Here is a 44,874-nt window from a genome sequence, read left to right on the forward strand (position 1 = left end):
ACATCGTCACGGGGGTCTCCTGGGGCATGGGGGAAGAGCGGAAGCAGAATCGGACGATCGTCCTCCATTCCATTCTCGCCACCGATCCGCGCCCGTGAGGTCGCTCCCGGGTACGGGCTCCCCCCGCCGACCCGGCGGTCCGGCGGGGGCTCCCCTCCTCCTCGGGTATGACGGCGGCTCCTCACTCAGGCGCAGGGCCGGCCCCGGCCCCGGCTACTCGACCGCCCCGGCCCCGGCTACTCGACCGCCACGCCCCAGCGCACCGCGAGGCCGGCCAGACCGCCCGGAACCGGCGTCCCGCTCGGCGCGAACTGCCAGACACCGCCGCGCCGTTGGAAGGAGCCGACGACCATCGCGCTCTCCGGCACCCCGGCGGTCCCCGCCTCCCACCGCGCCGGGCCGGCCACGTCCGGGCCGAAGGCGCCGGTCAGCGCCAGCCCGTGCACGTAGCCGAGCGGCAGCGTCGGCGACTCCTCCTCCTCGGTGGACACCGCCACCACCACCTCGTCCACCGCCGGGGCCAGCCGGGCGGTGTCCAGGGTGAGTTCGGCCCGGCGGACCGGTTCGCCCGGCACCGAGCGGGTGGGGTGCAGCCGGACGGCGCCGTCCGGGTCCTGCGGATTGTTGAAGAACACGAAGTGCTCGTCGCCCAGCACCCGGCCGCCGGCGCACAGGAACACCGAGACGTCCAGCTCGACCGGGTCGCCGCCGGCCGTGCGGCTGCCCCAGGACAGGGCCACGGTGCTGGTCGCGCCCGCGCTGCCCGCCTCGGCGCCGGTGCTCCCGTTCTGTCCCGCCGACCCGGACGCGGCCCCGCCGTTCGCGCCGCCGCCCGAGCCGTCCCCGCTACCGCTCCCGCTGCCGTTCGCCCCGCCGCCGGCGGTCCGCTCCCCGAGGCGACCGCGCAGGCCCTGCTCGGCCAGCAGCTCCACCAGCTCGGGACCGCTCACCAGGGTCAGCGGCTTGTTCCGGATGTACTCGTACGAACCCGGCCCGAACCCGGCCGTGGTCACCAGGATGCCCTTGATCGCACCGTGGTGGCGGACCGTCGAGTCGAGGTCGCGCACCGCCGTGGGGGAGACCGTCGAGCGGTAGCGCTTGGCCTGGATGACGATCCGTCCGCCGGTCACCGGATCGAGGTCCTCGGCGACCACGTCCACCCCGGCGTCCCCGCTGCGGGCCGTGGTCATCACCCGGAAGCCGCGCAGCCGGAACAGCTCCGCGATCAGCTCCTCGAACTCGATCGGGTCCATCGCGAAGAGGTCCGGATCGTCCTCGCCGCCCTGCCCCGCCACACTGCCGCCGACCGTCTCCGGCAGCCGGTCCGGCCGCACCTCGTCCAGCCGCTCGGGACGCGCGGACAGCACCCCGCCCAGCCCCTGGAAGCACTCCACCGCCGTCACCCGGTCCAGCGTCAGACCGGCGAACTCCGCCCGGTCGACCGTCACCGTGGTCAGGAAGCGCTCCGCCTCCCGGCCGGTCGCCGGGTCGATGCCGCGGACGAAGCCGTTCAGCACCACCGAGGCCAGCAGCCCGTCCCCGTCCGCCCGGTACAGCTCGGTGACCACCCGCAGCGCGCTCTGCGCCAGCACCTCCCGGTAGAGCGCCTTGCGCTCGGTCGCCGGGCGGGCCACCTCGGCCTCCCGGTCGTCCGTCTTCACGTACCGCACCCGGCCGGTCGCCGGGACCACGTCCGGACCGGGCAGCTCCCAGTTCACCACCAGCTGGCGACTGCTCGCCTCCCAGGCCGCCACCAGCCGGTGCGGGAAGCCCTCCGGCCAGCCCGCCGAGGCGTACAGCACGGCGGAGAAGTACTCCTGCACCGCCTCCGCCTCGCCGGACCGCAGCCGGCGCAGCGACTCCTCGGTCCGGGCGGCGCGCTCCTCGTCCTCCCGGCGGAACCGGGCCACCCACTCCAGGTACTGCCCGTGGTACTCGCCCAATCGCCGCTGCCGCTCCGCCTCGGCCGCCTGCGCCGCGTACCAGTCCTGCTCGAACCGGGCCCGCGCCTGCGCCACGTACTGCTCGTACCGCTGCCGCACCCCCGGATTGCGCGCCTGCGCCTGGTCCGGCGGCGGCACCTGGTAACGCGCCTGGTCCGGCATCGGCACCGGCTCGCCCAGCCGCCCCGGCTCGAACGGCGGCACCGGGCGCGGGGCCAGCAAGATCTGCGCCCGGAACGCCGGACGGTCCAGACCGGCCGCCAGCAGACCCCGCAACTCCTCCACCCGGCCGTCGAGTTCGGCCGTCCGCCGGGCCGCCTCGGCCTCCCGGGACTGCTGGTACGCCCGCTGCGCCTCCCGCTCGGTGCGGGCCGCCGACTTCTGCGCCTCGCGCTGCTCGCGCTCCCACCGGCGCTGCTCTGCGGCCTGGGCGCGCCAGCGCGCCTCCTCCCGGCGCTGCTCCTGCCGCTGCGCCTCCGCCCAGACCGCCAGCACCCCGTTGTTCCGCCGCCCCGCCACGTCCACCCCTTCGCTCCACGCCGCTCCGGCCCGGCGCCCGCCTCCCGGCCGCGCCACCGCCCGCGCCCGCCACAATAGAACGTGCGCCGGGGGAGCGCGCAAAGGGCCCGCGACCTGCGGCGTCGCCCGGGGGGTGAGCGGGCGTCAGGCCGCGGTCGGCGCGTCCGCGTACCAGCGCCAGTCGGCGCGGCGCGGGCGGCCGGGGAGGGCACGGCGGCCGGTCGCCCACAGCAGGGTGGGCCACGGACCGGCGGCGTCGGGCCGGACGTCCGGGAACAGTCGGGCCAGGGTGCGGGCGCAGACCCCGGCCGGCGGCTCCCAGGGCAGGCCGAGGCCCTCGGCCACGTCGTGCAGGTGCACCAGGGTCTCCACCAGGCTCATCGCGACGAACCCGGCCGGGTCGGCCAGGCCCCAGGGGTGGAAGGCCCGGACCTCCGGCCCCCTGGTGCGGGCGATCGAGACCATCAGCCCGCCGCTCGCCGCCAGCACCTCCACCAGCGCCTCCGGTCCGCCCTCCCGTTCGGCGAGGACGAAGTTGTTCGGTCCGCCGGGGTGGGACCGCCGGGCCACGAACGGCACGTAGCGGTCCTGCGGCGGGTGCTCGGGCCCGAGCTGGGCGGCGTAGGCGAGCAGGTCGTCCGCCAGGTGCTCGACGGTGCTCCAGCAGTCCCAGGCGATGCCGCCGGCCGGCCGGGACCAGTCGGTGCCGGCCGGCGCGGCGCGCAGGGTGTCCACGGCGAGCCGGAGCACGGCGGCCAGGTCGTCCGGGGTCACGGGGCCGGGCGGGACGGGGGTGGGCACGGTGTCGGTGGTGGTCATGCGGTGACGCTACCGGGCCGCGCGGGCGGGCCCGGTGCCAGGCGGCCGTTGTCGGTGCCGCCCGGTAGCCTCGACGGCCCGGGCGGTTTCGGGCGGCCGGGGCAGTCGAGGTGGTCGAGGCGGTCCGGGAGATTCGGGAGATTCGGGCGCGGTTCGGGAGATTCGGGCGAAGCCGGCGAGGTGAGGGTGAGCGGGACGGACGGGTGGGTCTCCACCGGATTGGCGTGGCGGGACGGCCGGGCGGTGCTGAGCGCCGTCCACGGCCGCCGCACGCACGAGCGCGAGGTGGTGCCCGGCACCGAGGTCGGCTGGCGGCTGGGCGGACCGCGCCGCTGCATCGGGGCCCTGCTGGCCGGCCGGGACGAGCGCACGCCGTGCCCGCACCGGGCCGGGATCGCGCCGGACGGCGGCGCCGTGCAGTGCCCGCCCTGCCAGAGCGTGGACCGGGGCCTGGCGCTGGCCCGGGACCAGATCCTCGACGACGGCCGCACCTACCGGCTCTACCTCGCCTGGTTCGGCGAGGGCCTGCTCAAGGTCGGCCTGACCGCCGAGCAGCGCGGCACCAGCCGACTGCTCGAACAGGGCGCGCTCGCCTGGACCTTCGCCGCCCGGGGCGCGCTGCCCGCCGTCCGCCGGGCCGAACTCACCGTCGCCGCCGCCGGGCTGGCCCGGGAGCGGTTCAAGGTCCGGGCCAAGGTGGACCACTGGTGGGAGCACGGCGACGCCGCCCACCGCCGGTCCGTGCTGACCGACGCCCGCGCCCGCGCGCACGAGCTGCTGCACGGCCACGACGTGGAACTGCTGCCCGGCCACCCGGTGGTCGACCAGGTCGGGCTCTTTGGCCTGACCGGTGGCGCCCCCGCCGCCTACCACGCGGTCGAGGGCCTGGCGGACGGCGCGGTGCTGGCCGGGCGGCTGCGCGCGCCGATCGGCCGGCACCTGCTGCTCGACCGGCCGGACGGCGAACCGCCGCTGCTCCTGGACACCCGATTGCTGACCGGCTGGACCCTCACCCCGGCGCCCGGCCGTCCGCCGTCCGGGCTGTCGCTGGTCCCGAGGGCGCGGCCGGAGGCTCCGGACACCCAGGAGGCGCTGTTCTGACCGGCGCTCCCGGCGGCGGTGGCCGCTACGCCAGCTTGCCGCGCACCGCGCCCGGCCCGGAGCGGGCCCGCCGCGACACCGGCGGCCGCGACGGCCGGACGTCCGGACGGCTTCCCGCCGTCTCCTCCGGGGTGCCGCCGAGGCGGGCGTTGCCGGCCCGCGCGGCCTTGGCCGTCGCCAGGGCGACCCGCGCCAGCAGCGGGTCCTCCCGGACGCCCGCCGCGCGCTTCGCCGTCTGGCAGTGGGTGCACCAGACCGGCGAGGCCGGCCCGTCGGGGTACACCATCGCCTCCGGCGGCAGGTAGTGGCTACCGCACTCGACGCATTCGAAGACCAGCCTCATCCGACGATCACCGTCCCGGATCCGTGGCACCGACCGCATGGCGACCAGAAGGTGTGGATCTTCGGCACCATGCTCCCTTCCTCGTCCAGTTCGACCGTGGCTTCGGTCTTCTGGGTCCCCCCGGACCCGCCGCACCCGGCGCAGGCCTGAACCTCGGGCATATGCGTTCCTCCTCGGCGCGGGGACCACCGTAGCGTGAAATCCGGGCAGCCAGCACCGATCCTGACGAACAGTCGAAGAAGCGGGGCGCGCACGAGCACCACGCGCGCCCCGCTTCGGTCTTGAGGGGAGGCCGTCCGCGGCTCAGCGGCCCCCGCGCAGCGAACTGCGCAGGTACTCCCGGTTCATGGCGGCGATGCTCGGCAGCGGGATGCCCTTGGGGCAGGCCGTCGCGCACTCACCGGTGTTGGTGCAGCCGCCGAAGCCCTCGGCGTCCATCGCCTCCACCATGTTCCGCACCCGGGAGGCGCGTTCGGGCGCGCCCTGCGGCAGCACGTTCAGGTGCACCACCTTGGCGGAGGTGAACAGCATCGCCGAGCCGTTGGGGCAGGCCGCCACGCACGCCCCGCAGCCGATGCACTCGGCGTGCTCGAACGCGGTGTCGGCGGCCTCCTTGGGGACGGGCGTGGCGTGGGCGTCGGGCGCGCTGCCGGTCGGGGCGGTGATGTACCCGCCGGCGCCGATGATCCGGTCGAAGGCGGTCCGGTCCACCACCAGGTCCTTGACCACCGGGAACGCCGCGGCCCGCCACGGTTCGACGTCGATGGTGTCGCCGTCCTCGAAGTGCCGCATGTGCAACTGGCAGGTGGTGGTGCGCTCGGGGCCGTGCGCCCGGCCGTTGATGACCATGCCGCAGGCGCCGCAGATGCCCTCGCGGCAGTCGTGGTCGAAGGCGACGGGCGTGTCGCCGCGGAGGATCAGCTCCTCGTTGAGGGTGTCCAGCATCTCCAGGAAGGACATGTCGGGGCTGATCCCGCCGACCTGGTAGGTGGTCATCGAGCCGGGCGTGTCGGGGCCCGCCTGGCGCCAGATCCTGAGGGTGAGGTTCACGCGTAGCTCCGCTGGGTGGGGTGGACGTACTCGAAGTCGAGGTGCTCGCGGTGCAGCACGGGCGCCCGGCCGGTGCCGGTGAACTCCCAGGCGGCGGCGTAGGAGAACTCCTCGTCCCGCCGGGCCGCCTCGCCCTCCGGGGTCTGGCTCTCGGTGCGGAAGTGGCCGCCGCAGGACTCGGCGCGGTGCAGCGCGTCCAGGCACATCAGCTCGGCCAGCTCGAAGTAGTCGACCAGCCGGTTGGCCTTCTCCAGCGCCTGGTTGAGCTCCTGCCCGGTGCCGGGCACCTTGATCCGCCGCCAGAACTCCTCCCGCAAAACCGGGATCCGCTCCAGCGCCCGGCGGAGTCCGGCCTCGTCGCGGGCCATCCCGCACTCGTCCCAGAGCAGTTCGCCGAGCTCGCGGTGGAAGGAGTCGGGCGTGCGGTCGCCGTCCACCGCGAGGATGAGGTTCAACCGGTCCGCCACCTCGGCCTCGACCGAGGCGATCTCCTCGTGGTCGGCCGGGACGGCGGGCAGCGGCTCCCGGGCCAGGTAGTCGTTGAGCACCGGCGGCAGCACGAAGTAGCCGTCCGCGAGGCCCTGCATCAGCGCGCTCGCGCCGAGCCGGTTGGCGCCGTGGTCGGAGAAGTTGGCCTCGCCGATCGCGAACAGGCCCGGCACGGTGGTCTGCAGGTCGTAGTCGACCCAGAGCCCGCCCATCGTGTAGTGGATCGCCGGGTAGATCCGCATCGGCACCCGGTACGGGTCCTCGGCGGTGATCCGCTCGTACATCTCGAACAGGTTGCCGTACTTGGCCTCCACCGCGTCCCGGCCCAGTCGGCGGACGGCGTCGGCGAAGTCCAGGTAGACGCCCTGCCCGCCGGGACCGACGCCGCGGCCCTCGTCGCAGACGTTCTTGGCGGCCCGGGAGGCGATGTCGCGCGGCACCAGGTTGCCGAAGGACGGGTAGATCCGCTCCAGGTAGTAGTCGCGCTCCTGCTCCGGGATGTCGGCCGGCGGCCGGGTGTCGCCCTCGGCCTTCGGCACCCAGATCCGCCCGTCGTTGCGCAGCGACTCGCTCATCAGCGTCAGCTTGGACTGGTGGTCGCCGGAGCGCGGGATGCAGGTCGGGTGGATCTGGGTGAAGCACGGGTTGGCGAAGTACGCGCCGCGCCGGTGCGCCCGCCAGATCGCGGTGGCGTTGGAGTTCTTGGCGTTGGTGGAGAGGTAGAAGACGTTGCCGTAGCCGCCGGAGGCGAGCACCACGGCGTCGGCGGTGTGGCTGGAGACCTCGCCGGTGACCAGGTCGCGGGCGACGATCCCGCGCGCCCGGCCGTCGATCACCAGCAGGTCGAGCATCTCGGTGCGGGCGTGCAGCTCCACGTTGCCGGCCGCGATCTGCCGGGACAGCGCCTGGTAGGCGCCGAGCAGCAGCTGCTGGCCGGTCTGGCCACGCGCGTAGAAGGTCCGGGAGACCTGGACGCCGCCGAACGAGCGGGTGTCCAGCAGGCCGCCGTACTCCCGGGCGAACGGCACGCCCTGGGCCACGCACTGGTCGATGATCTCCACCGACACCTGGGCCAGCCGGTGCACATTGGACTCGCGGGCGCGGAAGTCGCCGCCCTTGACGGTGTCGTAGAACAGCCGGCGGACGGAGTCGCCGTCGTTGCGGTAGTTCTTGGCGGCGTTGATGCCGCCCTGGGCGGCGATCGAGTGCGCCCGCCGGGGCGAGTCCTGGAAGCAGAACTGGACCACGTGGTAGCCCTGTTCGGCGAGGGTGGCACCGGCCGCGCCGCCCGCGAGGCCGGTGCCGACCACGATCACGGTGTGCTTGCGGCGGTTCGCCGGGTTGACCAGCCTGGCCTCGAACCGCCGCTGGTCCCAGCGCTGTTCGATCGGCCCGCTGGGGGACCGGGTGTCGGCGATCGGCTCGCCGACGCTGTAGTCCGGGTACACGTTGCGCTCCGAGGACGGGTTGGGCTCCGAGGAAGGGTTGCGCTCCGAGTACACATTGCGCTCCGGGGACGCGTTCACTTCACCACTCCGGTCATCACGGCGACGGGGACGGACAGGAAGCCCGCGGTCAGCAGCAGCGCCAGCCCGTTGGCGGTCAGCTTCAGCGCGCGGTCCCGGCGGGCGTTGTTGGCGCCGAGGGTCTGCGCGGCGCTCCAGAACCCGTGCCGGACATGCAGGCCGACGGCGAGCATCGCCACGATGTAGACCACGCAGGAGTACCAGTTCCCGAAGGAGGCCACGATGTTCTGGTACGGCCTGCCGTGCTCGGCGTTGGGGTTCACGGTCAGCGTGGTCAGGTCGAGGATGTGCCAGACGATGAACAGCGCCAGGATCACCCCGCCCCAGCGCATCGTCCGGGTCGCGTAGCTCGCCCGCCGCCGCTGGTGGGCGTACTTGCTCGGCCGGGCGGCGAGGTCCCGCCGGCTCAGCTGGAACGCGGCCACGCCGTGCAGCACGACGGCGGCCAGCAGGCCGGCCCGGGCGATCCAGAGGAACCACTCGTGGCCGAGGAACGGCTGCCCGACGGTGCGCAGCCAGGCCGCGTAGCCGTTGAGGTCGTCCGGGCCGAGGAAGACTTTGAGGTTGCCCAGCATGTGCGCGACCAGGTACAGCAGCATCGCCAGTCCGCTGACGGCCATGACCGCCTTCTTGCCGACGGTCGACCGCCAGAGGGTCGCGAGGGTGGACGGATGCCGGGCCGTCCGGGACGCGGTTGTCATGGCGCCAACGGTAGGGACGATGGCCATGGTGAGTCCAAGACATGATGCGGCTCGTGACGATAGGCCCTGCCTATGCCCGCCTATGCTGGGAGCTGTGCAACTCCAGCAGCTCCGATATTTCCTGGCCGTCGCCGAAACCCGCCACTTCACCCGCGCGGCCGAGGCGGAACACGTCGCCCAGCCGTCACTGTCGCAACAGATCCGCGCCCTGGAGCGGGAGTTGGGCGCCGAGCTGTTCCACCGGACCAGGGGCAACATCGCCCTCACCGACGCCGGGGACGCCCTGCTGCCGCTCGCCCGCCGCATCCTCGCCGACACCGAGAGCGCCCGGCTCGCGGTGCAGGAGACCGTCCAGCTGCGCCGCGGCCGGGTGCGGCTGGGGGCGCCGCCGAGCCTGTGCACCAGCCTGGTGCCGGACGTCCTGCGGGTGTTCCGCGACCGCTACCCGGGGGTGGCGCTGGTGGTGCGCGAGGGCGGCTCGCGCGATCTCGTGCGCTCCCTGGCGGCGGGGGAGCTGGACCTCGCGCTGATCATCACCCCGCCCAGCGGCGAGGCCGTCCCGGCGCAGGCCGTCACCGAGCTGCTGCACGAGGAGCTGGTACTGGTGACGGCCGAGCCGAGGGCCCGCCGCACGGTGCGGGTGGCGGAGCTCCGGAAGCAGCCGCTGGTGATGTTCCGGGAGGGCTACGACCTGCGGGAGGCGACGCTGGCGGCCTGCCGGGCGGCGGGCTTCGAGCCCGAGTTCGCGGTGGAGGGCGGGGAGATGGACGCGGTGCTGGGCTTCGTCCGGGCCGGGCTCGGGCCCGCCGTGCTGCCCGGGATGGTCGCCGACCGCTCGGGCCTCGCCGTGGCCCACTTCGCCGGTCCCGGCCTCGGCCGCACGATCGCCGTCGCCCACGGCCACGAGGTGCCGCCGACCCGGGCGGCGGAGGCGCTGCGGGCGACCCTGCTGGCGCACCTGCGCGACGCGGCCCGCACCGGCGGGCTGCCGCCGGGCACCAGGCTGCTGCTCGACGGATGACCGGAAGGCGGCACCACCGGGTGGATCGGTGATACCGCCTTCCGGTGCCCGTCGGTACGCGAGGTGCCCGTCGGCGCGGGCGGTGCGGACGGCGCGGGCGGTGCGCGTCAGGCGGTCGGCAGCACGGCCTCGATCGCGGCGACGACCTCGTCCGACTCCGGCTCGACGCGCGGCCGGATCCGGGCGGCCACGGTGCCGTCCGGCGACACCAGGAACTTCTCGAAGTTCCAGGAGACGTCCCCGGCCTGGCCCTCGGCGTCGGCGGTCTCGGTCAGCCGCGCGTACAGCGGGTGCCGGTCGTCGCCGTTCACATCGGTCTTCTCGAACAGCGGGAAGGTCACGCCGTAGGTGGTCGAGCAGAAGGTCCGGATCTCGTCGGCGCTGCCCGGCTCCTGCCCGGCGAACTGGTTGGACGGGAAGCCCAGCACGGTGAAGCCGCGCCCGGCGTACCGCTCCTGGAGCCGCTCCAGGCCCGCGTACTGCGGGGTCAGGCCGCACTTGGAGGCGACGTTGACGATCAGCAGCGCCTTGCCCTTGTAGTCGGCCAGCGAGGCGGCCTCGCCGGTCAGCGTGCGCAGCGGGATGTCGTACAGGCTCACGGTGTGTTCCCCATTCGGCGGAGACGGTGGTCGTCGGTGGTGCGGTGGCGGGCGGGCCCCGCGCGGGTACGGTATCCCGACCGGCGGGCCCCACCCGCTCAACCACGACCGGGCGGCGGGTGTTCCGGCACGGGCAGCCCGGCCCGCTGCCGCTCCAGGGCGGCGATGTGCGCGGTGACGGCGGAGAAGTCCGCGCTCAGCCACCGCTCCGGGCGCATCCGCACGGTGATGTCGGCGGTCAGCTGTTCGGCGGTGGCCACCAGGTACGCCTCGGCGCCGCCGGGCGGCAGGTAGCGGTGGGCCAGCGCGGCGCGCTCGGCCGGGTCTATGCCGTCCTCGATCGCCACCACCGGCCCGCTCACGCTCACATAGCGGCAGGGCGTCTCCTCCTGCTGCGCGCAGAGCGCGAACCGCCGGGCCGCCCGGATCCGGCGGGCCTTGGCCGATTGCCGTCCGGTGAGCACGGTGACCAGGCCGCCGGGTCGGTAGGAGTACCAGACCGGCACCGAGAGCGGGGCCTCGGCGGGCTCCGCGCCGGCGACGGACAGGACGCCGACGTGCACGTCGGCCAGGAAGCGCTCGCACGCGGCGCGGGTCATCGAGAAGGACACGGTGGGACTCCCGGGGGGCGGCCGGCCCGCGCGCGGAATCAGCGCCCGGGCATTGCCTGGTACGTACCCGCACCATCCGGGGGCCGAACACCGGACGGCCGCCCGGCCGCCCGGCGTCCGGCCCCCTCGGGACCCCGGGCGGGTCAGGCCGACAGCGGGCGGATCGCCGTCGGGGCGTGCTCCGGGAGGGTGGCGACCTCCTCCCACTCCATCACCTTGTCGATGTCGGCCGCGCCCATCGAGATGTTGGTGACCCGCTCCAGGATCGCCTCGACCACGACCGGCACCCGGAACTCGGCGGCCAGCTTCTTGGCCTCCTCGAAGGCCGGCAGCAGCCCCTCCGGCTCGGTGACGCGGATCGCCTTGCAGCCCAGGCCCTCGGCGACCCGGACGTGGTCCACGCCGTAGACGCCCAGCTCCGGCGCGTTGATGTTCTCGAACTCCAGCTTGACCTGGAAGTCGATGTCGAAGTTCCGCTGCGCCTGCCGGATCAGCCCCAGGTAGGAGTTGTTGACCAGCACGTGGACGTACGGGATCCGGTGCTGCGCCCCGACCGCCAGCTCCTCGACCATGAACTGGAAGTCGTAGTCGCCGGAGAGCGCCACGACCTGGCCCCCGGGGTCGGCGGTCGCGACGCCGAGCGCGGCCGGGATGGTCCAGCCGAGCGGGCCGGCCTGGCCGCAGTTGATCCAGTGCCGCGGCTTGTAGACGTGCAGCAACTGCGCGCCGGCGATCTGGGAGAGTCCGATGGTGGTGACGTAGCGGGTCTCCGGGCCGAAGGCCTTGTTCATCTCCTCGTAGACGCGCTGCGGCTTGAGCGGCACGTCGTCGAAGTGGGTGCGGCGCTGGAGCCGCGCCCGGCGCTCCTGGGTGGACGCGGCCCACTCGGCGCGGTCCTTGAGGGTGCCGGCGGCCTTCAACTCCCGGGCGACCTCGACGAAGAGCTCGAGGGCCGCGCGGGCGTCGGAGGCGATGCCGAGCGCGGGGGCGAAGATCCTGCCGATCTGGGTGGGCTCGATGTCGACGTGGACGAAGGTCCGGCCCTCGGTGTAGACGTCCAGGCCGCCGGTGTGGCGGTTGGCCCAGCGGTTGCCGATGCCGAGCACGAAGTCGGAGGCGAGGAAGTTCTCGTTGCCGTACCGGTGCGAGGTCTGCAGGCCGACCATGCCGGCGTTCAGCGGGTGGTCGTCCGGGACGATGCCCCAGCCCATCAGGGTCGGCACCACGGGGACGCCGGTCAGTTCGGCGAACTCCAGCAGCAGTCCGGCGGCGTCGGCGTTGATCACGCCGCCGCCGGCCACGATCAGCGGCCGCTCGGACTGCTGGAGCAGCGCGATCGCCTTCTCGATCTGGATCCGGTTGGCGGCCGGCTTGTAGACCGGCAGCGGCTGGTAGGCCTCCGGGTCGAAGTCGATCTCGGTGAGCTGGACGTCGATCGGCAGGTCGACGAGCACCGGGCCGGGGCGGCCCGAGCGCATCAGGTGGAAGGCCTGCTGGAACACGCCGGGGACCTGCGCGGCCTCCAGCACGGTGGTGGCGGCCTTGGTGACCGGCTTGGCGATCGAGGCGATGTCGACGGCCTGGAAGTCCTCCTTGTGGAGGCGGGCGACCGGGGCCTGGCCGGTGATGCACAGGATCGGGACCGAGTCGGCGATGGCCGAGTAGAGCCCGGTGATCATGTCGGTGCCGGCCGGGCCCGAGGTGCCGATGCAGACGCCGATGTTGCCCGCGGCGGCGCGGGTGTAGCCCTCGGCCATGTGCGAGGCGCCCTCGACGTGGCGGGCCAGCGTGTGCCGGATGCCACCGGAGGCCTTGAGGGCGGCGTAGAAGGGGTTGATGGCCGCGCCCGGCACGCCGAACGCGACGTCGACGCCTTCGAGCTTGAGGATCTCCACGGCCGCGCGGGCGGCTGTCATTCGGGGCATCGGGTCTCTCCTGCGTCGGCCCGCAGTGGGTCGGAGGGCTCATCTCCAGAATTCCACCATACGGAAGAACGGTTTCTGTATGTGGAATAAAAATAGGACGGGGGTCCTCGGGGCGTCAAGGGGGCTTTCAACAGAATGTGGAACGCGCGGGAGGGGTGGTCGGCCGGTCATCCGCTCGACCGGCGAACGTGCGTACCCGGCAAGGGCCCGGATTCCGGCCGTGATGTGCGTACGGGGTGCTGTTGGTGTGTGGGGATGGTGTGCGAGGTCAGCCGACTCCAGGGTGCTGGGTACCGTCGGTCCCACGCCGGGCCCGTCATGGTTGCCATGTTCAACAAGGGGGCGCGGCCAGGGGGTCACGGGGATCCGGGGCGGAGCGGGGGAGCTCGGTCGCCGGTCCCGTTCCGGGGTCCGTCCAGGAGTCCGTCCAGGGTCCCGTCCAGCACACTCGCCGCGCCGGCCGTCCCGGCCCGCGCGTCCTGGCCGCCACCGGCGCTACCCCCCTGCCATCGGCAGGTCCGCTGCCGCCGCCGTCGCCCACAGCACCGCGCCATCGCCGCACCGCCGCCATCAGCAGCACACCGCAGCAACGCACCCGCAGCCGACGCGTCGCCCGCGCCGCGCCGCACCGCCGGGTGCGCGGAAGGAAGCTCCCTATGCCCCGACGCTGTGCCCTGCCCGCCTGTCCCGCCGCCGCCTCCGCCGCCTGTCCCACTGCCTGTGCCACTGCCTCTGCCACCGTCGCTCCGCCTGCCGCCGTCCGGGCGGTGCGCCGGTGAACGGTCTGCCCCGACGGCGGAAGAGCCCCCGGCCACGCCCCCGGCGCGGCCCGGTGGCCGTGCTCCGCTCCGTGCCCTGGCGGTACGACCTGCCCGCCTCCCTGGTCGTCTTCCTGGTCGCCCTCCCGCTCTGCGTCGGCGTCGCCGTCGCCTCGGGCGTGCCCGCCGAACTCGGTCTGGTCACCGGCATCGTCGGCGGCCTGCTGGTCGGTGCGCTGCCCGGCAGCAGCCTCCAGGTCAGCGGCCCGGCCGCCGGTCTCACCGTCCTCGTCCACGAAGCCGTCCAGCAGTACGGCGCGGGCGCCCTCGGCGTCCTGGTGCTGCTCACCGGCCTGCTCCAACTCGCCATGGGCGCACTGAGGTTGGGCCGCTGGTTCCGCGCCATGTCGGCGTCCGTGGTGCACGGCATGCTGGCCGGCATCGGCCTCACCCTGCTGCTCGGCCAGCTCTACGCGCTCGCTGACCGCCGGGCCCCCGGCACCGGACCGGAGAAGATCGCCGGCCTGCCCGCGCTGCTGCGCGACGCCGTCACCGGCGCCGCCGACCGCGGCGCCCTGGCGCTCGGGGCCGCCACCCTGCTGCTGCTGGTCGCCTGGAAGTACCTGCCGCCCCGGCTCGCCCGGGCCGTGCCGGGCCCGCTGGCCGCGGTCGGCCTGGCCGCCGCCGTCACCGCCCTGTTCGACCTGCCGGTGGCCCGGGTCGAGGTGGCCGGGCTGCTCGACGTCCTCCAGCTGCCCGACCGTGCCGCGCTCGGCGCCCTGGCCACCACGGCCGGAGTCGGCACCGTCCTCGCCTTCACCCTGATCGCCTCCGCCGAGACGCTGTTCAGCGCGGCCGCCGTCGACCGGATGCACCACGGCCCGCGCACCGACTACGACCGCGAACTCACCGCCCAGGGCATCGGCAACGCCCTCTGCGGCCTGCTCGGCGCGCTCCCGATGACGGCGGTGATCGTCCGCAGCGCGGCCAACGTCCAGGCCGGCGCCCGTACCAAGGCCTCCCGTGTTCTCCACGGCGGCTGGCTGCTGCTCTTCACGGCCCTGCTGCCGGGCGCGCTCGGCCTGGTCCCGCTGACCGCGCTGGCCGCCGTCCTGGTGCACGCGGGCGCCAAGCTCGTCCCGGTCCGGCGGATCGCCGCGCTCTGCCGCGAACACCGGGGGGAGGCGGTGGTGCTGGCCGCGACCGCCGTCTCGATCCTCGCCACCGACCTGTTCGAGGGCGTGCTGATCGGCATCGGCCTGGCCGTGGCCAAGTCGGCCTGGCAGACCTCCCACCTGCAGATCGGCGTCGAGGAGCGGCCCGCCGCGCCCGGCGCGGGGGAAGCCCCGCTGCGGGTCCGGCTGGGCGGCAACGCCACCTTCCTGCGGCTTCCCCGGTTGCTCGACACCCTCGAACGCCTCCCCGCGGACCGCCCGGTCGAACTCGACTGGTCCGGGCTGCGCCACCTGGACCACGCCTGCACCGTGGCGCTCACCGCCTGGGCGGCCCAGCACCGTGCCCGCAGTACCGCTCCGCTGGCGGTCGACCCGCCGCTGCCGACCGTGGTCTGAGCGGCTCGTTAGGCTGGTCGCCCGGCGGCCGCGACTCGACCCGGGACTCGACCCGGGCCTCGGCGCCGGGGAGTCGTGGGAGGAGACGGAGCCGTGATCGCTGCCTTTTCGGTCACCCCGCTGGGGGTCGGCGAGGACGTGGGGGAGGCGGTGGCCGCCGCCGTCCGGGTGGTCCGCGCGAGCGGGCTGCCGAACCGCACGGACGCGATGTTCACCAGCATCGAGGGGGAGTGGGACGAGGTGATGCCGGTGATCCGGGAGGCGATCGAGGCGGTGAAGGTCTACAGCGGCCGGGTCAGCACCGTCATCAAGATCGACGACCGCGCCGGCGTGACCGACGGGCTGACCAGCAAGGTCGCCACCGTGGAGCGCCACCTCGCCGAGGGCTGAGGCCCGGGGCCGGTCCGCCCCTTCCCGGGGGCGGGCCGGCTGTCACCGGCGCGCCTCCCTCTCTTTCTTGACCGACCGATCTGGAATCGACTACCTTTCAGCTATGGCACGGACCAAGGAATTCGACCCCGACGCGGCACTCCAGTCGGCCCTGGAGCTGTTCTGGCGGCGCGGCTACGAGGCCACCTCGATGACCGAGCTGGTCGAGCACCTCGGGATCGCCCGGGCCAGCATCTACGCCACCTTCGGCAGCAAGCGCGAGCTCTACCTGCGGGCGCTGGAGCGGTACGGGCGGCAGCAGCAGCCGGTGCTGCTGGCCGAGCTGTCGCAGCCGGGCCCGGTCCTGCCGGCCGTCCGGGCGCTGGTCCGCCGGTTCGCCGCCGAGTCCGCCGCGGACGGCGAGGGCGGGCCGCACCGGGGCTGCTTCGTCACCAATACGGCGGTCGAACTGGCCCCGCACGACCAGGACGCCGCCCGCCGGGTGGAGTCCAACCTGCTCCACCTGGAGACGGTGCTCGCCGCCGCCCTGGTCCGCGCCCGGGCCCAGGGCGAGCTGCCCGAGGATCGCGACCCGCAGGCGCTGGCCCGGATGCTGCTGGTGCTGTTCCAGGGCATGCGGGTGATCGGCAAGGCCGGCGAGGGCTCGGCCCGTCTGCGCGACGCCGCCGACCAGGCCCTCACCCTGCTGGACTGACCGGCCCCCTTCCCGCGTCGTCCCGTCCCCCCTCCCTCCTTTCCCCCTCCCTCCTTCTTTTTCTTCTCCTCCGCTGCCCTTTTCTGTCCTCATTCTGAACCGAACGGTCAATTTAGACCGGCCTATACAGACCTTGATCGAGGAGTACTCCCATGTCCCGCAGCAGCACCCGCTTCACCGGCAAGTCCGTCCTGGTCACCGGTGGCGGCAGCGGCATCGGCCGAGCCGTGGCCCTCGCCTTCGCCCGGGAGGGCGCCCGCGTCGCCGTCGCCGGCCGCACCGCGAGTGCCCTGGCCGAGACCGTCGCCCTGATCGAGGGGGAGAGCGGCACCGCCGTGGCCCTGGTCGGCTCGGTGTCCGACTCCGCGGACGCCGCCCGCCTGGTCCGCGAGACCGTGGAGCACCTGGGAGCCCTGGACATCGCCGTCAACAACGCCGGCGTGCTCGGCGGCATAGCCCCGATCGCCGATGTGGCGGAGGAGGAGTGGCGGCGCGTCATCGACATCAACCTCAACGGCACCTGGTACGCGATGAAGCACCAGATCGCCCACCAGCGCGCCAACGGCGGCGGAGCGATCGTCAACATCTCCTCGAACCTCGGCACCCACGTCCGGCTGCCGAGCCTCGGCGCCTACGCCGTCTCCAAGGCCGCCGTGGCCACCCTGACCCGCAGCGCGGCCCGCGACCACATCGCCGACGGCGTGCGGATCAACATGGTCAGCCCGGGCCCGGTCGACACCGCCATGTCCTCCCGCCCCGGCGAGAACTCCGCCGACAAGGCGGACCGGATGAAGGGCGACGTCCCGGTCGGCCGGGCCGGCGCCGTCGAGGAGGTCGCGGCCGCCGTCCTGCACCTCGCCTCCGAGGAGTCGGCCTTCACCGTCGGCGCCGACCTCGTCCTCGACGGCGGTATCACCGCCTGACCCCCGAACCCCCACCCTCCGGGGCCGGTGACCCCCGTCCGGGGCCACCGGCCCCGTCGGTCGTGTCAGGCCGACAGCGCCTCGACCTCGTCCTCGCCCGGAGGCGGCAGCACGGCCGCGGCGGCGAGTTCGTCCAGCGACAGCCCCAGCGCGTACGCCAGCGCCGCGACGGTGAAGAACGAGGGTGTCGGCGCCCGCCCGGTCTCGATCTTCCGCAGCGTCTCGGCCGACACCCCGGCCGCCGCCGCCACCTCGACCATGCTGCGTCCGCCCCGCGCCTCGCGCAGCAGTACACCGAAGCGCTCACCGCGCTCGCGTTCCCCAGGGGTCAGCGGAGTCCTCACCATGCCCCCGATGGTAGGCCACCCGGGTCGCCCGGCGTCCACTCTCCGGCTCCCTCTCCTGCCCCTCTCCGACCGTGATACAAATACCGGTATAAGAATTGGAGCTATCCCCGGAGGGGTCCCATGGTGGAGTTCAAGTCGGAGGCGGCGCTGACCGCGATGCGGGAGTCGGGGCGGGTGGTCGGCACCGCGCTGGCGGAGGTCGAGCGGGCAGCCGGGGTCGGGGTGAGCCTGCGGGAACTCGACGAGGTGGCCCGGGAGGTGCTGCGGAAGGCGGGGGCGACCTCGCCCTTCCTCGGCTACCGGCCGTCCTTCGCCCCGGTACCCTTCCCGGCCGTCATCTGCGCCTCCGTCAACGACGCCGTCGTGCACGGCATCCCGACCGGCTACCGGCTGCGCGAGGGGGACCTCGTGAGCATCGACTGCGGCGCCCTCCTGGACGGCTGGGCGGGCGACGCCGCCGTCAGCTTCACCGTCGGCCCGCCCCGCCCCGAGGATCAGCGGCTGATCGACACCGCCCGCCGCGCCCTGGCGGCCGGCATCGCCGCCGCCGTCGTCGGCAACCGCACCGGCGACATCGCCCACGCCATCGGCACCGTCGCCCGCGGCGCACGCTACGGCCTGCTGGAGGGCTACGGCGGCCACGGCATCGGCCGCCGCATGCACGAGGACCCGCACCTCCCCAACGAGGGCCGCCCCGGCCGGGGCTTCCCCCTGAAACCGGGCCTGGTCCTCGCCATCGAACCGATGCTCATCGCCGGCGGCACCGACACCCACACCACCGACCCCGACGGCTGGACCCTCCGCACCACCGACGGCACCCGCGCCGCCCACGTCGAACACACCGTCGCCATCACCCCCACCGGCCCCCGCATCCTCACCCTCCCCTGACCCGCACCCGGTCGGTTCGTGCTCGGAAGCTTGTCCGCGTGTGACCCGGTTCGCGCTGTGACCTCGGCCACTTGGTACCCGAAGGGGCATTGTCGATCTAACGACAGTCAGATAAACAGGCACACGTTTGATTTGCCTCCCCTTGACTGTCTGGTGGCTCCCGCATGTTGCGCCGCACCCTTGCCCTCGCGCTGTCGTTGACCATGGTCGTCCTCGGAACCGCGACCGGAACCGCCGCTGCCGAGGAGATCGTCCGTCGAGCGGCGGCAGCGGCTCCGGACCCAGGCCCGCTGCCCCGTCAGGAGGCCGGTGGGGCCGAGGGGCGAGGCCATGATGCGACCACCGCGGCGACCAGCGCGGGTGCGGAGGGCGGACGTCAGGGCGCGGCGCCCGCAGTCGGGGAACTGCCCGAGGACCGGACGGCCGCCGTCGACCCGGCGGCCCCGGTCATTCCCCCGCCCGCCGCACCGCCGGCCGCGGAGGCCAAGACCGTCGGGGCCCCCGCGAAGCCCCCGGGCAAGACGGAGCGGCAGCCCACCGGTGCCCAGTTGTCCAAGGGATTCGACCCGGCCAAGAGCACCGAACTGCCGGCCAAGCGCACCGCGAACCAGCGCACGTTCCAGAACCTCGACGGCACCCTCACCACCCGCAGCTATCCCACGCCCATCAACTTCCGTCGGTCGGACGGCTCGTGGGTCGCGATCGACACCACCCTGATACCGGACGGCAAGGCCGGTGCCGGGCGCGCCGCCCCGGTCCAGAACAGTTGGACGACCGCCTCGGGCGAGAGCAGGCTCAGCCTCGGCCTCACCGCGGACGCCGACCCGCTGGTGAGCCTCGAACTCGGCGCCGGCGCCTCCGTCGGATACTCCCTCCAGGACGCCGCCACCGTCCAGGGCGCCACCCAGGGCAGCACCATCACCTACGCCGACGCCCGCCCCCACGCCGATCTCACCTTTCAGGCCGGCAGCACCTCCCTCAAGGAGATGCTGGTCCTCAAGGACCCGACCGCGCCCACCGAGTGGATCTTCCCGCTGCGTCTGCGCGGCGTGAGCGCGGCGCTGGACGCGAACGGCGCCGTGGTGTTCACGGATCCGGCGGGCACTCCGCGCGGACGGATCCCGGCCGGCTGGATGCAGGACTCGGCCTTCGCCCCGAACACCGAGGAAGGCCAGGTCTCGGGCGGCGTCTCCTACGAACTCGTGCCGGCCGCCGGCGGCGGGCAAGCCCTCAAGGCCACCCTCGACGCCGCGTGGCTGCACGCCCCGGAGCGCGTCTATCCCGTCAAGGTCGACCCGTCGCTGTCCTCGGTCAAGGCCGTGGACGGTACCTACATCGAGTCCCCGTACAACCTGGACTTCTCCGCCGACACCGTGCTGAAGGTCGGTACCTACGACGGGGGAGCACACCAGGCCGAGTCCTACATCCGTTTCAACGGCGTCGAGAACGCGCTCGGCAACGCCAATGTGCTCGGCGTGCGCCTCTCGCTCTTCAACGGCTGGTCCAGCAGCTGCCGTGCCCGCACCGTGAGCATCCATCAGATCACCTCGAACTGGTGGGAGGGCTCACCCCGGACCTTCCCCGGCCCGTCCACCGGCCCCGCGCTGGCGGCGCCGGCCTTCGCACACGGCTGGCGTCCCAACGCCAACAGCGACTGGGTCTGCGGGCAGGCCTGGGAGTCCATCGACCTCGGAGCCGAGGGACGAAGTCTGGTCAACTCCTGGACGCACGGCTGGGCCCCGAACTACGGTCTGGCGATCAAGTCCGACATCTGGGACTCCTACGCCTGGAAGCAGTTCGGCAGCGACGACCACAACGGTGGCCAGCCCGTCCTGGACGTCACCTGGTCCAAGTACGGCGCGGACTACGAGCTGTGGGGTCTGCTGCAGCCGGTGACGGCGACCCAGGAGGGCGTCGTCCGGCTGCGGGCCTGGAACCGCGGGCAGGACACCTGGTCGCCGGGCAACAACTACAAGATGTCGTACCTGCTCTACGACGAGTGGGGCAACAACATCACCGACTACGGCAGCAACGTCGCCTGGACGTCGATGCCGCACGACGTCCCGCCCGGCGGTGGAGTCGTGATCGACGCGCACATCCGCACCCTTCCGCAGGGCACGTACACCGTCGCGTTCACCATGGACGAGTACGAACAGAGCAACTTCTGGGCCGACGCCGGCGTCCAGCCGATCGCCATCCAGATCTCCTCCGTCAACCTGGACCCGCACATCACCAGGCTGGTCCCGCCCTCCGGTGCCGTGGTGTACCAGCTGCAGCCGACCTTGACCGCCGAGGGGCTGGACCCGGACCGCGCGCCCTTCCCGGAGCTGGACTACCGCTTCGAGGTCTGCCGAGTGGTCGGGGGCGACGCACGGGTCGACTGCAAGCAGAGCGACTGGCTCAAGCGGCAGACCCGCTTCGTCGTGCCCGAGGGCTGGCTCAGCTGGAACGAGCAGTACGCCTGGTACGCCCAGGCGGGGGACGGCTTCGGCGGAAGCCAGTGGACGCTCGCCTCCCACATCCGTACCGTGCTTCCCCAGCCGACCGGCTACGTGACCGGGGCGGACGCCGGACGGAACATCAGCACCTCGGTCGGCAACTACACCACCGCCGCTACGGACGCGTCGCTTCCGGCGGTCGGTCCCGAGCTCGCCGTCACCCGCAGCTACAATTCCCTCGATCCGCGGACCGACGGCGCGTTCGGAGCCGGCTGGTCCACCGCGTGGGACATGCGGATCAATGTGGAATCGGGCAGCTGGCTCACCACACCCGGGAACGTGATCCTCACCGCGTCCAACGGTTCGCGCACGCGGTTCGGCTGGGAGCCGGGCAAGAACGCGTACGTCTCCGGCGGCAGCACGGCGGCCGATCTGCGTAAGGCCGACGGCGGTGGCTGGACGCTGACGGAGCGCAGCGGCAGGGTTCACACCTTCGACGAGTCCGGCCGACTGACCACGATCACCGACGTCGCCGGGCATACTCAGGAGCTCAGCTACCTCGCCCCCGGCCGCCTGGGTCAGGTGAAGGACACCGCCTCCGGCCGATCACTCACCTTCGGCTGGGACCTCGAGCACCTCGTCAATGTGACCGCGTCCGACTCCTCCGGCTCCTGGTCCTACCAATACAGCGGCGACCAACTCAGCAAGGTGTGCCCACCGGGTGTCGACCCGGGCGGGAACCAGACCGGCTGTACCGGCTACAGCTACGCGCCCGGCTCGCTCTACCGGACGGCCGTGCGTGACGCGGGGCCGATCGGCTACTGGCGGCTGGGAGAGCGCAGCGGCACCGATGCCGCGAACGACGCGCAGGTCAGTGACCGGTCGCCGGGCGGGGCCCAGGACGTGACCTGGGGCGCTCAGGGCGCGATCAGCGGCAGTTCCGACCAGGCGGTGACCTTCAACGGACGTTCCACCTCCTACGTGGAGCTGCCGACCGCCAGCATCAGTGGCTCCCCCCACCGCACAGTCGAACTGTGGTTCCGTACCCAGGAGCCGGGCGTGCTCCTCACCTACCAGAACCGCGGCATGGGGGAGGACCCGTACAACGTCGTCCCCGCCCTCTACGTAGGGTCGGACCACAAGCTGCGCGGGAAATTCAACAGCTCCGGCGACCCGATCACCAGCGCGGACCCCGTCACTGGTGACCAATGGCACCACGTCGTGCTCTCCGGTGCGCGGGACAGCACCGCGCTCTTCCTCGACGGGGTCAAGGTCGGTACCACCGAGGGTGACATCGACCACCTCGACATGGACCGGGCGTTCCTCGGCGGCGGCTACACGGGCGACTGGCCCGGCGGCAACGGCGGCTGGTCGTGGCTGAACGGCCAGATCGACGAGGTCGCGGTCTACGACCGCCCGCTCACCGACGCGACGGTGGCGGAGCACTACGCGCTGCGTCTCGCTGGTGCCAAGCTCAGCAAGACAGTCCTGCCCACGGGCCGGACCAGTGACCAGGTGAGCTACGATCCGCTGACCGAGCGAGTCACCAAGGTGACCGACGCTGCCGGTGGCGAGTGGAAGCTCTCCGAGCCCGCCTACACCGGCGGTTCCTTCCTCTACAGCAACGCGGTCAAGGCCTCCGACCCGGCGGGTTTCTGGCGGCTCGGCGAACGCGACGGAGCGCTCGCGAAGAGCGAGGTCGGTACCGGGCTGACCGGCACGTACGGGGACGGCGTGACCAAGCGCCAGCCGGGCGTCTTCGCCCCCCACCGATGACACCGCTGCCCGCTTCGACGCCGGCACTTCCTCCCAGGTCGAGATCCCCGAGGACGTCCTGCACGCCGGGACGGACGTCGCCGTCGAACTGTGGTTCAACACCACGGCACCGGGAGTCCTGCTCGGAGACCAGAGCCGCGCCCTCGACGACCCGGACGGAGTGGGCGGCACCTGGACCCCGGTCATGTACGTCGGTTCGGACGGCAGGCTGTACGGGCGCTTCTGCTGCCAGGCCGCCCAGGGCACCGTGTCCGCGAACGCCGTCACGGACGGTGCCTGGCACCACGCCGTCCTTTCCGCCCAGGGCGACTCCCAGACCCTCTACCTCGACGGCCAGGTCGTCGGCACCCAGCAGGGTGCCGTCGACCACCAGGCGAACACCCACACCTACCTGGGCGCGGGCTTCGCCCGCTCCTGGCCGGCCTCACCAGCCGACGTCAGCCGCTTCTCCGGTCTCATCGACGAGGCCGCCGTGTACCGGCACCCCCTGAGCGAGGCCGACGTCGTCGCCCACTACCGGGCCCGCAGTGCCCAGGTCACCGGACAGGGCGTCGGCTACCGGGGCTCCGTCGTCACCGACTCACCGGCGGGGTACTGGCGCCTGGACGAGACCGGTGGCACCGCAGCCAGCGAGGTCGCCGCGACGAACGGCAAGGGCACCTACGCGGCTTCCGCCAAGCGGGGTACCACCGGTGTGTTCGGTCCCGGTGACGGCCATGCGGCCGAGTTCAACGGCACCGACTCCTCGTACCTCGAGCTACCCACCCCGATCCTGCAGACAGGGAACGAGCTCGCCGCGGAACTGTGGTTCCGTACCACCGAACCCGGTGTGCTCCTGTCCCTCCAGGACCAGCCGATGAACGCGGGGCCGAACAGCTACAACCCCGCCCTCTACGTCGACGCCGACGGCCGGCTGCGAGGCAAGTTCTTCGACGACCAGTACTCCATCCTCGTCTCCCCGGGCGCTGTCACGGACGGCTCGTGGCACCACACCGTGCTCAGCGCGGGCCAGGGAACCCAATCCCTCTACGTGGACGGGGTCCTCGTCGCCACGATGGCCGGCACCGTCGACCACCACGGCATGAACCGCACCTACCTCGGCGGCGGTTACACCGGTGGGTGGCCCGGCGGCAACGGTGGCTGGTCCTGGTTCAACGGGCAGATCGACGAGGTCGCTTTCTACCAGCACCCGCTGGGCGCCGACCGCATCGCCGCCCACTACCAGGCCCGTTCGCAGTCCGCCGCCACCGAACTGGCCTCCCGCGTCACCCTGACCGACCCGCTCGGCAACGTCTCCACCGACGTCCACGACGCGACCCGCGCCAACCGCCTCATCGCCCGCACCGACGAGGCCGGTGCCACCACGACCTACAGCTACGACACCGGTGGCTTCGTCCGCACCGTCACCGACCCCAACGGCCACACGGCCGTCAGCGGCCACGACGCCCGCGGCAACACCGTCTCGCTCACCACCTGCCGCGACGTCAACTCCTGCTGGACGTCCTACACCAGCTACTTCCTCAACCCTGACAACCCGCGCGACCCGCGCAACGACAAGCCGACGGAGACCCGCGACGCCCGATCCTCCGGGCCGACCGACAACACCTACCGCACCACCGTCGGTTACACGGCTTTCGGCCTTCCCGAGACCACCACCCGCCCCGACGGCCGCACCACCCGCGCCACTTACACCACCGGCACCGAACCGGCCACCGGCGGCGGCACCACCCCGCCCGGCCTCCTCGCCACCGAGATGACGGCCGGCGGGGCGGTCACGACGTACGCGTACAACGCTGCGGGTGACGTGGTCAGTTCTGTCCTGCCCACCGGGCTCACTTTCACCTACTCCTACGACGCGGCAGGCCGGAAGCTTTCGACAACCGAGACCTCCGATGGTCAACCCGCCGGCGTCACGACTACCTATGCGTATGACACCACCGGCCGCATCACCGCACAGACCGGACCCAAGGTCTCCGATGCTGTGACGGGAGCTGTGCATCAGACGCGAACCACGATGACGTATGACAGTGACGGCCGGATCACCGGTACGACCACTGCGGACATTGTCGGCACCGATGGTTCGCGAACCACGACGACTCTCTACGACACGGCCGGCAGGGTGGAGACCGACACCGATGCCGAGGGAGGCGTCACCCGCTACAGCTACGACCTGCTCGGTCACACCAGCAGGGTGACCGATCCGCTCGGCCAGGTCACCCGCTACACCTACACGCCCCGAGGTCAGCGTGCGACGACTGTCGTCGAGGGCTGGAACGGCGACGGTGGCGGCACCCGTGACCTGACCGTCGAATCCCGGGCCTACGACCCGGCGGGACGTCTGGCGTCCGTCGTCGATGCCATGGGTGCCGAGACGGCGTACACCTACTTCGATGACGGACTCCCCGCGACTTCCACCGCACAGAAGGTGACCCAGTCCGACGGCACAACTCGGTCGATCGTGTTGGAGGCCAACGAGTACGACGGTGCGGGCCAGCTCGTCAAGCGGACGTCCGGTGGCGGCCGGACCACCACGGTGAACACCTTCGACGCCGTCGGCCATGTCACACAGAGCATCCTGGATCCGGCGGGACTCAAGCGCACCATCACCACTGGCTATGACGCCGACGACCGTGTCACCTCCACGGCCCTCAAGGTCAGTGACACCGAGGAAAGCCTCCAGAGCTACGCCTACGACATCGCAGGTCGCCTGACCCGCAGCGAGCTGGCCTCGTCCGCAGGGGGCGCAAGCGCCGTGGCCACCTTCGGCTACGACCAGCGCGGACTCCTCACCAATAGCACCTCCCCGATCGGCAACGCGCCGGGCAACGACCCCGGTGCTCACACCACCAGCTACTCCTACGACGTCCTCGGACGCACAATCGGTGTCACCTTGCCGCCGGTCTCGGCGGAGAGCGGTGGCAACGCCGCAGCGACTGTTCGTCCGACCACCACGACCGGATTCAATGCCTTCGGGGAAGCGGTCTCCGTCAAGGACCCGCTCGGCCGTGTGGCCAGCACCACTGTGGACAAGCTCGGCCGCACCATCAAGGCCACTCTGCCCGCCTACACGCCACCGGGTGCCGGCAACCCACTCATCGCCACCAGCACCGTCGAGTACGACAAGCTGTCCCGTGTCGTGGCAGCCACTGACCCGGCCGGTCGGCGAACCAGCTTCGCGTACGACCGCCTGGGCCACGAGAACAAGAGGGTTGAACCCAACTCCCTCGGTGGCCTTCAGCCTCCTGTCGACGACAATCCGCCGACCTGGATGTCCACCTGGACTCCCACCGGGCTTGAACTGTCCGCCACGGACCCGGTCGGAGCGCGCTCCGAGGCGACGTACGACCAGCTCGGCCGTCTCCTCACCGCCACTGTCGTAGAACGCAAGCCGAGTCTGCGGAACCTCACCAGCAGGTTCACCTGGGACGACGCCGGAAACCAGACCGCCGTCACCACCGCCACCGGACATACGAGTACGGCCACTTACAACGCCGCCGGCCAGATCATCACGAGTACCGATCCGCTCGGCCGCACCAGTCACCTCGAGTACGACGGTGTCGGTCGACTCACGAAGACCGTCTCCCCGCTGGGCGAGGCTGCCCGTACACGGTACGACGGCCTGGGAAACCCCAACATTGTGGAGAACCTCGACCCCGCCGGAACCGTGCTGCGCACCGTCACCGCCGAGTTCGACCTTGTGGGCCGCGTTGTGCGCACCACCAGCCCGACCACAGGGGCTGTGTTCACGACCCAGTACGACGCGCTGGGCCGGACGGTGGAGCTCAACGAGCCCGTGTCCGCCGGTCAGTCGATCGTCACGACCTTCGGCTATGACGCGGCGGGCAACCGTACTCGGCTGACCGACGGCCGTGGCAATCGCACTCTCTACACGTTCAATCCCTGGGGCCTGCCCGAATCCACTGTCGAGCCGACCACCGTTGCTCATCCGGCGGCCAGCGACCGTACCTGGACCACCGCTTACGACGTGGCCGGTCAGGCTGTGAAGCTCACCGAGCCCGGCGGAGTGGTGCGCACTCGTGCCTTCGATCCGGCCGGGCGACTGGTCGGTGAGAGTGGAACCAGCGCCGAGGCCGCGACCGCTGATCGCACGTTGGCCTACGACAAGGCCGGGCGCGTGGTCCAGCACAACTCCAGCGGCCTGACCGGCCAGTCGTACGCCTACAACGACCGCGGACTGGTCATCATGGCAGGCCCGGACCTGAACACCCCTGCTCAGACCTGGGAGTACGACGCCGACGGCCTCCTGACCAAGCGCTGGGACAAGGCCACCGGTGACACCCTGATCGGCTACCTCGCCGACGGGTCGCTGGACTGGGCCCACAACCCGCAGACCCGCACCCAGAACCGCTATACCTACGACGGTGACGGTCGGCTCGCGACGCAGGCCTACATCGCCCCGGACCCGGCGGACACCACCCGGTTGAAGACCATGTCCGAACGCCGTATCAGCTACGACCCGCTCGGCCGCCTCAGCGCCGACCAACTCGCCGCCGGTGGATCCCAGCTCACCGCCACCGGTTACACGTACGACCTCGACGACCGGCTCACCCGCAAGACCGTCAGTGGCAAGCCCACCGACGCTGTCAGGGACAACACGTACGGCTACGACCTAGCCGGACGCCTCACCTCCTGGACTGCGGACGGCACCGCCACGCCGTACACCTGGGACGCGGCCGGCAACCGCACGGGCGACGGGTCTGCGACCGCCACCTACGACGAACGCAACCGCCTCGTCACTGACGGCACCAGCACCTATCGCTACACCGCCCGGGGCACTCTCGCCGCGGTGACCACAGGCGTCAAGATCGAGAGCCTCGGCTACGACGCCTTCGACCGCCTCATCAGCGACGGTTCCACCACCTACGCCTACGACGGCCTGGACCGCGTCACCACCCGCAACGCCGCCAAGTTCACGTACGACGGCGGCACCGGCAACCTCACGGGCGACGGGAGCTGGAGCTACGCCCGCGACAGCGCCGGCACTCTCCTCGGCGCTACCAACGGCACCGAAACCGTCCGTATCCGTACCGATCAGCACACCGACGCGACTGCCACCCTCAACACCGACGGCACCGCTGTGGTCGGCAGCACCACCTACGACCCTTTCGGCAAGCCGGTCGCCACCAGCGGCACCCGTTCCAGCCTCGGCTACCAGTCCGGCTGGACCGACCCGACCACTGGTGACGTCAATATGCAGGCGCGCTGGTACCGCCCCGGCACCGGCGGCTTCACCTCCCGCGACTCCTGGCAGCTGAACCCGTCCCCATCGGTCCAGGGCAACCGGTACACCTACGCCAACGCCAGTCCGCTCAACGGCGTGGACCCGTCGGGGCATGAGAACATCTCGCACTGCGGTTGTGGGGGGCCGGCAGCCGTTGCCCCGGCAGCCCCTGCGGCCGGCAACAGCGGTGGAATCAACTTCGGGGGCAATGGGCCTTTCGGCGGCTCCATTACCATCCGGCCGGGTGCCAACCCCGCGCCGGCTCAGCCGGCCGCCCCGTATGCCCCGAACGTCCAGGGCTATCGCGCACCGGGAACGAACACCGCACCTATGCCGGGTATGTCGGTCGCGGGCGCGAACGTGGTAGGCCTGGGCGGCTACAGCACTACAGGCAGTGCATCGAGCAGTTCGAGCTACAGCGACATCAACCAGGAGAAGCAGGAGGCCCGGGACTGGCATCGCCGAAACCCCGGCGGTCTCTCCAACACCCCGCGCAGCCAGGGCCCGTCCGCCTCTCCGGCCGCTCAGGGGCCGCCCTCCCCGAAGGGGCCGGCCGCGCCGAAGCGTCCGACCGGCTCGCCCGTCAAGAATCCGACCGGAGCCAGTGGCCCGAAGAAGGCGGCCTCCTGCAAGACCTGTGGTCAGACCAAAACACCCCCACGCCCCGCCGCACCCAAGGCCGAACCGCCCAAGCCGATCTTCGACAAGACGGCGCCCGCCCCGGAGCGCCCCACCCCTCAGCTCGACTGGACCGCTCCGGACTCCCGCGACGCCCTCAACTTCATCGCGGCCTCCTACAGCAGCACCGACGTCCTCGCTATGCTCGTCATCGCCGCCAACGTGGCTCCCACAACGACCACCGCCCCTGATTATCAAACGAGTGCAGCGCCTGGCCCGAATGGAAATGATACTGGGCGGGATCGCTGTAACACCGGAGCTGGCTTCGACGGTTCCAAGGTCTATCTACCGAGAAGGGAGCAAGCCGGAGAGTGCGTAGCGTCCGGAGCCTTCGCGCAACTCACCCAAGCGGACTATTCGCCGCCGCCCCGTCCTCGACTTTCCTTCCCGCTGCCGGGCCTTGCGTCGATTCCGGCAGATAATCGGGCGCGTGGCCATTTGATCGGATTTTCAATGGGAGGGTCGAATTCGGATTCAAGGAATTTTGTTGCGATGTATCAAAAGGCGAATCAGTGGATGTATGAAAATGCCGAAGATAAGGTGGTGAAGGCCATGAAGGCGGGAGGGAATGTATTTGTCGAGATTCTTCCGGTGTATGGAAATTCATCTTCTCCTGTCCCCACGTCTGTCAAGTTCTTTGCTTTTGGTTCGGTGGAGGTGAACTGCGACATTGCCAATACGCCCGATGCGACGGGAAGTAGCTGTAAATAATACTCACGGGTTCTATTGATGGCTGGAGGGAGCGGGGCGGTTGCCCTTGCTCTATTAGATAAATGGGAGTGGCTGGCATATGTCGAACCTCGATGAGATTTACCGGATCTTTGGCCGACCGTCGCCTCATGGTTATGAAGGTGGCGCTTGGAGGGAAGTTGAAGACTATCTAGGACTGTCCCTTCCTGTCGACTTCAAGGAGTTTGTTGATGCCTATGGTCCGGGGATGGTCTGTGGCGAGCTTGTCATATTTCACCCACTCGGCCCCACGCCGCTTTTGGAGCGCATGAAGGATATTAACGAATCATTTGGCGGGTCTTGGCGCAGCGAGCCGGGCATGTATCCTTTCTCTTTCTTTCCAAATTCTGGCGGCCTCATCTCATGGGGGTACGATTATTCGGGCGATGAGCACTTCTTCTGGCCGTGCGACGAAAGTTCGAGCAACTGGAAGATTGTCACCAATGTAAATGGATCAGACCCTGAGGTCTTCGATGGATCGTTTGTTGACTTCGTTTTGAACTTTGCACGTGAATTGCGGTACTGGAATCCCGATGCCGAAATTTCGAGCACCAATATGGATGGCGATCTCGAGCTGGACGAATTCATTGACCGCCCTCCGTATTTTGAGCCAATTTCCTGACTTCAATATCGATTTGTTCGATTGGGGCGAGCCTTGAGGCTGCTGGGGCAAGTGGCGAGGGTGGACTATCTTGCCAAGTTGCAGGGAGTAATCGGCATGTCCTGCGCTCCGGGTGTTTATTCCAAATCCTGGGATCGGTTGGATGGTGAGCTCGGTGTGGTGCTTCCGCGGATATCAAGGATTCCTCCGAGCGGTACTCGCCCATTCGTCTCAGATGGGCGATCCGCTTCCTGAAGGGTCGGTTCCCGTGCGACGGTGCGGGCCGCTCCGTCCTTGAGCGGGGCCGGCACCGGGACCACCGGGCGGGTGGTGGGGACCTTGGACTCTGGGTGGGCTCGGGGAGGGGTGGGGAGGGTTGGGGGTGCGGGCGGGCGTGGGTTCGTCCGGGTTGGGTTGGGCGGAGGCTGTTGTGAGCGGATTTGTCGTGGTCGGGGTGGATGGGTCGCCCGAGAGTCTGGCGGCGCTGGACTGGGCCGCGGAGGAGGCGGCGGGGCGCGGGGTGGGGTTGAAGGTGGTGCTGGCCTGGCCGAGTGTGGTGACGCCGTTGTCGGTGCTCGGGGCGGTGGATCTGGCGCACCGGCAGGCGGAGGTGACGCTGCGCGAGGCGGAGCTGCGGGTGCGGGAGCGGTGGCCGGAGCTGGCGGTGGTGGCGGTGCAGGTGCCGCACGATCCGGTGCGGGCACTGGTGGAGGAGTCGGGGGAGGGGACGGAGGGCGAGGCAGGGGCGGAGAGCCTGGTGCTCGGGTCTCGGGGGTTCGGGGCGGTGACGGGGTTCCTGGTCGGGTCGGTGAGCCGTCGGGTGCTCGCCAAGGTGGAGTGCCCGGTGGTGCTGGTACGCAAGGGGGAAGCTAAGGGGGAAGCGAAGGGGGAAGCGGGAGGCGGCGAGGTGGTGGTCGGCGTCGATCCCTACGAGGGCGCCGCCGAGGTGCTCGGCCACGCCTTCGCGGCGGCCGAGCGGCGCGGGCTGCCGCTGCGCGCCGTGTACGCCTGGACGCTGCCGGTGGCCTACCAGTACGCGGGCATCGCGGCGAGCGTCGATGTGTCCGGCGAGATGCAGGCGTTCGCCGTCGGTGAGCTGGCCCGGGTGGTCCAGCCGTGGCGGGCGGCGCACCCCGGGGTGACAGTGGTCGAGGAGGTCCTGAACGCTCGGCCCGCCAAGGTGCTGGCGGAGCGGGCGGCGTCGGGCGCGGAGCTGGTGGTGATCGGGCGGCGGGCCCGCCGGTCGCCGCTCGGCGCGCACCTGGGGTCGGTCGCGCACGCGGTGCTGCACCACGTGCCGTGCCCGATCGCCGTGGTGCCGTACGAGCGCACCCCGGAGAAGGAGCAGGAGGCGGGCGATGAGTGACCCGGTGCTGGTCGGGGTGGACGGTTCGGAGGCGAGCCTGGCCGCCGTGGACGTCGCGGTCCGGGAGGCGCGGCTGCGCGGCTGCGGGCTGCGAATCGTGCACGCCTTCATCTGGCCGCTGATGCACGTGTCCCTCGGTCCGGCCCAGGGCGGTCCGGCGGAGGGCGGGCTGCGGCACCAGGCGGAGAACCTGCTGGAGGACGCGCGCGCCCGGGCCCGGGCGCTGGATCCCCGGCTGGAGATCGGCACCGAGCTGGTCACCGGCGAGCCGCTGACCGTGCTGGCCCGCCGGTCGCGGGACGCCTGCCTGGTCGTGGTCGGCAGCCGGGGGCTCGGCCGGTTCGGGGCGCTGCTGATCGGCTCGGTCGCCGTGCACCTGGCCGCGCACGCCGCCTGCCCGGTGCTGATCGTCCGGGGCCGGCCGGAGCCGGACGGGCCGGTGCTGGTGGCGGTGGACGGTTCGGAGACGGACACGGAGGCGCTCGGCTTCGCCTTCGCGGAGGCGTCCGCCCGCCGGGCGCCGTTGACGGCGCTGCACGTGGCGCATCCGGGCGCGAGCCGGCCGGACCACGAGGAGCGGGCGCTCGCCGAGGCGCCGGCCGTTCGGCGGGACGAGTACCCGGACGTGGAGCTGCGCACGGAACTGATCGAGGCCCACGCCCGTCCGGCGCTGATCGACGCGAGCCGGGCGGCCCAACTGCTGGTGGTCGGTGCCCGGGGCCGGGGCGGGTTCGCGGGCATGCTGCTGGGCTCGACCAGTCAGGCGGTGATCCAGCACGCGCACTGCCCGGTGGTGGTGGTCCGGCACGAGGAGCAGCCGGCGCAGGCGCCCGCACCGACCGGGTAGGACGGGCGGCTCAGCCCAGCAGCCGCAGTCGGGTGGCGGCGACGCCCACCCGGACCGTCTGGCCGCGGACGAGGTCCAGCGCGTCGCTCTCGACGCCGTCCCCGAAGGCCACCAGCCGGTCCGACTCGACGGTCAGCACGAGTCGCTGCTCCCCGTCGAGCAGGCCGTGCACCCGGGTGGTGCCGGTGGTGGGGGAGGGCCACGCCTCGCGGACGAACCAGGCGAGCGACGGGGCGGCGGGCGCGGGCAGGGCTAGCGGGCCGCCGCGGTCCTGCCAGACGGACCGGCACCAGCCGGTGCCGCCGGTGCCGGTGCCGACCAGTACCCCGGACGAGGCCTGGGCCTCGTCGCCGTCCGGTGCGCCGGGGTGCTGCTCGACTGCCAGCCGGTAGCGCGCGGTCTGGTGGCCGGGCTGGCCGACGTAGACCTCGTTGAGCGCGAGCAGCCGCTGGGTGTCGTCGGCGACGGCCTCGACCATCGTCCGTTCCTCGGTCCGCCGGTCGGCGCCGGGGCCGACGGCGGCCGGGAGGAGGCGGGGCAGGTCGTCGGCGCGGTGGCGGACCAGTACTCCGGGGTTGCGGCCGGGCTCGGTGTCCACGCCGATCACGGGCTGGCCGCCGAGGTACTTGGCGACGTTCGCGACCAGGCCGTCCTGGCCGACCACGACGACGACGTCCTCCGGTTCGAAGAGGAACCGGGGCAGGTCGGCGCGTTCGACCCGGGTGCGGCGCCAGTCGAGCGGCACGGCGCCGGCCGCCCGGGCGAGCGCCTCGTCCTGCCGGACGTGGCGCCGCTCGATCTCCTCGATCGACCGGCCCCGGCTGCGCAGGAAGTAGCCGGCCTGGCCGGGCGTGCCGTGGTGGGCGAGCAGTTCCTGGTACTCGCTGCGGCGGTGGACCAGGACGGCCCGCGGGGCGAGCGTCACCGTCCGCTTCCCTCGCTGCCGCTGCCGCTGCCGCTGCCGGCGCCGGCGCCGTGCGGGGCGGTCGCGCCGAGCTTGGCGAGCAGCCCGGTCAGCACGTCCGGGGTGAGGGTGAGGCTGTCGATCCGCGGCAGGTGCTCGGCCAGCCGCATCAGCGCGAGGGCCCGCAGCACCGCCGGGTCGGCCTGCTGGTGGGCGGCCAGCCAGGCGGCCTCCGCGGCGGCCCTGGCCTCGCCCAGGTCGCGGGCGGCCTCGGCCTCGGCGGCGGCGAGGCGGGTGCGGCGCTGGGCCTCGGCGTCGGTGCGGATCCGGTCGGCGACGGCCTCGTCCTCGGCCTGGCGCTGGGCGTTGGTGCCCTCCTGGGTGATCAGCTGCTCCTGCCGCCGGGCGAGTTCGATCTGATTGGCGAGCTCGTTCTCGGCGATGCCGCGCTCGTGCTCGACGGCGACGGCGCGCCGTTCGAAGGTGGCCCGGTCGGCCTCCTGCTGGACCAGTTCCCGGGCGGGGGTGCGCAGGGCGCGTTCGACCTCGGGTTCGGGGCGCAGGGCGACCACGCGGACGGAGATGACGGCGAGTCCGGTCTCGGCGAGCCGGGGTTCGGCGGCGAGGCCGGCGGTCATCCGCTCGCGGACGCCGGCGATGCCGTCGGCCAGGGCGGTGGCGAGCGGGGTGCGGGCGAGCAGACCGAGCGCGTGCTGCTGGGCGGTCTCGGTGAGCAGGGTGGCGAGCTGGTCGAGCGGGGCGGAGCGCCAGGCGCCGGTGTCGGGGTCGATGCCGAAGTCGACGCGGGCGGCGGCGGTGGCCGGGTCGGTGATCCGGTAGGTCAGGGTGCCCTGGACGGTGACGTCCTGGAAGTCGGCGGTGCGGGCGTGGAAGAGCATCGCGAGTTCGCGGTCGTCGACCGGCACCTCGGAGAGGGCGGCGGTGAGCGGGCGGAACCAGAAGGCGAGCCCGGTGCCGTCGTGGGCGAGCTTGCCGCCGCGGACGTGCCGGATGTGGGCGGTGGGGCGGGCGCGCAGGTGGCGCAGTCCGAAGCGCTTGGTGATGTCGGCCATGGCGACTCCTTTTCGTCGCACTGACGATATTGAAGGCGGAGGGTTCTCGTCAAGGTGACGAAAAATGATCCATCGACGTGAAGCGGGCGGAGCGGGCGGCCGTGGGAGGATCGACCGGTGCTGAGGATGCGAACGACCAGGCTCCCCGCAGTGCTGCTCGCCGCGGCCTGCGCCACCGCCACCACCGCGGTCGCCGTCGGCGCCGGCGCCACGCTCGGCGCCCCGTCCGCACACGCCGCCGACCCGGGCGGCCAGGCCTTCGCCATCGCCGACCCGAGGATCACCGAGTCCAGCGGCCTCGCCGCGAGCCGGCAGCACCCCGGCGTCTACTGGACCCACAACGACAGCGACGACGGCCCGTACGTCTACGCGGTCGACTCCCGGGGCCGCACGGTCGCCACGGTCACCCTGCGCGGTGTCGAACCCCGCGACGTCGAGGCGGTCTCGCTCGGTCCGGACGGCCGGCTCTACGTCGGCGACCTCGGCGACAACCTCGGCGGGAAGTGGCCCGAGGTCTGGATCTACGCCTTCGCCGAACCCGCCGAGCTGCACGACCAGACCGTGGAGGTGACCCGCTACAAGGTCCGCTACGAGGACGGCCCGCGCGACGCGGAGGCGCTGATGGTCCACCCGGTGACCGGCCGCGCCTACATCGCCAGCAAGAAGCAGGGCGGCGGCGGGCTCTACCAGGGCCCGGAGAAGCTCTCCCCGACGGGCGTGAACACCTTCCGGAGGATCGCCGACGCGCCGTGGACCACCGACGGCGCCTTCTCGCCGGACGGCACCCGGCTGGTGCTGCGCGGCTACTTCTCGGCGACCCTCTACCGCTGGAAGGACGGCGCGCCGAGCGAACTCGGGCCGCTGTCCACGCCGTTCCAGCGCCAGGGGGAGTCGGTCACCTTCACCTCGGACGGCCGGGCGCTGCTCTACGGCAGCGAGGGCAAGGACAGCCCGGTCTGGCGCGCGCCGCTCGACGACGCGCAGCTCCCGGACACCGTCGAACCCCTGCGGAGCCCCACCCCGGCCCCTTCGGATCCCTCCGGCCCGGCGGACCCCTCGGCCCCGGCATCGCCGGCCTCCGGCGGAGCCGCCCCGCCGTCGTCCGACGGCGGGAAGGACGCCCCGGCGAGCACTGGGGACCAGGTGCTCGGGGTGGCGTTCCTGGCCGCGGTGGCGGGCGCGGTGTTCGGACTGCGCCGCAAGAAGCGCGAGGGCTGAGGGCCGAGGGCCGAGAACGGAGCACAGGGGGGCGGGCGGACCCGGCCGTTCTTGATCGAGTCCCGTCGAGCGTGGGCGAACGACCTGCTCCCGGAGCGGGCGGGGCCGCCGGCCGTTCGGAACGCCACGCCCAACGGCGGTGATCTGTCGCCGATTTGTGACAAAGGTTGACCAACACCGGCCCCACGGGCGGTTTTCGTGGACGTAGTGTTCCGACTATGTCACGGAGAAGCCGCCGCATGCCCTCCTCGGAGCCCCTCGACACCTGGGTCCCGCGCCCCCGGCGCCGCGAGACCCCGCTCGGCCTGCTCGGCCACGGCGTGAAGTTCCTCGGTTACAGCACCCTAGCGGGCGTCCTGCTCGCGGGCATCGCCCTCCCGGCCGCCGGAGCACTCGGGCTCGGCATGAAGAGCGGTGTCGAGGAGTTCGACAGCATCCCCGCCGACCTGAAGACACCGGCGCTGACCCAGGCCAGCTGGATCTACGACGCCAAGGGCCAGCAGATAGCCAAGGTCTACGAGCGCGACCGCCGGGTGATCACCGGCGAGGAGATGGGCACGCTGATACGCCAGGCCCAGGTGGACATCGAGGACGCGCGCTTCTACGAGCACGGAGCCGTCGACCTCAAGGGCGTCCTGCGGGCCGTCACCAAGAACGCGGAGAGCGGCACCGCCGTCCAGGGCGCGTCCACGCTCACCCAGCAGTACGTGAAGAACGTGAACGTCGAGAAGGCCGGCGACGACCCGGTGGCGGTGCTGGAGGCCCAGCGCAAGACCCTCGGCCGCAAGGTCCAGGAGCTCAAGTACTCCATCAAGCTGGAGGAGGAGCTGACCAAGGACCAGATCCTCACCAACTACCTGAACATCACGTACTACGGCCAGCAGGCCTACGGGATCCAGGCGGCCGCCCAGCGCTACTTCAGCAAGAACAGCAAGGACCTCACGGCCGCCGAGGCCGCGACCCTGGCGGGCCTGGTGCAGAACCCCTCCCAGTTCGACCCCAAGGCCCACCCCGAGGCCTCGCGCAAACGCCGCGACGTCGTCATCGACAAGATGGTCGAGAACAAGCACCTCACCCCGGAGCAGGCCAAGGAGGCCAAGTCCGGGCCGGTCGCCCTGCACTACCAGGCCCCGCAGAACGGCTGCATCACCGCCGACGCGGGCATGGGCTTCTTCTGTGACTACGTCCGGCACGTGATCAAGCAGGACCCGGTCTTCGGCAAGACCGCCGCCGAGCGCAAGAAGCTCTGGGACCAGGGCGGCCTGTTCATCCACACCACCCTCGACCCGGTGAAGCAGGCGGCCGCGCTCAAGGCGGTGACCACCAAGGTGAAGGTCACCGACGAGGTGTCGGCGGCGATGACCATGGTCGAGCCGGGCACCGGCAGGATCCTGGCGATGACCCAGACCCGGCCGTACGGGATCGATCCGGCCAAGAACCAGACCGTCGTCAACTACAACGTGGACGCGGCGATGGGTGGCGGCAACGGCTTCCAGCCGGGCTCCAACTTCAAGCCGATCGTGGCCGCCGCCGGGCTGGAGGCCGGGCTGACGTCCACCCAGTCCTACCCCGCGCCGAACAAGATGGACTGGCCGACGATGACCACCTGCGACGGCACCTGGAAGAACCTGGAGAAGGGCAAGAAGGGCGGCACCATCCCCAACGAGTCCGCGGGCGAGATCGGCCCGTACGAGCTCAAGGAGGCGATGGCGCTCTCGGTCAACACCTACTTCGTGCAGATGGAGCAGGAGATCGGCCTCTGCGCGGTCAAGCAGATGGCCAACAAGCTGGGCGTCGCGGGCAAGGCCAGCGGCAAGCCGCTGCAGGAGCTGCCGGCCCTCGGCCTGGGCACCCAGGAGGTGAGCCCGCTGGTGATGGCCAACGTCTACGCGACCTTCGCCAACCGCGGCACCTACTGCACGCCGGTCGCGATCAGCGGCATCACCACCATGGACGGCAAGGACGTCCCGGTCAGTCCCGCCAAGTGCGACCGGGTGCTGGCCGAGAGCACCGCGGACATCATCAACACCGTGCTGCTCGGGGTCACCGAGAAGGGCGGCACGGCCCGTGACCTCGGCCTGAACGACGATCGGCAGATCGCCGGCAAGACCGGTACCTCCGACGAGAAGAAGTCGGCCTGGTTCAGCGGCTACACCGGCAACCTGGCCGCCTCGGTCTGGCTGGGCGGCCCGGCCGGCGGCGTGCCGATGAAGAACATCCGGATCGGCGGCAAGTGGTTCGACGAGGTCTTCGGCGCCACCGGCCCGGGGCCGATCTGGCAGATGGCCATGAACGACGCCGTGCGGGGCATGCCGGAGAAGGAGTTCGAGACCGTCTACATCCCCAATCCGCCGCCGAAGCGCGACCCCTCGGCGAGCCCGGGCTCCGGCAGCGGCTCACCGGGGACGTGGCCCGGCGGCCAGCCCACCGACGTCGCCCCGACCTGGCCCGGCGGACGCACCCAGACCCCCGGCCGCCCGCCCGCGCGCAAGCCCGCCCAGCCCACTCAGCAGGACCGGCCGACCCAGCAGGAGCAGGCGCCGCAGGGACAGGCGCCGCAGGGACAGCAGTCCCAGCCCGAGGGGCAGCACGGCGACGGCTGACGGCGGGGCTCCGCCCCGGACGGCGCCGCGCCCCGGAACGTCGACGGACGGTCCGGGGCGCGGCGGTTCAGCGGCGGTTCAGCGTGGTCAGTGCGACCGATGCGGTCAGTACGGTCAGTGCGGCCGATGCGGTCAGTGCGCGCCCTTGGCGTCCCAGAAGTCCTGGCGGGCCAGCACGCTGGTGTCGGTCTGGTCGGTGAAGAAGCCGTCCACCCCGAGCTCGTACAGGTACTTCGCCCAGCCGATCGCGTCGCCGTACGCGTTGGGGTCGGTGCCCCGGCGGTAGTCCAGCGGCAGGAAGGCGTTCTCGTTGCGCACCGTGTACGGGTGCAGCAGCAGGTTGGCCGCGTGCGCGTCCCGGACCAGGGTGGTCGGCGGCAGCAGCTTGCCGGTCGCGTCGACCGGGGCGATCAGGGTGGTGGTCGGGCCGATGCCGTGCGCGAAGCCGGCGATCCAGCGCAGGTTCTCGGGCTTCACGAGGTCGGCCACGGTGCGCTTGTCGCCGGACAGCACGAAGTCGTACGGCTGGCTGGTCGGGCCGCTGAGCAGGAAGATCTTCGGATTGTCGACCAGCTTGGCGAGCAACTGCAGGCTGCTCGGCTCGAAGGACTGCAGGATCGCCCGGCCGTTGCGCCCGGCCAGCCCGGTGCGGCGCAGTTCGTCGGCGAGGCGCTGCTCCAGCGGCAGCCCGATCGAACGGAAGTAGCTGGGGTGCTTGGTCTCCGGGTACACCCAGACGTCCCGGCCGAGCTCGCGGCCGCGCTTGCGGGCGAAGTCGGCCACCTCGCGGAAGGTCGGGATGCCCCAGCGGCCGTCGTACAGCGTGTTGCGCTGGCGCTGCTGCGGCAGCCGCTCCTTGGCGCGCAGGGTGCGCAGCTCGGCGAGGGTGAAGTCCTCGGTGAACCAGCCGGTCTGGGCGACACCGTCGATGGTCTTGGTGGTGCGGCGGCTCGCGAACTCGGCGTGGTCGGCGACGTCCGTGGTCTCCGCGATGTTGTTCTCGTGCCGGACCACCAACTGGCCGTCCTTGGTGGGGACGAGGTCCGGCTCGATGACGTCCGCGCCCAGCCGCAGCGCCAGGTCGTAGGAGCCCAGGGTGTGCTCGGGGCGGTAGCCGGGGGCGCCGCGGTGACCGACGATCAGCGGGTGCGGCAGGCGGTCCAAGCCGGTGCCGGTGCGGACCGGCGGCCGGGTGCCGGCCGGGCGGTCGGACGCGGCGCCGCGCTCGTCCTCGGCGCCGGACCGGTCCGCGTCCGGCTGGTCCGCACCGGGGGCGGCGAACGCCTCCCCGGCCCCGGCGGCTAGCGCGGCGGCGCCGAGGCCGGCGGCGCCGGTGGCCCGCAGGAAGCTGCGGCGGGAGGAGGAGGTGCCCTCGGCGGACTCCGCCGGGGTGCCGCCGTCGGTCGGACGGTACGTCATGGAAGCTCCTAGCTCGCGCGGATGGCGTGGCGGCGTTGGCACGGCGGCGTCGGCGTGGCGCTGGTGGCGTCGCGGTGTCGGCGTCGCGGTGTGGCTGCCGCCCGCAGACTAGGAGCAGTCCCGCCCCGCCGGGTGGCCGTCGGGCGAACTGCCGGAGAAGTTCCGGCACCCACCGTCCTTGCCGGGCCCGGGGCGGGTGCGAGGCGGGTGCGGCGGACGCGGTACGGACGGCAGGGCGGCGAGGGCGGGCACGGCGGCCACGGAGGTGGCCGGCCGCGGTCACGCTCCCCGGCCGGCCACCCTTCCTGCGTCGAGCGGTCCGGCCTCAGCCCTGGACCTGGCAGAGACCGTAGGACTTCTCGGCGTGCAGCAGCGCCTCCAAGTCCCCGTAGCCGAGCTGCTTGTAGGTGTAGTACGCCACGGTGTACTCGACGTCGCACCGCTTGCCGGCGGCGGAGGCCCCGGGTGCGACGGAGATGCCGCCGATCACGGCGGAGGCGGTGACCGCGAGCACGGCGAGCGAGCGGGAGAAACGGGTCATCGGCGGATCCCTTCGAGATGGTTCCCGGGGTGACCGGGCTGCGCCGATTCTGACCCGGGGGGCGACTACCGTCCCATCCCCGAATCCTGGGAGAGGACGAGCCGGAACGGGCCGGTACGGGGCCGAACGCGCCGGAACGAGCCGGAACGGGGGCGGCCGCAGGAGCGCGTGCCGCCGCCGGGTGGCGCGCGGGGGCGCATTCGGCGGAGTGGATGCCCGGTGCGCCCCGTTGCGCGGGTGTGGCGGGTGCGGCAGGTTGGTCCCGGCCCGTGCCGGGTGCACCGGCCCGGGCCGGCACCAGGTCCGACGATCGATCGATTCGGAGGGATGTCGGCGATGGCATCGAGGATCCTGCTCGTCACGGGGGACGCCGCGGAGTCGCTGGAGGTGTTCTACCCGTACCAGCGGCTGCGCGAGGAGGGCTACCAGGTCGACATCGCCGCACCGACCCGCAAGCGGCTGCAGTTCGTGGTGCACGACTTCGTCGAGGGGTACGACACCTACACCGAGAAGCCGGGCTACACCTGGCCGGCCGACCTGGCCTTCGCCGAGGTGGACCCGGCGGACTACGTCGCGCTGGTGATCCCGGGCGGTCGCGCGCCCGAGTACCTGCGCAACGATCCGGAGCTGCGGCGGATCGTCCGGCACTTCTTCGAGAGCGAGAAGCCGGTCGCGCAGATCTGCCACGGTCCGTTGGTGTCGGCCGCCGCCGGGGTGCTCGGCGGGCGGACCAGCGCCGCCTACCCGGCGCTCGAGCCGGACATGACGGCGGCCGGCGCGACGTACGTGGACGGCGAGGCGGTGGTCGACGGCGTGGTGGTCTCGGCCCGCGCCTGGCCCGACCACCCGGCGTGGCTGCGGGCGTTCGTCGAAGTCCTCCGGGTCAAGGCCCCGGTCGCCTGACCTCGTAGTCCGGGAGGTGTCTCCGACCTGGGTCGGAGACACCTCCCCGAGGTGCGTCAGGGGTGGCCCGTACTGGAGACGGCCGCGCCGGGCGCCCGAATGTCGGCCCTGAGGCGGAGCGGGTCCGGGCCGTGGGCGGAGGAGATCCGCCGGTGCTCCTGTCAGAGTGTCAACTGCCGAAAGCGGCGAGGGTGTTGTGGGCACCCGAAGGCACTGACGTGGGAGGACGCATGGACGGTACGGTACGGAGCGGCACGGGCGGTACGGCGAACGCGGGGGGTGCGGGCAGTACAGCGCGTCGTCGCCGCGGCACGGCCGTGCGCGTGGTGGCACTCGCGCTGGCCGGCGCGGGTCTGGTGGGCGTGACCGCCCCGACGGCCGGCGCGCTGGGCGCGAGCGGGCCGAGCGGTGCGGGCCGGCCGGGCGGGGCGACGACGGCGACGGTGGCGGGAACGCAGGACGGCGCGGACGCCGGCCGGGACGCGCGCCGGGGTGTCGACGCGCGGGCGCTGGACGCCGCCGTGCGCGGCGTGGTCGACCCCGGTGGGGCCTCGGCGACGCTCGCCCGGGTGAGCGAGCGCGGCCGCACCGTGTGGAAGGGCGCGGCCGGCACCGCCGATTTCACCACCGGAGCCCCGGTGGACGCCGACGGCCTGTTCCGGATCGGCAGCGTGACCAAGACCTTCGTCTCCACCGTCGTCCTCCAACTCGCCGCCGAGGGGCGGCTGCGGCTGGACGACCCGGTGGAGAAGCTGCTGCCGGGCGCGGTCCCGAACGGCCGGAACATCACCCTGCGCCAGCTGCTCAACCACACCAGCGGCCTGTTCAACTACACCGAGGACGAGGCCTTCGGCTACGAGGAGGACCCCGTCAGGCTCCGGGAGTGGCTGGAGACCGGCCGTTACACCCGGTACACCCCGCAGCAGCTGATCGCCCTCGCCAACGCCCACCCGCCGTACTTCGCGCCGGGCCAGGGCGCGCACTACTCCAACACCAACTACCTGGTGGTCGGGCAGATCGTCGAGCGGGTCACCGGGCACAGCTGGCAGCAGGAGGTGGACCGGCGGATCGTCCGCCGGCTGGGCCTGACCCACACCTTCATGCCGGACCACTCGACGAAGATCCCCGGCCCCCACGCGCACGGCTACTACGACCTGCCGGCCGGGCCCGCCGACGTCACCGAGCTGGACCCGAGCATGGCGGGAGCGGCCGGCGCCGGGATCTCGACCACCGCCGACCTCACCACCTTCGTCACCGCCCTGATCGGCGGGCGACTGCTGCCCCGGCCGCTGCTCGCCGAGATGATGGCCGTCACCCCGCAGAGCGGCGAGGACGCGTACGGTCTGGGCCTCCAGCGGGTGTCGACGCCCTGCGGCCCGGTCTGGGGCCACGCGGGCGGCATCCCCGGTTACAACACCTTCGTCTACACCGACAGCGACACCCGTCGGCAGTTCGCCGCCTCCGTGAACGCCTTCGACATGTCGAACCTGCCGGCCACCAACGCGGCCTTCCAGACGCTGCTCGACACCGGCACCTGCGGCGGCCCGCCGCCCACCGCCTCCGTCCCGCCCACCGCCTCCGTCCCGCCCACCGCCCTCGTTCCGGCCGCCACGCTCGTCCCGGCCACCACCCTCGTTCCGGCCCCGGCCGGCTGACGGCACCGAGGGGGATGCCATCATGGCCCGCACCTGATGGGCAGTCGCCGCGAGGAGGACGTGAGATGGCAGAGCCGCTGATCGCCGAGGTCGGGGGCCGGGTCCCGGCGGTCGACCCGACCGCCTTCGTGGCACCCAACGCGGTCGTCGTCGGCAGTGTGACCGTCGGCGCCGGGGCGAGCGTCTGGTACGGCGCGGTGCTGCGCGGTGACGCCGAGGCGATCACCGTCGGCCCCGGCAGCAACGTCCAGGACAACTGCACCCTGCACGCGGACCTCGGCTTCCCGCTGGTGATGGGGGAGCGGATCTCGGTCGGCCACAACGCCGTGCTGCACGGCTGTGTGATCGAGGACGACGTCCTGGTCGGGATGAACGCCACGGTGCTGAACGGCGCCCGGATCGGGGCCGGCTCGCTGGTCGCGGCCGGAGCCGTGGTGCCGCAGGGCATGGTGGTCCCGCCCGGCTCGCTGGTCGCGGGAGTGCCGGCCAAGGTGCGCCGCGAACTGACCGAGGACGAGCGGGCCGGCATCAAGTTCAACGCCGAGGGCTACGCGCTGCTGGCCGACGGTCACCGTGACCTCCGCCCGGTTCCGGGTCCCGCGGCACCGTCCGGGCCGGCGGCCGACGCGGTCTGACGGGCCTGCCCCCCGGGGAAGGCTCAGCGGGGGGTCGCCGTCCCCGCGCCGATCCGGTCGTCCGGGGCCGGCGCGGGGCCCGGCACCGGGGTCGGGCCCGCGCTCGCGACCGTACTCGGGAGGCCCGCGGCCCGGGTGCCCCGCCGGGCTGCGGCCCAGGCCGCGACGGCGATCACCGCGCCGGAGGCCGCCAGGCCCGAGCCGACCAGCGGCGGCGAGGTCCAGCCCAGCCCGGCGTCCAGCGCGAGCCCGCCGAAGTACGCGCCCTGGGCGTTGGCCAGGTTGAACGCACCCTGCACGGTCGCCGAGGCCAGCGTCGGCGCGCCCCGGGCCTCGCGCATCACCAGTGTCTGCACCGCCGGGACGATCGCGAACCCGAACAGCCCCACCAGTACCACCGTCGCCGCCGCCGACCACTGGGCCCGGGCGGTCACGGCGAACAGTGCCAGCACGGCGGCGAGCAGCAGGAACGCGACGCACACCGTCGGCCGCAGCGCGCGGTCGGCCGCGTAGCCGCCGAGCAGGTTGCCGATCGTCATCCCGACCCCGAACAGTGCCAGCACCAGCGTCACCGACCCGGTCGCGAAGCCGGACACCTCGGTCAGCAGCGGGGTGATGTAGGAGTAGCAGGCGAAGAAGCCGCCGCAGCCGAAGACCACCGTGGCCAGCGCGAGCCACAGCTGCCCGCTGCGGAACGCGCCCAGCTCGTGCCGCAGGCCCGACTGCGCGGGGGACGGCAGGGCCGGGACGAGCCGGGCGATCGCCAGGGCCCCGGCCGCGCCGATCGCGACCACCACCAGCATGGTCGCCCGCCACCCCAGGTGCTGGCCGAGCAGGGTCGCGGCCGGCACGCCGACGACATTGGCGAGCGTCAGCCCGGAGAACATCACCGCGACCGCCCTGGCCCGCCGGCCCGGAGCGACGAGCTCGGCCGCCGCGACCGCCCCGGCGCCGAAGAACGCCCCGTGCGGCAGTCCGGTGACCAGCCGGGCCGCGGCGAGCGTCCAGAAGTCCGGGGCGAGCGCGCAGAGCAGGTTCCCGGCGGCGAAGAACCCGGCCAGGGCGACCAGCACCGCCTTCCGGGGCCGCCCGGCAGCGAGCGCGGTGAGCAGCGGCGCCCCGATCACCACGCCCAGCGCGTAGGCGGAGATCAGCCAGCCGGCCTGCGGGATCGAGACGTCCAGATCGTCCGCGACCTGGGGCAGCAGCCCCATGGCGGCGAACTCGGTGGTTCCGATGGCGAAGGCGGTGACGGCCAGGGCGACCAGCGCGAGAGGCAAGGGGGTGCTCCGGAAGAACGGACACGTGTGGATCGGGACGAACGGACCGAGCGGGGTCGGGATTGTTCGGGCCAAATCCTAATCCGATCGGATGACGGCGCTGTGTGGTGCGCAAGGCGGTCCCGTGACGGACGGGAGTCGCCTGCCGGGCGTCCGCGCGCAAGACTGGAGGCATGTGCCGCAGTATCAAGACGCTGAGACCACCCGTGACGCCCGACGCCACGGAGGAGGACTACCGAGCGGCCGCGCTCCAGTACGTACGGAAGGTGTCCGGGTTCCGGGCTCCGGCCGCGCACAACCGCGAGGCGTTCGACCGGGCCGTGGACGCCGTGGCCGAGGCCACCGCGTGCCTGCTCGGCGAGCTGGAGGTGCGCGGTGTGCCCGCCCGACCGGCCCGGGCGACCGCCTGAGGCCGGAAGCCACGGGCGGGCCGCGTCAACGGCCGGGCACGTCGAACCCGGCAGGCCGGGCAGGTCGAAGGCCGGGCACGTCGAACAGGGAGCAGGAGGTCGGTTATGAGCGCCGTCACCCGTTACGCACTCACCTTCCCGGGCACCCCCGGCACCCAGGCCCCGCAGGACGTGGTCGTGGTCGAGCGCACCAGCGCCTCCGGGCCCGGCGGCCACCCGGTGTACGAGGACCCCAGCGGAATCGTCCGGGCCGAGATCAGCGACGCGGGGGAGGTCCGGATGCTCGCCACCGGCGGCCACCAGAACCCGCACGTCCCCGTCCACGCCGAGCCGCTGCC

34 protein-coding genes and 1 pseudogene are annotated in these 44,874 nt (G+C 72.3%); 20 read left to right on the top strand and 15 right to left on the bottom strand.

What is annotated here, in order from left to right:
* Positions 1-236: 236 nt before the first annotated feature.
* Together SM793_RS29975 and SM793_RS29980 are read right to left on the bottom strand one after the other, a co-directional pair.
* Positions 237-2,462 (bottom strand): restriction endonuclease, encoded by a 2,226-nt coding sequence (locus SM793_RS29975; protein WP_320441443.1) that lies wholly within the window; start codon positions 2,460-2,462, stop codon positions 237-239.
* Between the two features lie 144 nt (positions 2,463-2,606).
* A complete protein-coding gene (locus SM793_RS29980) occupies positions 2,607-3,281 on the bottom strand; it encodes a hypothetical protein (RefSeq protein ID WP_320441444.1) in 675 nt (224 codons plus the stop codon).
* Between the two features lie 186 nt (positions 3,282-3,467).
* Here SM793_RS29980 and SM793_RS29985 point away from each other — a divergent pair, with 186 nt between their 5' ends.
* On the top strand, positions 3,468-4,382 hold the full coding sequence (locus SM793_RS29985; RefSeq protein WP_320441445.1) for a DUF2797 domain-containing protein: 915 nt from the start codon (positions 3,468-3,470) through the stop codon (positions 4,380-4,382).
* A gap of 25 nt (positions 4,383-4,407) precedes the next feature.
* Here the strand turns inward: SM793_RS29985 and SM793_RS29990 are convergent, their stop codons facing one another.
* The 4 genes from SM793_RS29990 to SM793_RS30005 form a co-directional block, all read right to left on the bottom strand.
* Complete coding sequence (locus SM793_RS29990) at positions 4,408-4,725, bottom strand: hypothetical protein (protein WP_320441446.1); 318 nt, start codon at positions 4,723-4,725, stop codon at positions 4,408-4,410.
* Positions 4,726-5,028: 303 nt separating this feature from the next.
* Entirely contained in the window at positions 5,029-5,775 is a 747-nt protein-coding gene (locus SM793_RS29995; RefSeq protein ID WP_320441447.1) for a succinate dehydrogenase/fumarate reductase iron-sulfur subunit, read from the bottom strand.
* Complete coding sequence (locus SM793_RS30000; RefSeq protein ID WP_320441474.1) at positions 5,772-7,712, bottom strand: fumarate reductase/succinate dehydrogenase flavoprotein subunit; 1,941 nt, start codon at positions 7,710-7,712, stop codon at positions 5,772-5,774. The genes SM793_RS29995 and SM793_RS30000 overlap by 4 nt, the downstream gene beginning before the upstream one ends.
* 74 nt (positions 7,713-7,786) lie before the next feature.
* Positions 7,787-8,491, bottom strand: a complete 705-nt coding sequence (locus SM793_RS30005) for a succinate dehydrogenase cytochrome b subunit (RefSeq protein WP_320441448.1) — start codon at positions 8,489-8,491, stop codon at positions 7,787-7,789.
* A gap of 94 nt (positions 8,492-8,585) precedes the next feature.
* Between SM793_RS30005 and SM793_RS30010 the strand changes: the two genes are divergently transcribed.
* Complete coding sequence (locus SM793_RS30010; RefSeq protein ID WP_320441449.1) at positions 8,586-9,512, top strand: LysR family transcriptional regulator; 927 nt, start codon at positions 8,586-8,588, stop codon at positions 9,510-9,512.
* A 107-nt stretch (positions 9,513-9,619) separates the two neighbouring features.
* Here SM793_RS30010 and SM793_RS30015 read toward each other — a convergent pair whose 3' ends face one another.
* The 3 genes from SM793_RS30015 to gcl form a co-directional block, all read right to left on the bottom strand.
* Positions 9,620-10,111, bottom strand: coding sequence for a glutathione peroxidase (locus tag SM793_RS30015; RefSeq protein ID WP_320441450.1), 492 nt, complete (start codon positions 10,109-10,111; stop codon positions 9,620-9,622).
* A 98-nt stretch (positions 10,112-10,209) separates the two neighbouring features.
* A complete protein-coding gene (locus SM793_RS30020; protein ID WP_320441451.1) occupies positions 10,210-10,722 on the bottom strand; it encodes a pyridoxamine 5'-phosphate oxidase family protein in 513 nt (170 codons plus the stop codon).
* A 143-nt stretch (positions 10,723-10,865) separates the two neighbouring features.
* Positions 10,866-12,647 (bottom strand): glyoxylate carboligase, encoded by a 1,782-nt coding sequence (gene gcl, locus SM793_RS30025; RefSeq protein ID WP_320441452.1) that lies wholly within the window; start codon positions 12,645-12,647, stop codon positions 10,866-10,868.
* 832 nt (positions 12,648-13,479) lie between these two features.
* Between gcl and SM793_RS30030 the strand changes: the two genes are divergently transcribed.
* The 4 genes from SM793_RS30030 to SM793_RS30045 all read left to right on the top strand — a co-directional run bounded on the left by SM793_RS30030 (position 13,480) and on the right by SM793_RS30045 (position 16,983).
* Complete coding sequence (locus tag SM793_RS30030) at positions 13,480-14,976, top strand: SulP family inorganic anion transporter (RefSeq protein ID WP_320441453.1); 1,497 nt, start codon at positions 13,480-13,482, stop codon at positions 14,974-14,976.
* 93 nt (positions 14,977-15,069) lie between these two features.
* A complete protein-coding gene (locus tag SM793_RS30035; protein WP_320441454.1) occupies positions 15,070-15,366 on the top strand; it encodes an MTH1187 family thiamine-binding protein in 297 nt (98 codons plus the stop codon).
* 103 nt (positions 15,367-15,469) lie between these two features.
* Positions 15,470-16,060, top strand: a complete 591-nt coding sequence (locus SM793_RS30040; RefSeq protein ID WP_320441455.1) for a helix-turn-helix domain-containing protein — start codon at positions 15,470-15,472, stop codon at positions 16,058-16,060.
* A 152-nt stretch (positions 16,061-16,212) separates the two neighbouring features.
* On the top strand, positions 16,213-16,983 hold the full coding sequence (locus SM793_RS30045; protein ID WP_320441456.1) for an SDR family NAD(P)-dependent oxidoreductase: 771 nt from the start codon (positions 16,213-16,215) through the stop codon (positions 16,981-16,983).
* A 65-nt stretch (positions 16,984-17,048) separates the two neighbouring features.
* Here SM793_RS30045 and SM793_RS30050 read toward each other — a convergent pair whose 3' ends face one another.
* Positions 17,049-17,330, bottom strand: coding sequence for a helix-turn-helix transcriptional regulator (locus SM793_RS30050; protein ID WP_320441457.1), 282 nt, complete (start codon positions 17,328-17,330; stop codon positions 17,049-17,051).
* Between the two features lie 120 nt (positions 17,331-17,450).
* On the opposite strand from SM793_RS30050, the gene map reads away from it, so the two are divergent.
* From map to SM793_RS30085, 7 genes and pseudogenes are all read left to right on the top strand, one after another.
* Positions 17,451-18,218, top strand: coding sequence for a type I methionyl aminopeptidase (gene map / locus SM793_RS30055; protein WP_320441458.1), 768 nt, complete (start codon positions 17,451-17,453; stop codon positions 18,216-18,218).
* A 164-nt stretch (positions 18,219-18,382) separates the two neighbouring features.
* Entirely contained in the window at positions 18,383-22,432 is a 4,050-nt protein-coding gene (locus SM793_RS30060) for a DNRLRE domain-containing protein (RefSeq protein WP_320441459.1), read from the top strand.
* A gap of 34 nt (positions 22,433-22,466) precedes the next feature.
* Positions 22,467-27,776, top strand: a pseudogene (locus tag SM793_RS30065) (LamG-like jellyroll fold domain-containing protein); the annotation flags it as partial.
* A 717-nt stretch (positions 27,777-28,493) separates the two neighbouring features.
* Complete coding sequence (locus SM793_RS30070; protein WP_320441475.1) at positions 28,494-29,063, top strand: DNA/RNA non-specific endonuclease; 570 nt, start codon at positions 28,494-28,496, stop codon at positions 29,061-29,063.
* A 79-nt stretch (positions 29,064-29,142) separates the two neighbouring features.
* Positions 29,143-29,703, top strand: coding sequence for a hypothetical protein (locus tag SM793_RS30075; RefSeq protein WP_320441460.1), 561 nt, complete (start codon positions 29,143-29,145; stop codon positions 29,701-29,703).
* Between the two features lie 409 nt (positions 29,704-30,112).
* Positions 30,113-31,048 (top strand): universal stress protein, encoded by a 936-nt coding sequence (locus tag SM793_RS30080; RefSeq protein WP_320441461.1) that lies wholly within the window; start codon positions 30,113-30,115, stop codon positions 31,046-31,048.
* Positions 31,041-31,895: a universal stress protein gene (locus SM793_RS30085; RefSeq protein ID WP_320441462.1), complete on the top strand. Its 855-nt coding sequence runs from the start codon at positions 31,041-31,043 to the stop codon at positions 31,893-31,895. The genes SM793_RS30080 and SM793_RS30085 overlap by 8 nt, the downstream gene beginning before the upstream one ends.
* Positions 31,896-31,905: 10 nt before the next feature.
* On the opposite strand, the gene SM793_RS30090 is transcribed toward SM793_RS30085, so the two are convergent.
* Together SM793_RS30090 and SM793_RS30095 are read right to left on the bottom strand one after the other, a co-directional pair.
* Positions 31,906-32,820 (bottom strand): hypothetical protein, encoded by a 915-nt coding sequence (locus SM793_RS30090; RefSeq protein ID WP_320441463.1) that lies wholly within the window; start codon positions 32,818-32,820, stop codon positions 31,906-31,908.
* On the bottom strand, positions 32,817-33,872 hold the full coding sequence (locus tag SM793_RS30095) for an SPFH domain-containing protein (RefSeq protein WP_320441464.1): 1,056 nt from the start codon (positions 33,870-33,872) through the stop codon (positions 32,817-32,819). Before SM793_RS30095 ends, SM793_RS30090 begins: the two co-directional genes overlap by 4 nt.
* Positions 33,873-33,998: 126 nt before the next feature.
* Between SM793_RS30095 and SM793_RS30100 the strand changes: the two genes are divergently transcribed.
* Together SM793_RS30100 and SM793_RS30105 are read left to right on the top strand one after the other, a co-directional pair.
* Entirely contained in the window at positions 33,999-35,090 is a 1,092-nt protein-coding gene (locus SM793_RS30100; RefSeq protein WP_413816064.1) for a hypothetical protein, read from the top strand.
* Between the two features lie 239 nt (positions 35,091-35,329).
* Positions 35,330-37,693 (top strand): transglycosylase domain-containing protein, encoded by a 2,364-nt coding sequence (locus SM793_RS30105; protein WP_320441465.1) that lies wholly within the window; start codon positions 35,330-35,332, stop codon positions 37,691-37,693.
* Positions 37,694-37,825: 132 nt separating this feature from the next.
* Here SM793_RS30105 and SM793_RS30110 read toward each other — a convergent pair whose 3' ends face one another.
* Together SM793_RS30110 and SM793_RS30115 are read right to left on the bottom strand one after the other, a co-directional pair.
* A complete protein-coding gene (locus tag SM793_RS30110; protein ID WP_320441466.1) occupies positions 37,826-39,112 on the bottom strand; it encodes a glycerophosphodiester phosphodiesterase in 1,287 nt (428 codons plus the stop codon).
* 325 nt (positions 39,113-39,437) lie between these two features.
* Positions 39,438-39,653 (bottom strand): hypothetical protein, encoded by a 216-nt coding sequence (locus SM793_RS30115; protein ID WP_320441467.1) that lies wholly within the window; start codon positions 39,651-39,653, stop codon positions 39,438-39,440.
* A gap of 336 nt (positions 39,654-39,989) precedes the next feature.
* Here SM793_RS30115 and SM793_RS30120 point away from each other — a divergent pair, with 336 nt between their 5' ends.
* From SM793_RS30120 to SM793_RS30130, 3 genes are all read left to right on the top strand, one after another.
* Complete coding sequence (locus SM793_RS30120; protein WP_320441468.1) at positions 39,990-40,556, top strand: DJ-1/PfpI family protein; 567 nt, start codon at positions 39,990-39,992, stop codon at positions 40,554-40,556.
* 323 nt (positions 40,557-40,879) lie between these two features.
* Positions 40,880-42,211 carry a serine hydrolase gene (locus tag SM793_RS30125; RefSeq protein ID WP_320441469.1) on the top strand — a complete coding sequence of 444 codons (1,332 nt, stop codon included), beginning with the start codon at positions 40,880-40,882 and terminating at the stop codon, positions 42,209-42,211.
* 65 nt (positions 42,212-42,276) lie between these two features.
* On the top strand, positions 42,277-42,846 hold the full coding sequence (locus tag SM793_RS30130; RefSeq protein ID WP_320441470.1) for a gamma carbonic anhydrase family protein: 570 nt from the start codon (positions 42,277-42,279) through the stop codon (positions 42,844-42,846).
* Positions 42,847-42,869: 23 nt separating this feature from the next.
* On the opposite strand, the gene SM793_RS30135 is transcribed toward SM793_RS30130, so the two are convergent.
* A complete protein-coding gene (locus SM793_RS30135; protein ID WP_320441471.1) occupies positions 42,870-44,126 on the bottom strand; it encodes an MFS transporter in 1,257 nt (418 codons plus the stop codon).
* A 173-nt stretch (positions 44,127-44,299) separates the two neighbouring features.
* Between SM793_RS30135 and SM793_RS30140 the strand changes: the two genes are divergently transcribed.
* Positions 44,300-44,536, top strand: coding sequence for a DUF2277 domain-containing protein (locus SM793_RS30140; protein WP_320441472.1), 237 nt, complete (start codon positions 44,300-44,302; stop codon positions 44,534-44,536).
* A gap of 105 nt (positions 44,537-44,641) precedes the next feature.
* Positions 44,642-44,874 (top strand): DUF6296 family protein (locus tag SM793_RS30145; RefSeq protein ID WP_320441473.1); only part of this gene is annotated, 233 nt, incomplete at its 3' end.

It is taken from the genome of Kitasatospora purpeofusca, from assembly GCF_034043715.1.
GTDB lineage: Bacteria > Actinomycetota > Actinomycetes > Streptomycetales > Streptomycetaceae > Kitasatospora > Kitasatospora purpeofusca_A.

Coding starts and splice junctions, on each gene's coding strand:
- SM793_RS30140 (WP_320441472.1), top strand. CDS start 44,300: ATGTGCCGCAGTATCAAGACGCTGAGACCACCCGTGACGCCCGACGCC.
- SM793_RS30060 (WP_320441459.1), top strand. CDS start 18,383: ATGTTGCGCCGCACCCTTGCCCTCGCGCTGTCGTTGACCATGGTCGTC.
- SM793_RS30075 (WP_320441460.1), top strand. CDS start 29,143: ATGTCGAACCTCGATGAGATTTACCGGATCTTTGGCCGACCGTCGCCT.
- SM793_RS30100 (WP_413816064.1), top strand. CDS start 33,999: ATGCGAACGACCAGGCTCCCCGCAGTGCTGCTCGCCGCGGCCTGCGCC.
- SM793_RS30005 (WP_320441448.1), bottom strand. CDS start 8,491: ATGACAACCGCGTCCCGGACGGCCCGGCATCCGTCCACCCTCGCGACC.
- SM793_RS30070 (WP_320441475.1), top strand. CDS start 28,494: ATGCTCGTCATCGCCGCCAACGTGGCTCCCACAACGACCACCGCCCCT.
- SM793_RS30115 (WP_320441467.1), bottom strand. CDS start 39,653: ATGACCCGTTTCTCCCGCTCGCTCGCCGTGCTCGCGGTCACCGCCTCC.
- map (WP_320441458.1), top strand. CDS start 17,451: ATGGTGGAGTTCAAGTCGGAGGCGGCGCTGACCGCGATGCGGGAGTCG.
- SM793_RS30130 (WP_320441470.1), top strand. CDS start 42,277: ATGGCAGAGCCGCTGATCGCCGAGGTCGGGGGCCGGGTCCCGGCGGTC.
- SM793_RS30110 (WP_320441466.1), bottom strand. CDS start 39,112: ATGACGTACCGTCCGACCGACGGCGGCACCCCGGCGGAGTCCGCCGAG.
- gcl (WP_320441452.1), bottom strand. CDS start 12,647: ATGCCCCGAATGACAGCCGCCCGCGCGGCCGTGGAGATCCTCAAGCTC.
- SM793_RS29990 (WP_320441446.1), bottom strand. CDS start 4,725: ATGAGGCTGGTCTTCGAATGCGTCGAGTGCGGTAGCCACTACCTGCCG.
- SM793_RS30045 (WP_320441456.1), top strand. CDS start 16,213: ATGTCCCGCAGCAGCACCCGCTTCACCGGCAAGTCCGTCCTGGTCACC.
- SM793_RS30050 (WP_320441457.1), bottom strand. CDS start 17,330: ATGGTGAGGACTCCGCTGACCCCTGGGGAACGCGAGCGCGGTGAGCGC.
- SM793_RS30120 (WP_320441468.1), top strand. CDS start 39,990: ATGGCATCGAGGATCCTGCTCGTCACGGGGGACGCCGCGGAGTCGCTG.
- SM793_RS30040 (WP_320441455.1), top strand. CDS start 15,470: ATGGCACGGACCAAGGAATTCGACCCCGACGCGGCACTCCAGTCGGCC.
- SM793_RS29980 (WP_320441444.1), bottom strand. CDS start 3,281: ATGACCACCACCGACACCGTGCCCACCCCCGTCCCGCCCGGCCCCGTG.
- SM793_RS30105 (WP_320441465.1), top strand. CDS start 35,330: ATGCCCTCCTCGGAGCCCCTCGACACCTGGGTCCCGCGCCCCCGGCGC.
- SM793_RS30095 (WP_320441464.1), bottom strand. CDS start 33,872: ATGGCCGACATCACCAAGCGCTTCGGACTGCGCCACCTGCGCGCCCGC.
- SM793_RS30085 (WP_320441462.1), top strand. CDS start 31,041: ATGAGTGACCCGGTGCTGGTCGGGGTGGACGGTTCGGAGGCGAGCCTG.